Genomic DNA, 57012 nt, shown 5'->3' with positions numbered 1-57012 from the left:
GACTGTTCGTAAAGCTGCAGCTAAAAAAGAAATAGCCGCTGAGGCATAAAATTAAAGTCGAAATGGAAAGACAATTAAGAAAAACAAGAATCGGCTTGGTAGTTAGCAATAAGATGGACAAATCTATCGTAGTAACGGTTGAGCGTAAAGTGAAACACCCTATCTATGGTAAGTTCGTTAAAAAAACTACTAAATTTAAAGCTCATGACGAAACTAATACCTGTGGTATCGGCGATACGGTATTAATTATGGAAACTCGTCCGCTGAGTAAGACTAAGAATTGGAGATTAGTAGAAATATTAGAAAGAGCTAAATAACATGGTACAACAGGAATCAAGACTAAATGTTGCTGATAACAGTGGAGCTAAAGAAGTTTTAGTAATCCGCGTGTTGGGTGGCACGGGTAAGCGTTATGCTTCGATAGGTGATAAAATTGTTGTTACCATCAAAAGCGCTTTACCTTCAGGAAACGTAAAAAAAGGTACTGTTTCTAAAGCTGTAGTTGTTAGAACTAAAAAAGAAATTCGTCGTAAAGATGGTTCTTATATTCGTTTTGATGACAACGCTGCAGTATTATTAAATAATAATGATGAACCACGTGGTACACGTATCTTTGGCCCAGTTGCTAGAGAGTTACGTGAAAAACAGTTCATGAAAATTGTATCACTAGCACCGGAGGTTTTATAATTATGGCATACAAAAAAACAACAACAACTACACACAAAATCAAAATTAAAAAAGGTGATTTAGTGAAAGTTATCGCTGGTAACTCTAAAGGTGTTCAAGGAAAAGTATTGCAAGTTTTAGTGGATGCTAATAGAGCTGTCGTAGAAGGCGCTAATATCATCAAAAAACACACTAAACCAAGTGCGGCTAATCCTAATGGTGGTATTATTGAAAAAGAAGCAGCTATCCATATTTCTAACTTAGCTTTTATCGATCCTAAAACAGGAACTCCTACTCGCGTGGGTCGTAAAGTTAACGAAGATGGTAAAATTGTTCGTGTAGCAAAAAAATCAGGGGAGGAAATTAAATAATGACTTACGCACCAAGATTAAAAGTGAAATATGCGGAGGAAATCCGCACTGCACTTAAAGAAAAATTCCAGTATAAGAGTGTTATGCAGGTTCCTAAACTTGAGAAAATCGTTATTTCACAAGGTGTAGGTGCTGCTACTTCTGACAAAAAATTAATTGATAACGCAATTTCTGAGTTAACATTAATTACTGGTCAACAAGCTGTTGCAACAAAATCGAAAAAAGATATCTCAAACTTTAAATTACGTAAAGGTATGCCAGTTGGCGCACGTGTTACTTTACGTGATAATAACATGTATGAGTTTTTGGATCGTTTAATCGCTGTATCACTTCCACGTATTCGTGACTTCCGTGGTATTAACGATAAAGGTTTCGACGGTAGAGGTAACTACAACTTAGGTATTACTGAGCAAATCATTTTCCCTGAGATCAACATTGATAAAATCAACAAAATCCAAGGTATGGACATCACTTTCGTGACTAGTGCAGGAAACGATGTTGAGGCTTTAGAATTGTTGAAACAATTCGGTTTACCATTTAAAAATCAAAACACTAATAACAATGGCTAAGGAAGGATTAAAAGCTCGCGAAGTAAAACGCGCTAAACTAGTAGCTAAATTTGCTGACAAACGTGCTGCGTTAAAAGCTGCTGGTGATTACGTTGCTTTAGATAAATTACCTAAAAATGCTTCTCCAGTTCGTTTACACAACCGTTGTAAATTAACAGGACGTCCTAAAGGATATATGCGTCAATTTGGTATCTCTCGTGTTACATTCCGTGAGATGGCATTAGACGGTAAGATCCCAGGGGTTAAAAAAGCTTCTTGGTAATATCAAAAAAATAAGTAATTTTGCCCCAGCAAATCTGACAGCAGATTTGCTAGGGTTTTTTACGTTTAAATTTATTAATCGATAGCAGGTCTGCTCCAAAGGTTGGAAAAGAAACCGTTGTCACAATTTTATATATAATGAATACAGATCCAATAGCGGATTACCTTACACGAGTAAGGAATGCCATTAAGGCCAACCACAGGGTTGTTGAAATTCCTGCATCGAACCTTAAAAAAGAAATTACTAAAGTTCTTTTTGATAAAGGTTATATTGCTAATTACAAATTTGAAGAGAGTGGAGTTCAAGGTTCAATCAAAATTGCTTTGAAATACAATCCAATTAGCAAAATCTCGGCTATTCGTACGTTGACACGTGTGAGTAAACCTGGTTTAAGAAAGTATGCAAGTGTGGAGACTATGCCTCGTGTTTTGAATGGTTTGGGTATCGCTATCTTGTCAACTTCTAAAGGAGTAATGACAGATAAAGAGGCTCGTCTACAAAATGTTGGCGGTGAAGTTTTATGTTACGTTTATTAATCTAGGAAAATCACAAAGAAATGTCAAGAATTGGAAAAGCGCCTATCGCTATGCCTGCTGGTGTAACGGTGACTGTATCTGACAAGAATTTAGTTACAGTAAAAGGCCCTAAAGGTGAATTAACACAACAAGTTGATCGTGACATTACAGTTGCTCAAGAAGATGGTAACATCGTAGTAACTCGTGCTACAGATCAAAAAAGACACAAATCATTACACGGACTGTACCGTTCTTTATTGAACAATATGGTTGTCGGTGTAACTGAAGGTTACAAAACTACTCAAGAGTTAGTCGGTGTAGGTTACCGTGCAACAAGCAATGGTAATGTTTTAGAGTTAACTTTAGGTTTCTCTCACCAGATTGTTTTTGTATTGCCAAATGAAGTTAAAGTATTAACAACTGCTGATAAAGGTAAAAACCCTACTATCACTTTAGAATCTACTGACAAACAATTGATCGGACAAATCGCAGCGAAAATCCGCGGCTTCCGTAAACCAGAACCATACAAAGGTAAAGGTATTAAGTTTGAAGGTGAAGTATTAAGAAGAAAAGCAGGTAAATCAGCTAAAAAATAATAACCATGGCAGGACATAAAGCATCTCGTAGAGAGAGAATCAAAAAAGGAATCAGAAAACACCTGGCTGGATCAACAGAGCGTCCACGCTTGTCAGTTTTTAGAAGTAATAAAGGTATCTACGCTCAAATCATTGATGATGTTGCTGGAAAGACATTAGTGTCTGCTTCTAGTGCTTCAAAAGATTTTACTGCTTCAGGCAATAAAGTTGATCAATCAAAAGCAGTAGGTAAATTGGTTGCAGAAAAAGCAGTTGCAGCTGGAATTAGTAAAGTAGTTTTTGACCGTAATGGGTACTTATACCATGGCCGTATCAAATCTTTGGCTGAAGGTGCTCGCGAAGGCGGTTTAGACTTTTAATCATAGAAGAAATGGCATTAAGCAATATAAAAAGAGTAAAATCAAGCGAGATTGAATTGAAAGATCGCTTAGTAAGTATCCAACGTGTAGCTAAGGTTACCAAAGGTGGTCGTACTTTCAGTTTCTCTGCAATCGTGGTTGTAGGTGATGAAAACGGTATCGTTGGTTACGGTTTAGGTAAAGCAAAAGAGGTTACTGAAGCAATCACAAAAGGAATTGATGACGCTAAGAAAAACTTAGTTAAGGTTCCTATTATCAAAGGTACTGTTCCTCATGCTCAACATGGCAAATATTCAGGTGGTTCAGTTTTGATAAAACCAGCTATCGCCGGTACAGGAGTATTAGCAGGTGGTGCTATGCGTGCAGTATTAGAGTCTGCAGGTATCAAAGACGTATTAGCGAAGTCATTAGGTTCATCTAACCCACACAACGTGGTAAAAGCAACTGTTGACGCTTTAGCTAATATGCGTGATGCATACACAGTAGCACAACACCGCGGTGTCGATTTAAACAAAGTATTTAACGGTTAATTATCATGGCAAAAATTAAAATCACCCAGATAAAGAGCGTTATCGACAGAAGCGAGCGCCAAAAGAAAACTATTGAGGCATTGGGTTTGAAACGTATCAACCACTCAGTAGAAGTTGAAGCTACACCTGCCATTATTGGTATGGTGAGAAAAGTGAATCACTTAGTAGCTATCGAAACTATTTAATATTAGCATATGGAAAGGACTTTTAGTCTTTTCCATTACTTGTTATTAATCAATTTTTTAATCGTTAGGACCTGTTTAGTGAAAGCGAAGGCCTAACATAATTTAGTTTTAAAATGAACTTAAGTAATTTAAGACCTGCAAAAGGTTCGGTAAAAAGTAGTAAACGTATTGGTCGTGGTACAGGTTCTGGCCGCGGTGGTACTTCTACACGTGGTCACAAAGGAGCTGGTTCTCGTTCTGGTAACAGTACAAAAATCGGTTTTGAAGGTGGTCAAATGCCTTTGCAACGTCGTGTGCCTAAATTTGGTTTCAAAAACTTAAATCGTGTAGAGTATAATGGTGTAAACTTAGATGCTTTGCAAGAATTAATAGAGAAACACAATTTGACAGCTGTAAACTTAGAAGAATTAGTTGCTCATGGATTAGTAGCTAAAAAAGACAAGGTGAAAATCTTGGGTCGTGGTGAGTTGAAAGCAAAAGTTGAAGTTACAGCGCATGCGTTCTCGGCTTCTGCTCAAAAAGCTATTGAAGCAGCAGGCGGTTCTATCGTTAAACTTTAATAAATGAAGAAACTAATCACAACCTTAACCAATATTTGGAAAATAGATGATTTACGTACACGTATCTTAAATACGTTACTATTTCTTCTGATTTACCGTATTGGATGTCATATTGTATTACCTGGAGTTAATCCTCAGGCTTTGGCTTCTGGTCAAAAAGAAGGATTACTTGGTTTGCTAGATATGTTTGCGGGGGGATCATTCTCTCGTTCAGCGATCTTTGCATTAGGGGTAATGCCATATATTTCGGCATCTATCGTTGTTCAATTATTGGGCATCGCGGTTCCTTATTTCCAAAAAATGCAGAAAGAGGGTGAAAGTGGTCGAACTAAAATGAATCAAATTACGCGCTATTTAACTTTAGCGATTACTTTGCTTCAAGCGTTTGCGTATGTAAGAACTCAAATTGAGCCTGCATCAAAAACGTTGGCAGATCCTATGTTCACTATTCTTACTGCAATAGTTTTGACGGCGGGTACTTTGTTTGTAATGTGGCTAGGAGAGAAAATTACTGATAAAGGTATTGGTAATGGTATCTCTTTGATCATTATGACTGGTATTATCGCACAATTGCCAAGTGGTATTACCGCGGAGTGGGTATCACGTATGAGTAAAGGTGGTGGTGGACCAATTCCATTGTTGCTTGAGTTTTTAGCATTATTCTTTGTTGTTGTATTTACAATTTTAATTGTACAAGGTGTACGTAAAATTCCAGTTCAATATGCAAAGAAAATTGTTGGAAATAAACAAGTCGGTGGTGTTAGACAGTATATTCCTTTAAAGGTAAATGCTGCTGGCGTAATGCCAATCATTTTCGCGCAAGCAATTATGTTTGTGCCAATGAGTTTAGGACAGTTCTTCCCTAATCTTCAATCAGATTTCTTAACCTCGTTGAGTAACTATACATCTGTTGCTTATAATGTAACTTTTGCTATCTTAATTATAGCATTTACATTTTTCTACACAGCTATTATGGTTAATCCTCAGCAGATGTCTGACGATATGAAGAAAAATGGAGGATTTGTTCCGGGTATTAAACCAGGTCTAGAAACAAGTAACTTTATCGATCGCGTGATTTCAAATATCACATTCCCTGGCGCAATTTTCCTTGCGATCATTGCTATATTACCTGCTATTGCAAGTTTATTTGGTATTAATAATCAATTTGCACACTTCTACGGAGGTACGTCTTTATTGATTTTGGTAGGTGTTGTGTTGGATACTTTGCAACAAATTGAAAGCCACTTATTGATGCGTCATTATGACGGGTTAATGAAAACTGGTCGCATTAAAGGTAGAACACCTGCGTCAGTTGAAGGTGTAGATCAGTCGGCAATTTAAATTCTTTAGATGTCTAAAGTATATTATAAATCAGAGGAAGATATAGAGCAAGTGCGATTGTCAGCAAATGTGCTCTCGCAATTGCTTGGTGAAGTTGCTAAGGTGATTAAACCTGGTATTACCACTTTATCTCTTGATAAATTAGCTTATGAGTTTATCCATGATAACGGAGGAACGCCAGCGTTTCTTAATTATCATGGATTCCCTTACTCACTTTGTATTTCTGTAAACGACCAGATTGTTCACGGATTTCCGAGTGATTATGTGATCAAAGATGGAGATCTTGTATCGGTAGATGGTGGAGTGAACCTAAATGGTTTCATCAGTGATTCAGCTTATACCTTTGGAGTAGGAAATATATCCGAAGATGCTCAGTTGTTACTGGACGTAACAAAAGAGTCTATGTATAAAGGTATAGAACAAGCTGTCGCTGGAAAGCGAGTAGGTGATATTGGGTCTGCCATTCAAGAACATGTTTCAAAATATGGTTTTGGGATCGTACGTGAATTAGTAGGACATGGTGTGGGTTTTCATTTACATGAGAAGCCAGAGATTCCTAACTACGGTAAACGTGGTTCTGGAGCCAAATTAGAACCTGGATTAGTCATTTGTATAGAACCCATGATCAATGGAGGTAAGGCAGGTGTGAAGTTTTGGGATGATGGATGGACAGTAAGTACCGTTGATGGTAAACTGTCAGCACACTTCGAACAAATGGTCGCTATTCGTAAAGGCGAGCCCGATGTGTTGTTGACATTTGAACACGTAGAGAAAGTTTTAGGTAAAAAGTAATTGGTTTTCAATTATTTTATATATCTTTGCACTCCTGTTTGCAGGCTATTTAACAAAATAATAATCAAGAATATATGGCTAAACAAGCCTCAATAGAACAAGATGGAATAATTAGAGAGGCGCTTTCTAATGCTATGTTTCGGGTAGAATTGGAAAATGGGCATGAAATTATCGCTCATATTTCTGGTAAAATGCGGATGCACTATATCAAAATTTTACCTGGGGATAAAGTTAAATTAGAAATGTCTCCTTATGATTTGACTAAAGGACGAATCACTTACCGTTATAAATAACGGATTGATTGTCTGATAGTGCAAGCTTTTGAAAATATTAAATATCATGAAAGTAAGAGCATCAATAAAAAAACGTAGCGCGGATTGTAAGATCATTCGTCGTAAAGGAAAAGTTTTTGTAATCAACAAAAAGAACCCTAAGTACAAACAACGTCAGGGCTAATTAATTAAAAATAATCGCTAAATATAAATATGGCAAGGATAGCAGGTATTGACTTACCTAAAAACAAAAGAGGTGTTATCGGCCTTACCTACATTTTTGGTATCGGTCGTCCAACAGCGGAGCTTATCTTAGATAAGGCGGGAATCAGTCATGACATTAAAGTTCAAGATTGGAATGATGAGCAGTTAGCAGCAATTCGTACCTTAATTTCTGATGAAATGAAGGTAGAAGGTGCTTTACGTTCAGAAATTCAATTGAACATTAAACGTTTAATGGATATCGGTTGTTACCGTGGATTACGTCATCGTAAGCATTTACCAGTTCGTGGTCAACGCACTAAAAACAACTCTCGTACTCGTAAGGGTAAACGTAAGACAGTTGCAAACAAGAAAAAGGCTACTAAATAAAAATTAAGAAATGGCTAAAAGTAAAAAAGCTGCAAAAAAACGTATTGTTGTCATTGAGCCAATTGGCCAAGCACACATCAACGCTACGTTTAATAACATCATTGTAACTTTGACTAATAATCAAGGTCAAACTATTTCTTGGTCAAGTGCTGGGAAAATGGGTTTTAGAGGGTCTAAAAAGAATACTCCGTACGCAGCAGGACAAGCAGCAAATGACTGTGGTAAAGTTGCCTATGATTTAGGTCTACGTAAAGTAGAAGTATTCGTAAAAGGACCTGGTGCTGGACGTGAGTCAGCAATCAGAACATTACAAACTGTTGGAATTGACGTGACTACTATCAAAGATATCACTCCACTTCCTCACAACGGTTGTCGTCCTCCAAAACGTAGAAGAGTTTAATTAAGTTAAAGATAAGATTCATTAGCTACAGGCTAATAGATACTTTAAGAGAAAAAAAATGGCTAGATATACAGGACCTAAGTCCAAAATTGCCCGTAAATTTAGAGAGCCGATTTTCGGCCCAGATAAAGCGTTAGAGAAAAAAAATTATCCTCCTGGACAACATGGAGCATCTAAACGCAGAGGTAAACAATCTGAATACGCTATTCAGTTGTTAGAAAAGCAAAAAGCAAAATACACTTACGGGGTGTTAGAGCGTCAATTCGCTAATTTGTTTGATAAAGCTGCCTCAAAACAAGGTATTACAGGGGAGATCTTCTTAAAATTATTAGAAGCTCGTTTAGATAACACGGTTTACCGTTTAGGTATTGCCCCTACGCGTTCTGCTGCTCGTCAGTTAGTATCGCACAAACACATTACTGTTAACGGAGAATTAGTTAACATTCCTTCATATAGCTTACGTCCTGGTGATGTAGTCGCTGTTCGTGAGCGTTCTCAAACTCTAGAAACAATCACTGATTCAGTTGCTGGTAGAATTATCAACAAATACTCATGGTTAGAGTGGAATGCAAAAGAACTTACAGGTACTTTCTTAAGTTACCCTGAAAGATCTGACATTCCTGAGAATATCAAAGAGAACTTAATCGTAGAGTTATACTCTAAATAATAAATAAAGTAGTGATATGCATAGTTCAAATTTGGATTATGCATATTCTATTGTATTGCAAGTATTATTACAAAAACTTTAAAAAGAAATAAATGGCAATTTTAGCATTTCAAAGACCGGATAAAGTTATCATGCAAAAATCTACAGATTTTGATGGTACGTTCGAATTTCGTCCATTGGAGCCTGGTTTTGGTGTAACCATTGGTAATGCTTTGCGCCGTATTTTATTGTCCTCATTAGAAGGATATGCAATTACGTCGATAAGGTTTTCAGGCGTTTCGCACGAATTTTCAACTATCAAAGGTGTAGTTGAAGACGTTACGGAGATCATTTTGAATTTGAAACAAGTTCGTTTTCAAAAAACTGGTGATCAAGGTGATAGCGAAAAGATATTTGTAGTAATCAATGGTCAAGAGCAATTCTCAGCGGGTGATATCACAAAATTCTCAAACAACTTTACAGTCTTAAATCCTGATTTAGTTATCTGTAATATGGATAACTCAGTTACTATTGAGGTAGAATTGAGTGTAGCTAAGGGTCGTGGTTATGTAAATGCTGATGAGAATAAGGTCGTTGATGGTCCTGTAGGATTAATCGCGATTGATTCAATCTTTACTCCGATTAAGAATGTTAAATTTACCATTGAAAACTACCGTGTAGAACAAAAAACTGACTATGAGAAATTATTGTTAGATATTTCTACAGATGGTTCAATTCATCCAGAAGAAGCTTTAAAAGAAGCTGCTAAGATCTTAATTCAACACTTTATCTTGTTCTCAGATGAGAATATGCTTCTTGAGTCTCAAACAAAAGAAGAAACTAAAGTTGTTGATGAAGAAATTTTACATATGCGTAAAATTTTGAAAATGGAATTAGTAGACTTAGACCTTTCAGTTCGTGCATTGAACTGTTTGAAAGCTGCTGATATTCGTTCATTGTCTGAACTCGTTACTTACGATGTTGCAGATATGTTGAAATTCAGAAACTTCGGTAAAAAATCATTAAGCGAAATTCAAGAATTGGTTAAATCGAAAGGTTTATCATTCGGAATGAACTTGTCTAAGTATAAATTAGACGAAGATTAATATATTAAATAAGCGACTTGTACATAATTCCCTCTGAGAAGAGACGGTATGTACATTAAAATTAAATTAAAATGAGACACGGAAAAAAAGTAAATCACTTAGGTCGTACTGACAGCCATAGAAAGGCAATGTTAGCTAACATGGCAACGTCATTAGTAAAACACAAACGTATTACAACGACTTTAGCAAAAGCTAAAGCTTTACGTAAATATGTTGAGCCTTTGATTACTAAATCTAAAAACGATACGACTCACTCTCGTCGTACTGTTTTCGCTTACTTGAAAGATAAAGATGCTGTTACTATTTTATTCCGTGAAATTTCGGAAAAAGTAGCTAACCGTCCAGGTGGTTATACACGTATTATCAAAATGGAAAATCGTTTAGGTGATAATGCTGAAATGGCATTCATCGAATTGGTAGACTACAATGAAATCTACGGTGCTAAAGCTGCTACAGAGAAAAAAGCTACTCGTCGTCGTGGTACTTCTAAAAAGAAGGCTGAAACTACAGAGGAGGCTCCTGCTGAAACAGAGGCACCTGCTACTGAAGAGGAAAACAAAGATTAATTTCTTAAGTTTTTTAGATATAAAGCCTATCATTTTCATGATAGGCTTTTTTTGTTTTTAGCTAGTTTTTGGTTAGACTTAGCTATATTTGTAGAGCATATTGGATATATGTTTCTCATTTAATTATTTATTCATTATCAATGGACTTATTTAACGTTTATCCCATTAATCCAATTAACATAGTAAGAGCACAGGGCTCAACGGTGTGGGATGCCGAAGGAAATGCTTTCTTGGATTTATATGGTGGTCATGCTGTGATTTCAATTGGTCATACGCACCCACACTATGTTCAACGAGTAACAGAACAATTAAACCGCATCGGTTTTTATTCAAATTCTGTTGAAATTCCTATCCAACGTGAATTAGCCCGATTGTTAGGTGAGGTATCTAAGAAAGAGGATTATCATTTGTTTTTATGTAACTCCGGAGCGGAGGCTAATGAAAATGCATTGAAATTAGCTTCCTTTTATAATAAAAGAAAGAAAATTATTGCATTTTCTAAATCTTTTCATGGAAGGACTTCGTTGGCTGTCGCTTGTACAGATAACCCAAGTATTGTTGCGCCAGTTAATGAAACAGATCATGTTGTATTTCTACCCTTTAATGATGAAGAGGCTTTAACAGATGCTTTTCATGCTTATGGCGAAGAGATTTCATCTGTTATTATAGAGGGAATTCAAGGGGTAGGTGGTATTCGTGAGGCATCTGTCGCTTTTTTGAAATTAATTCGTTCTCTCTGTGATCAATATAATTCGGTGTTTATTGCAGATTCTGTACAATGTGGTTATGGACGATCTGGAGACTTCTATTCACATGATTATGCAGGCATTTCAGCGGATATCTATACGATGGCAAAAGGTATGGGCAATGGTTTTCCAATTGGAGGAATCAGTATAGCTCCAAAATTTGTAGCTTCTTATGGTATGTTGGGAACTACTTTTGGTGGTAATCATCTCGCTTGCGCTGCAGCAGTAGCTGTACTCGAAGTAATCAAACAAGATAATTTAATTCAAAATGCTGCAGAAGTTGGTTCTTATTTAATTGAAGAACTTAAGAAGTTTGATCAGGTGACAGAGGTTCGTGGTAGGGGATTAATGATAGGTATTGACTTACCTGCTGAACTTGGATATATAAGGAAGGATTTATTAGCTAAAAATAGAATATTTACAGGGGAAGCAAAGCCTACTGTTATCCGTTTATTACCAGCTTTAAATATGGCCAAAGAAATGGCTGATCAATTTTTAACAGCTTTTGCTGATCGATTGAAAGGTTAATATTGAATTAGATAGATATATGAAAAAATTCTTTTCAGTTAAAGACGTTGCTAATGTTTCAGAGGTAGTGAAAGAAGCATTGGAGTTGAAAGCGAATCCTTATGCGTTACCGAATTTAGGAAAACATAAAACGTTAGGTTTAGTCTTCTTAAATCCAAGTTTACGTACACGTCTAAGTACTCAAAAAGCGGCCATGAATTTAGGGATGAATGTCATGGTCATCAATATGGATAAGGAAGGTTGGGCTTTAGAAACGAAAGATGGTATAGTGATGAATGGTACAACTGTTGAACACATTCGAGAAGCTGCAGCCGTTATGGGTGAATATTGTGATATCTTAGGTTTACGCTCCTTTCCTACATTGAAAGATAGAGAAGAAGATTATTCCGAGGATCTGTTTAATAAGTTTATGACTTATTGTGCTGTTCCAGTTGTTTCTTTAGAAAGTGCAACTCGTCACCCTTTACAAAGTTTGACAGATATCATCACAATAACTGAACATAAAACAGTGAAAATACCTAAAGTTGTTTTAGCTTGGGCTCCTCATGTAAAAGCTTTACCGCAAGCGGTTCCGAATTCATTTTCTGAGTGGATGTGCCAAGCGCAATCAGAAGGATTAGTTGATTTTACAATTGCTCATCCTGCTGGATATGAGTTATCAGAAGAATTTACAAACGGAGCGAAAATCTCTCACAACCTCGATGATAGTATTAAAGATGCGGACTTTGTTTATGTAAAGAACTGGTCTTCTTATCAAGAGTATGGCGAGGTTTACCCAGTTTCGGAAAACTGGTTAATTGATAACAAAAAACTAGCATTAACAAATAATGCGAAAATTATGCATTGTTTACCTGTTAGAAGAGATTTAGAATTGTCATCTGAGATTTTGGATGGTCCAAATTCTTTAGTCATTAAAGAAGCAAGTAATCGTGTTTGGGCAGCGCAAGTTGTCTTGAAGCGTATGCTAGAGAGCTTAGCTAAATAAGATTTAGGTAATAAATAGATTATTTTGGAAGAATTAGAGAGAAAGATGTCAAATAGTGGCCTGAATATTATTAAGATAGGTGGAAATATTATCGATGATGAACAATTATTAAATTCATTTTTGGAGAAATTTGCCGCATTGCCAGGTAAGAAAATACTCGTTCACGGAGGGGGAAAAATTGCAACTCGCCTAGCATCAGATTTGGGATTGGAGGCAAAATTGGTCGAAGGAAGAAGGATTACTGACGAAGCGATGTTGCGTGTTGTTACCATGGTATATGCTGGTTTGACAAATAAAAACATTGTTGCTAAGCTTCAAGTTTTGAAATGTGATGCAATTGGGCTAACAGGCGCCGACGGAGATACAATTAAAGCGATAAAACGTCCTGTAAAAGATATCGACTATGGTTTTGTTGGTGATATTTTGCATGATTCTGTTAATACTGCTTCTATAAAGAAATTTTTGGAGGCAGGGTTCGTACCTGTATTCTCAGCGATTACACATAATGGCTTAGGTCAACTTCTAAATACGAACGCAGATACGATAGCTTCTGCCTTAGCTGTTGGTTTATCATCTTTGTATGACACTTCTTTAGTCTACTGTTTTGAAAAAAATGGGGTATTGAAAGATGTAAATGATGAGAATTCTGTTATTAATTCTATTCATGCAGCTGAATTTCCTAAACTAAAGAAAGATGGGATTATTCACGATGGTATGATTCCAAAATTGCAAAATGCCTTTGATGCTATACAAAAAGGCGTTCGGAATGTGTATATTGGTCATGCCAATAATTTGCACTTGTTCCAACAAGGACAATTTGGTACGTGTTTGACCTTAAAATAGAACTTCAAATTATGAAAAGAATTACCATTATCGGAACAGGAAATATTGGTTTATCGTTAGCAAAAGGATTAGTAAAAAAAGAATTTTGTGCGGCTGATCAAATTACCCTAACAAGACGTAATATCAAGTCATTGGATCAAGAAAACCAAGCTGGATTTGTCGTAACAGATAATAACTTGCTAGCTGTAGAGCAGGCAGATATTGTTGTTTTAGCAATTTTACCTCAACAGCTACGTAAAGTCCTAGAAGAAATTGCTCCGGTAGTGAAGAGTTCTAATCAAATTTTTGTTTCCGTTGTTTCTGGGGTTAGTTGTGTTGATATTAAAGAGGTATTAGGCCAAGATGTTTCCGTTGTGAGGGCAATGCCTAATACTGCTATTGCAATTGGTCAATCTATGACTTGTATAGCAACAGATAGTTCATCATCGGATGATGTTAAAGAGGTAGAAGTGATGTTTGAGACTGTGGGCTCAGTTGTTGTGATTAATGAAGATTTAATGACATCCGCAACTGCACTTTGCGCTTGTGGTATCGCTTTTTTCTTAAGAGCAATTCGCGCAGCATCTCAAGGTGGTGTAGAGATTGGATTCCATGCACATGACGCTTTAAAAATGGCTGTTCAGACAGCAAAAGGAGCTGCTGATTTGTTATTGCAAACACAAGCTCATCCGGAGAGTGAAATTGATAAGGTAACTTCTCCAAAAGGATGTACGATTGCGGGTTTGAATGAAATGGAACATAACGGTTTTAGCTCTGCTTTTATAAAAGGCGTTAAATTGTCAGCAAAAAAAGCGGGAGGTTTATATAATGAGTAAACATATTCAATTATTTGAAGAGAGTTTAGAGCTATTGAAAGCTTTAATTACTATTTCGTCTTTGAGTAGAGAAGAACATTTGACCGCTGATCTGATTGTGCAGTTCTTGGATAAAAAGAATGTCAAATCTTATAGAAAAGGTAATAATGTTTGGGCGTATAATCAGTATTATGATGCAAAAAAGCCTACAATCTTATTAAATTCTCACCACGATACGGTAAAACCCAATACAGGTTATACTCGAGATCCATTTTCAGCAGATATAGAGGAAGGGAAACTTTTTGGTTTAGGTAGTAACGATGCTGGTGGATGTTTAGTTTCTTTAATAGCTGCATTTCTCCATTTTTACGATCGCACAGATTTAAATTATAATTTTTGTTTAGCTGCCAGTGCAGAAGAAGAGGTTTCAGGGATTAATGGTATTGAATCCATTTTATCCGAATTAGGGCCATTGGATTTTGCTATTGTAGGCGAACCAACTTTGATGGATCTCGCTATTGCTGAGAAAGGGTTAATGGTCTTGGATTGCACTGCGCTTGGAACAGCGGGACATGCAGCACGAGATGAAGGGGAAAATGCCTTATATAAGGCTATTCAAGATATTGAATGGTTTCGCACATTCCAATTTGATCGCGAGTCTAAGGTGTTAGGTTCCATTAAAATGTCTGTTACCATGATTCATGCTGGTTCTCAGCATAATGTTGTACCCGCTACATGTGATTATGTGGTGGATGTCAGAACAACGGATGCTTATACGAACGAAGAAACGTTAGCGATCATAAAGCAGCATGTTAAATCAGATGTCAGAGCACGCTCTATACGTTTAAACTCCTCTCATATTCCAGAGGATCATCCATTTGTTTTAGCAGGTTTGAGTTTAGGTAAAAAGTCCTATGGATCTCCAACAATGAGTGATCAGGCTTTGTTGAGAATTCCTTCTGTCAAATTGGGTCCTGGGTATTCGGGTCGTTCCCATATGGCCGATGAATTTATTTATATAGATGAAATCGGAAACGGAATAGATGATTACATTAGTATATTAGAAAAAATAGTATAAACAGAAAAAGGCAAAATTTATTTTGCCTTTTTCTGTTTAATAGTTTTAAAATTAAACTAAGCTAATTTGTCTCTTGATGCTTTCTTCAAGCGATATGATGGTTTCTGTTCGTTGGATTCCTTGAACAGACTGAATGTCTTCATTCAATACTTTTCTGAGATGTACGGTATCACGGCAGATGATTTTAGCAAAAATACTGTATTGTCCTGTGCAATAATGCAATTCAACAACTTCTTTAATTTCTTTTAACTGTGAAACAGCATCAGAATATTGCGATCCTTTTTCTAGATATATACCTAAAAAAGCTGTAATGTCAAAACCTACTTTTTGAGGGTTAATGATTAAATTGGATCCTTTAATAATACCCAATTCTTCCATTTTTTTCATGCGAACATGAATGGTTCCTCCAGATACAATTAATTTTTTTGCTATTTCTGTGTAAGGAATAGACGCATCATTCATCAAAATTGATAATATCTGAATATCAAGATTGTCTAAATCGTAATTAGAATAGTTATTTTCCATTAAATGTGCTGTTATTTTTTATTAAATTAATCTGTGCTATTGATTTTTAGTCAAATCAAAATACAAGATAAAATTTTAAATTTTTCAAAAATACTAAGATTTGTTGGTTTATGTATGTAAATTTAGTAAAAATTTTAGATACATATTGTTAATGTGGTATTTTAATAACAATTTTAATATGTGATTTAAATTATTGCCAGCTTTTTTATCATTAATATGTAATTCATGGAAATAGAAGACGTTAAAATTTCGAGAAAGAAGCCCATTTTTACAGTTGGAGAAGGCTTGCATAAATATCTACGTCTCTATCAACGTGACGCAAAACTTCCGATTACGTATAAAGATCTGCTCTCTTTTACGGAAACGATACCAGTATTGGATAAATATGGAAATGATACATTTTGGGAAACACCATTGTATCCTCCATATTTAATTGATCATCTTTATGAGGGATTGAAAGTTATTTATGCAAAATTGAAGGCTTCTGGTAATACAAGAATTGTGCAGCATAAATATATTGACAGAGTAGAGTATTGTGCTTTTGGAAATACAAGACCTTTTCGTATTCGTATTGTGAATCGATTGAATGATGTTTATGATTATTTCTACATCAAACAAGCAGATGCATCGCGCATATATGGATTGGAATTGGAGGAAATCTTATCTCCTAATCAAGTCAACTATATGGTCGATCATGAAACATTGGTAGAAGAACATATTGTTGGTATCCCTGGTGATACGTTTGCAAAGCAACGGATGTATACACCGGACTATAATCTAACTCGGATATCGAAAGAATTTGTTAAATTCAATGAACGCTGTATTATTAGCTTATTGGGAGATATGCGAGCCTATAATTTTGTGGTGCAAATAACCCCTGATTTTGATGATTTTCAATTCCGAATTCGTGCCATTGATTTCGATCAACAGTTTTATGAGGGAAATCCGAAGGTATATATGCCTCAATTTTTTAAAGAGAATCTTCCATATGTAAAACTTTCCATGGAGCATTTGACAGATAAAACAGTGCTACAGTACCAACAGGAGGAGCGTTCATCTATTGTACATCGTGTGCGAAGTGAAAAACATAGAATAGCTGATCTAAGAGATGCATCAAAAACGCAGCAATTATCTACTGACGAAAATATTAAGCAATTGCGGGAGGCATATGCTATCTCTCATGAAAGTGAACAGTATTTAAAATGCAAAACTATGACTGATATTGTAGAATTGAATGTTAAAAATGTGATTAGACAAGTACAGTTATAGCGCTATTTGATTCTTTTTTCGTTATCTTTTACAAATGCACTCCATCCAGTATAACTTTTATTAGTTCCTGAGGTTGCATTTTTTTGAAAGGAATGACAAACAGCCACAGCTAATCCATCTGTGGCATCTAAGAACTCAGGGCTTTCATTAAATTTTAATAACGTCTTGAGCATGCCTGCAACTTGTTCCTTTGTTGCATTTCCATTTCCTGTGACAGACTGCTTGATTTTTCTTGGAGCATATTCAAAGATTGGGATATCATAATTTAATGCCGCAGCCATAGCTACTCCTTGTGCTCGGCCTAATTTAAGCATTACTTGAATATTTTTACCATAAAATGGTGCCTCTAATGCAACGCTATCAGGTTTGTATTCTTCAATGAGTGCAGCAGTTTTTTTGAAGATACGCTGTAGTTTAAGTGCATGATCATCCAGATGTCCCATTTTGACAACCCCCATGGTGATGAGGCTAATGTTGTTACCTTGTTCACAGATAACTCCATAACCTAAAACAACTGTTCCTGGGTCAATACCTAAAATAATTCGTTCTTTCGCTTTCTCCTTCTGCATGTACAATATTACATTTTTTATTCGACTTCAATAAAGAAATCAGGCTAATTTGGATTATAGGAATGCCATAAATTAGCTTTAGCTTTGCCTAAAATTTAGTAACATTGTGTTCAAAATTGAGGAATGCTGACAAAAGCTCAAAAAAAATATAGTGGTATATTGATTAAAATGGCGGTCTTGCTGTTTGCTGGCTGGTACATTTATCAGCAATTGTCAGACCCCAATAATCTACTGAAATTTAAGACTTTAATAGACGGTATTGATCCTCATTATCTTTGGTCGACATTGGGTCTGATTGTTACCTTAATGTTGATCAATTGGATTCTTGAAGTTTTTAAATGGCAATATTTATCGCGTAGAATCGAAAGAATATCTTTCTGGACTGCCTTTCAGTCTGTTTTTTGCGGACTTACATGGGCTATATTTACACCAAATAGAATAGGTGAATATGGAGGAAGGGTTTTATTTTTAAAGCCTGAAAATCGCGCAAAAGGTGCAGTGGGTATGGGTGTGGGGTTATTTGCACAGCTGGTATTAACAAGTATTGCCGGTTCCTTAAGCATTGCTTGGTTTGCTTGTACCTATCTGGATACTCCGCTTTCTATTGAATTTGGTATCTGGCTATTGGCTGTTTTGTATGCTTCTGGATTTTTAATACTCTATTTTAATGTTAATTGGATTGATTCATTAGTAGGACGTATTAAATTTTTGAAACGGATCAAGCCCTTCTTTTCTATTTTAGAAGAATACTCTTTTAAAGAATTGCTGATCGTTATTTTAATTTCGTTAGCACGATTTATCATCTTTACTTCTCAGTATATCATTCTCATGTTGGTTATTCTTCCTCAATTACCATTTGTGGCAATGATTTTGATGATATTTATACTTTTCTTTGTACAAGCTGCATTACCGACGCTGGATATTTTTGATTTTAGTGTAAGAAGTTTTGTAGCAGGTAATTTGTATAGTTATATTACGAATCAAGAATTGGCAGTAATGGCTATTGTTTCTTGCATCTGGTTTGTGAATTTGATACTTCCGGCTGTTTTAGGTTCGGTTTTTGTTTTGAAAATAAATTTTTTCGGTGATTCTAAGTCTTAATTTTTTTACGATCATATTGGCAATAGCCTATGTCGCTTTGGTTCTGTACATGCGTAAAGGTTGGTTTGAAATACCGACTATAATTTCTAATTATCAACCTACAAAACGTGTTTCTATTATTATTGCTGCTCGTAATGAGGAGGAGGGGATAGCACGAACAATTGAGTCAGTTCTGCAACAAGATTTTCCATCCGAATTATTGGAATTAATCATCATAGATGATCATTCAACAGACAACACAAGTAATATCGTTTTATCGTATGCTGATCGAGGTGTTCAATTACTACAATTGAATGAGAGTAATAAATTGAATTCGTATAAAAAATTAGCCATTGCGAAAGCGATAGATATTTGTACGGGTAGCATTATTATCACTACAGATGCTGATTGTAGAATGGGTAAAAATTGGTTAAGGACAGTCGTTAGCTATTTTGAAACACAAGACTTGTTTCTATTATCATCACCAGTTATTTATTCAGAAGAGAAGTCTTACTTTGAGCGTATTCAAACATTGGAATTTTTATATTTAATTGGCCTAGGGGCAGCTGGTATAGGTAATAAAAACCCAACAACTTGTAATGGTGCTAATTTAGCCTACCGTAAAGATATCTTTTTTGAGATGGGGGGGTTTACTGGAATTGATGAACTGGCCTCGGGGGATGACGAACTATTCTTACATAAAGTCGCAGAGAAATACCCACATAAAATAGGATTTTGTAAATCAACAGAGGCTGTTGTTTACACGGATGCTAAACCTACACTAGCGTCTTTTATTAGTCAAAGAAAACGTTGGGCATCCAAAAGCACGAAATATAAAAACAAAGCTGTAGTAGCCTTAGGTATTACGATTTGGCTTTTTAATTTCTGTATGCTTACTTGTTTTGTGTTAGGGTTATTTTATCATTATGACTACCTTTTTACTTTTTTAGTTCTTCTAGTCATAAAAATGATCGTTGAATATTTATTCATTCAACCGCTAGCTAAATTTGCAAATCGAGAAGAATTGATGAGATATCTACCATTTCTTTCGGCCTTACATATCATCTATCTTGTTTATATAGGAATTTTAGGAAATATTGGAAAGTATGATTGGAAGGGTAGACAGGTAAAATAGTTTAGCCATTTTTTACCTTTGCTCGTATCTTTTGTTCTGCCTCTAATACGATTTCTTCTAACGTTTTATCCGTCTTATCAATAGGATCTAACACCTCCCAGCTCATTTTAACAAAAGTATTAAAAGGGAATGAACCGTATTTAATCATTTCATATGATCCATTAATTGCTATGGGAACAATTAGAGCATTTGGGTTTTTCTTCAATAAAGTGGCAATTCCTCCCAATTGAAAAGATTTCATTTTTCCATCTCGTGTACGGGTACCTTCGGGAAAAATAAAAGCAGACCAATTTTTAGTCTTCATATTATTGGCAAGTTTTAGAATTTCTCCAATAGACTGCTTAGAGTCTTTACGATCAATATTTGCTGCTCCACCATGTTTCAAATTGAATGAAATACTGGGAATACCACTTGCCAACTCTATCTTGGAGATAAATTTACCATGAAATCTTCTGAGAAAATAAATCATAGCAGGAATATCAAAAGTACTTTGATGGTTCGCTACAAAGATAACTGGTTGGCCTGTTGGAATACTTTTGTTATCAATGAAAGTAACACTATTCAATAACAAACAATTACAATAGGTGAGAAAAAAATTGAGAATATCAACACTCTTCTTATGGGCTGAATATCCACCTAGTTTCAAACTCAACCATTGAATAGGATGAAAAATTAATAAACATAAGCCAAAACAGAAATAAAAAATAGGTGTCAGAATAAATCCAATAATCTTCTTCATATTTAAATCTAGTAATTATTTACAGCAAATATAATTATTAAAAATACTTTACAGATATTAATTGATGAGAGTCGTTTTTAATATTATTAATATTTGTTTTCATAAAATTTAGTTTTTGTTTAATTATGTTTATATTAAATGAAATATGAAAAAGTTTCCAAATACATGTCCAAGCTGTGATTCAAAATTGGTCGTCAGCAAACTGACTTGTGAGTCTTGTGATACAGAAGTGATAGGTAAATTTTCCTTACCTATTTGGACGCAATTAGGGTTAGATGAACAAGAATTTGTGCTAGAATTTTTATTGAATTCGGGAAGTCTCAAAGAAATGGCTAACCAATTAGGTAAAAGTTACCCAACTGTAAGAAATAAGCTGGATGATCTCATTCACAAATTACGTATGTTAAAAAATATAGAATAGTATGAATTTTCAAGAAAAACAATCATTTTGGACTTGGTGGATGATATTGCTAATGGTGTTTCTATTACTCTCAACATTAAATTTTAAATGGGCAGAGTGGTCGAGAGGCAATTTTAGTCAATTTAGCCTCAATCCTGGTTTTTGGATAGTCTTCTGTATTATTGCTCTATTTTCAGTGATCAGATTAAAAACTACAATAAATACCGAAGGCATCAACATTCAATTTTTTCCTTTTTTGTTGAAAAGTAAGATAATTCCATGGACAGAAATTGGAAAGATATATGTAAGGGACTATAATCCTATAGGAGATTATGGGGGGTGGGGGTATCGTAATGGGAGTGAAGGTAAAGCTTATAACACAAAAGGAAAACAGGGTTTGCAGTTAATATTCAAGGATGGTTCCAAACTCTTAATCGGTACGCAAAAAAGAGATGAATTAGAAAATATAGTTGAGAAAATAAATAAGGATATTCTAGGGTATGAAAATTTATAAAATAGTTGAAAATCCATTTGACAATTTATCAGAGCTAAGATTGATTGTTGTTGGTCTTATTGCCTTTTTGATAGGAACTTTTGCTGCTTATTTCTTGGGCGGCTCATATCCTGGTATTATGAGTTTCAAATCAAATTCGGCAACATTATTGCAGTTATTTTATCAAAACACACTAAATACGATCTTGTTATCCTTGGTTTTATATGTATTTGGTAAAATTTTAAATCCAAGAGCACGTTTCTTAGATCTGTTGATTACCGTTTTGATCGCTCGGACAGCTATTTATTGCATGGCCTTGTTAAATACCAATGCTTGGCTAAATCCCATAGCGGACATGATAGCGAAAAATGTTGTTAATACACAATCTGGCAGTATGATTGATAAAAGCGATCTATTAATGTTGTTTTTGGGAGTGATAATTATACTTCTGTTGCTTATTTATTTTTTCTATCTGTTGATCAAAGGATTTCGCATATCAGTCAACAGTAAAAAGGGGTATCATGGACTACTAATTATTATCATTGTTTTTGTACTAGAGGCATTAGCTTCTATTTTTATACCTTATTATCTATGATGGTTAAATATATTGTTAGTATAGTTTTGTTTTTGATAAGTGCAGGAACAAGTTTTTCGCAAACTTTTGTTGGAAACTGGAAAGGGAACTTGAAAGTCGGAAATTCAAGCTTAACTTTTGTTATTCATCTAAACGAACAGAACGCAATTTGGAAAGCAACAGCAGATAGTCCTGATCAGGGAGCATTTGGTATTCCTGCCCAAGCGAAGGTAACAGGCAACGGAATCGAAGTAATGATCGAAGGGGGTATAAACTATATAGGCAAATTAGAAAATGCGAATCTAATAGGAGGAGAGTTTCAACAAGGAAGCTTTAAAACAAAGTTAGATCTTGAAAAAACAGACGAAATTGTCAATCAACCAAAATTGGTTAGATCCCAACAGGTAAAACCACCTTACAATTACGATACTGTAGATGTTAGTTTTAGAAATAAATATGATAATGTTCAATTAAGTGGAACGTTAACTAGTCCTAAACAAAAAGGAAAATTTCCTGCAGTTATTCTGGTGTCTGGGAGCGGTCCTCAAGATCGAAATGAGGCGTTAATGGGACATGAGCCTTTTCGGGTATTAGCGGACTATTTGACAAAAAATAATATTGTTGTTCTTCGGTACGATGATCGTGGTGTCGGACTTTCAAAAGGAAGTTTTATTGATGCAACGATTGAAAATTTTAGTAAGGATGCCATGGCTGCTTTGGATTTTCTAAAAAAAAGACCCAACGTGGATCTTACGAAAGTTGGTATTATCGGTCATAGTGAAGGAGGTTTAATTGCGGAGTTGTTAGCGGGACAAAAATTACCAGGGCTTTCTTTCATTATTTCTTTGGCAGGACCTGCAATTCCGATCGATTCTTTAATGGTCTCTCAATTATATACAATTGGAAAAGTTGGAGGTATGACCGAAGATGCTTTGAGTCAAGCGATGAAGATCAATAGAAAAAATTTCGAGATCGTTAAAAGTAATCGTCCTAACCAAGAAGCAATGGCTATGATTCTTAAGAATATGAACATGGATCCAAATCAGATGAATTCGGCAAGTAAATTAGATGTAGAAACACTTTTATTACCCTCTTACCGTTATTTCATGCGCATAGATCCTATTCCCTTTATCAAGAAAATAAAAATTCCTGTGTATGCAGCATTTGGAAGTTTAGACGTGCAGGTGCCTGCAAGGGAAAATCTGAAGAGCTTGAAATCTAATTTACCTCCAAACTCAAGAACCGTTTTGAAGGAATATCAAGGATTGAATCATTTATTCCAAAAAGCGACAACTGGTGCCGTTTCAGAGTATGCAAATATTAAAGAAACCATAAATGATGAGCTTTTGGTAGATTTGGTGAATTGGATTAAAACCTCAACTAAATAGCTGTTTTTAGAACATAGCACTGTATTATTTAAGTGACATCATTTAAAAATACGATAACGTTGTAAATAGCATTTTAAGAATGTATAAGGCTTTTATTTTGCTCATAATCCCCGTTGTGTAAGCGCTTATATGGAAAAGCATTTCTTCTGAATTCAAATAGGTTTTTATCTTTGTTATTGCACGCAGCCATATTTTTTATGGATGAAACTGTTTAACAAACCTTTATTTTTTCTATTATGAATTTCAAGGCATTCATTACCTTAACTTTCTTAACTATTATAACTTCAATAGTATTTGCTAGAGAAGTTATCCCTTTTAACAAAGACTGGGCTTTTAAAAAAGGACCTTTTACGACAGATGTTTTACAGTATGGGAATATTTTTTCTGGTAATTGGCAAGCGATTACTGTTCCTCATACTTGGAATGCAAAAGATATGCAAGTCCGGAATGATCGGTTTACTTCTAATGAAAAGTTTTATGTTGGCGATGCATATTATCGTAAAACATTTATTCCACTGTCATCTTGGGATGGTAAACGCATATTCATAAAATTTGAAGGCGTAAATACCAATGCAGAAGTTTATATCAATAATACACCATTATCAGCAAAAAAAGAAAAAGAAAATCTAAGTTATGATGGCTCTCGAGTAAATGGAAATTATCAAATTGTAGGAAGGCATCAAGGGGGGTACGCCGCATTTGTATTAGAATTGACTAATATGTTGAAATATGGTATTGAAAACGAGATTCTTGTGAAAGTGAATAACGAAGCAACTCCACAGGTAATTCCTGTTAACCATACTTTATTCCCTATGTATGGGGGAATTTATCGTCCAGTAGAGCTTATTGTGACAGAAAAAGTCAATATTGCAGTATCTGATTATGCTTCTTCTGGACTTTTCATTAGTCAAAAAGAGGTGGATAAAAAAAATGCACTTATAAGTCTAAAAGTAAAATTGGAAAATAAAAATCATGATGCCAAGAACATACAGGTTGTTTCAACGATTTATGAAAGAAATGGTAACGTTAAAACAAAGCAATCTACAGCTTATAAGTTATTGCCACAAGGAAGACAAGAAGTAATTCAAGATGTTTTTATAAAAAATCCGCATTTATGGCAAGGCCTAGACGATCCTTATTTGTATAAAGTTGTGACCCAAGTTGTTGCTGACAACAACATATTAGATGAAGTAGTCCAACCACTAGGATTACGTAAGTTTGAATTAAGGACAGGAGAAGGATTCTTTTTGAATGATATTAAATACCCCATGTATGGCGTAACACGTCATCAGGATCGTTGGGGAAAAGGTTCTGCTTTATCAAATGCTGATCATGATGAAGATCTGGCTATTATTAAAGAGATTGGAGCCACGACTATCCGGTTAGCACATTATCAACAATCTGATTATTTTTATTCCAAATGTGATAGTATAGGGTTTATTGTATGGGCGGAAATTCCATTTGTTAATCGGGTTACAACATTAGAAGAGGCAAATGCGAAGCAGCAGCTGACAGAATTGATCAGACAGAATTATAATCATCCTGCGATTTATATTTGGGGATTGCATAACGAAGTGTATACTCCGAACGCATATACGATTGAACTGACAACCAAATTGAATGACTTGGCGAAGACGGAAGACCCATATCGTTACACAGCACAAGTAAGTGGTTACAATGTTATTGATCATGCTGTTAACAACAATGCAGATGTGCAAGGGATCAATCATTATTTCGGATGGTATAATGGTGTTATTCGTGACGTTGATAAGTGGGCAGACCAGATTTCAAAAGACTTTAAAGATTATAAAATTATCTTTTCAGAATATGGAGCAGAAGCCAATCTTAGTCATCAACAAGAGATTGTTGGAGATGTGGGAAATCAATGGGCTAACCCTGCATTTTTTCCAGAAGAGTTCTCAACAAAATTTCATGAGATACATTGGGGAACAATTAAGAAACATCCGATTTTCTTAGCGTCTTATCTTTGGAATACTTTTGACTTTGCAACACCAATAACTGCATTAAATGTGGAACCAAGAAATTTTAAAGGCTTAGTAACTTTTGATCGAAAACTGAAAAAGGATCCATTTTATTGGTACAAAGCAAACTGGAGTAAAGAACCAGTATTGTATCTGACACAGCGTCGAGTTGTTGAACGAGCGAATGAGATAACACCAGTAACTGTTTATTCTAACATTGGACCTCCTAGCTTATTTGTTAACGGTATTGAGATCAAGAATTTTGTTATGGGAGAAACGGATGTACATTATATCTTTCAAGATATAAAATTGAAGGAAGGCGACAATATCATTGAGGTAAAAGCTTCTAAGGGAGGAAAACAATTAGAAGATAAAATAAGTTGGCATTACGTGAAAAATAATCCAAAGGCAATCAGTAAAGATGGGCCAAAAGATAATAAAAGTGAACACATTGGTTTATAAGAAAGGGCTCTTTAGAGCCCTTTCAATTGTTATTTTTTATGGAGTTGTCAGAGCAACTGGTAATATTTTACCATTATAGTACTGATGTCCATTTTGAGCAAATTCAGCAATATATCTTCCCATTTCAAAAGCTAATTTCCCAGCTTCTACTCCAGGAAATGCCTCTTCAAACATCTCGGTCTGTGCAGAACCCAAAGCAAGGCAATTGACACGAATTCCTTTATCCTTGAATTCTTCAGCTAGACATTCTGTTAATACAGCTAATGCTGCTTTACTGGATGAATATGCTGCTAAACCAGGGAATTTAGACGATCCTTGGACTCCACCCATACTTCCAATATTGAGTATATGTGAACCTTTGGGCATGAGAGGGACGATGTGTTGGATCATGCTGGCATGTCCTAGGACATTTGTTTGATACATAGAAGCGATTTCTTCCAATGTGCTTTCCATGAAGGGTTTATTAATCAATATACCGGCGTTATTGATTAAAATATCTACTTGGTCAAACTTTGACTTAATAAAAGGTATTAAAGTTTGGTAATCATCATATACAATATCAAACTGTGCCGGATAAAGATTACCTCCATCAAAATTTAAGTCTGATGCGATTTCATGTAATTTCTTTAATTTATCTGCCGAACGAGCCAATGCGATGACATTATTTTCTTTTTTTGCTGTAAGATCAAGTACAGCTTCAAATCCAATTCCACTACTAGCTCCTGTTATTACAATATTTGCCATAATTTTTGAGTTAATCTTCCGTTTGTGATTCTTCCACCTCTTTTACCGATGGTAATTTCTCGGTTCCTAAAGCCGAAGGGTGAAAAATATAATACGAACCTGTTAAGGCCATTAATGCAGAAATAATATAAAATAATAAACTAATTAATACGGCAAGATGCGGATCTAGATGAAAGAAATTAGCACCCCATATATATACCATTTCTCGCATGCCTAACCCTCCAACGGAGAAGGGTATAATAGCGACTAATGACGATGCAAGAAAAAGAAATAAATAAGGTGAAAATTTACCATCAAACCCCAAAGCATATAGAATCATAATAGCAGAAACTACTTGCATAGATTGTACACCTATCGCCTTCAAGTGTGTTTTAATAAAGCTTGATTTAAAATCTGTAAAGAACTTACTAATTAAAAAATAGTACAAGATAGTTCCTAAGACAAAACCAGCTATCGTTAAATAATTGGGAATACCTAATTGAGGTATAAAAATAACTAAAGCGGCGATGATTAAACATAATGCCCAGAGTCCGCTTAATCGGTCGAAAAATAATGCACTCAATAATTTTCGACCTTTAATGCTAAATTTCTTTCTTAGAAAATAGATCTTATAACCATCACCACCAACTCCTCCTGGCAAGAATAAATTATAAAATAACCCTAATTGATAAAGTTTGAAATTATATTTTTCAGATACATTTAACCCAATTGAAGTCAAAAAGCTTAATAGGCGAGAAGAAGAAATTAGAATGGAAATAGCATATGCTAAGAAAGCCAGTAACAGAAAAATGGGATTGGAATTCAATACTGCGTCCTTTAAGTCTTGAATAGATACCTTACTAAATACCCAATAAAGCGCAGCTACTGTGACAACAACTTTCAGTATATTTTTAATTATTTTCCAAAATAGTTTTTTATCCATTGTGTATTGAATCTCTTTTTTAGCCTTATAAATAGTTGTCAAAGGTATAAATTTCATTAAGATCTGCGACAACCATATTAGCTAATTAAAGGATAAATTCGAGTAAACAATAGAATTAAATAGATTAATAGGAATATTGTGCATAAAGAGAATTGCCAATTTATATATACTATTTGATATTTATTTTTAAGCATAACAAATAATAAGATAATAAAAATCACAAACAGTAGGGATGGAGCTACTATTGCCATTTCATTTGGAAAAGCGATATGTTTATCCTCTAAATGGGGTTGAGACTCTTTTTTTGTTAATAATGGAATGGAAGCAAGGGCCAAAAACAAAATGAATATACGCAATAAAGATTTGGCTATAATCTTACTAATGGTATGATTTTTGGATGTCTTCATGATAGTTTGTTGTTATATTTACAACAAAAATACAATAAGTAACTATAAAATTAATAAATATGAATCGAGTTCTTTTATCTATCTCCACTATCATGTTGGGTTTGTTTCTTTTTTCTGGATGCAGTATGCAACAAAAAGGAGCAACAACTAGTTCTTCATCTTCTTCTATGTCTACTGGCCCAAGTGCCTCTGATTGGAAGGGATCTGTAAAAGGAACTTGGCGATTAAATAGTATTGATCGTGAAAATTTACCATCTACTTATACCATAAAGACTGTCTTTGAGGAAGCTCCTGCAGAGTGTTTTATCGGTAGTACTTGGGTTTTACCAAGTAATGGTAAAGGAACAATTTCTTTTTCTGCTGATGGTAAATTATGTGCTCCTGGTGCTTCTAGAGATATTGTATGGTCTATTTATAATCCAGGAAAAAATAATGGAGAACCTCAATTCCAATTTAAAAAAATCTATGCTGGAGACAAAGCGAAAAATGTGACAACAGGTTACCGTTTAGATTTATCTTATTCAGATGCTAATAAATTGGTTATGCGTATGCCTGTAACTATTTCTAATGGTGAAGCTTATTTAGTATTTACTTTTGCAAGAGTAAACTAAAATCGGTAATTGATAAATAGAAAAGCTATAGTTCTAACTATAGCTTTTTTTTGTTTAAATTTTCTTACATTTCTTTAATGATACTACGAATGCCGAAATCGTCTAAATATAGGATACAATGTCAGAAAGTAAAGCAAAAATAGCCTTAATAACAGGAATTACTGGACAGGATGGAGCATACCTTGCAGAGTTTTTACTTAAAAAAGGATATGTTGTACATGGATTGAAAAGAAGAAGTTCTCTTTTTAATACAGGTCAGATTGATCATTTGTACCAAGATCTTCATACAGATTCTTGTAATTTAAAATTACATTTTGGAGATTTAACAGACTCAACCAATTTAATTCGTGTTATTCAAGAGATACAACCTGATGAAATCTATAATTTGGCAGCTCAATCTCATGTAAAAGTGAGTTTTGATATGGCTGAATATACTGCTAATGTAGATGGATTAGGAACATTACGTATTTTAGAAGCTGTGCGTTTGTTAGGGATGATGAAAAAATGTCGCATTTACCAAGCTTCTACATCCGAACTTTATGGAATGGTACAAGAAGTCCCTCAGCGTGAGCGAACTCCTTTTTATCCACGTAGTCCTTATGCTGTTGCAAAGATGTATGATTATTGGATTACGGTCAATTATCGCGAGGCTTATAACATGTATGCATGTAATGGCATTTTGTTTAATCATGAAAGTCCCTCACGTGGAGAAACATTTGTTACTCGAAAAATAACAAGGGGAGTAGCTAAGATTGCATTGGGTTTACAAGACAAATTATATTTAGGAAACTTATCTGCCCAACGAGATTGGGGACATGCGAAGGATTATGTAGAGGCAATGTGGCTTATTCTACAACAAGACATTCCAGCGGACTATGTCATTGCAACGGGAGTTGCGACTTCTGTACGCAACTTTGTCAGGCTGAGCTTTGCTGAGTTAGGTATAGAGGTTGAATTTAGTGGTAAAGGTGAGATGGAAAAAGGAGTAATCATTGATGTTGATGAAGATCGGTTAGCGGAGCTGAATATTGATAAAGAGCATATTAAATTTGGACAGACTGTTGTTAGAGTCGATCCAGCATATTATCGCCCTACTGAAGTAGAATTGTTAATTGGCGACCCAACAAAGGCACAAACAAAATTAGGATGGAAACCTAAATATGATTTAGCTATGTTGATTACAGAGATGGTGCAGTCAGATTTGCAAATGATGCGAAAAGAAGAATACTTAAAAAATGGGAGCTTTCAAATTTTGAATTATTTTGAATAAAGATTCAATTTTATTATATTAATATTCTGAAAATCAGAATTTGGAATAATATTTGATGTAGTAAATTATATCTACAGTACTATGAATAGTAGTCAAATTATAATGGAATTCAAGTGTAATGGAAACTGAATTAATAAAAGAAAATAAACAGCCAGAAATAAAAAAAAATACATCGAAAGTTTATTTTTTTATAATAGCAATCGCTGCGCTAGTTGCTACGAATGTTTATTTTTATGTTAAATTTAAATCTTCTGGAGAGAAAGTATACGCACTTACAGTTGAAAAGGAAAATCTTGAAGTTGAAATAGATCGTATCGAGGCTGAATTGGATAAAATGAAGAATGATAATATTCAATTATCTCCATCTTTAATAGAAAAAGAACACGATGCTAGAACTAAAATAATCGATTTAAGAACTAAACTAGCCAAGAAAGAATTAACGCAAACAGAAATAGATCGTGCTCAATCGACGATCAGCACTTTAAAAAGTCAAGTAGCATACTTTAGTTTAGACGTCGATCGCCTTATTCAGGAGAATAAAATATTAGCAGAAAAGAATAATGCATTGCAAACCGAAGTCTCAGAATCTTCCAGTAAAATTTCAGTATTAGAGAGTTCCAATAATACATTAACTTCAAAAGTAAATGCCGCAGCTGCACTCAAGGTTTCTAATATAACTGTGTATGGTTTACAAGAAAAAAGAAATAACAAAGTAGAAGTTGAGGAAAAAGCAAAAAGAATTGATAAACTGGGTGTTAATTTTACTATTGCTGATAATACATTAGCGAAGTTAGGGAATAAAGATATTTTTATTCGAATTATTGACCCACAAGGTAATTTAATTGTCAATCAAGAGGATAATACCTTTTTTGTTCACGGTGAAAAATTACAATATACTTTTAAACATACTTTAGATTTCACAAATAATGGAGAAGAATATTCGTTGTATTGGAAAGGAGATAAGTTTATCAAAGGAGCTTATACTGTGCTCTTATATTCTGATAATGCAATCATGGGTAGATCGACTATTGTTTTAAAATAGATTCCTATTATAAAGGCTTTTTGAGCCTTAAAAAAAGAGCGACAATTAATGTCGCTCTTTTTTTTCTAAAGGCTAGTTTTTCTAATCAGAAAACCAGCCTTATAATTTCGTTGTAATGTGTGTTATAGTGTTATATATGAGAGTCAGGTTTCTATATCATTTGCCAATTATAACTTTTCATTAGATGTTCTAAATCACCTCTGTGTATAAATTATACGTTTTTGTATTTTGGTAAAACAATATGAAATGTAGTCCCCTGATTTTCTATAGAATCAAATTGTACAGATCCACCCATAGCTTCTATTGTTTTCTTTACAAATACTAGGCCCAGTCCTGTACCAGAACTTTTCGTTGTGAAATTAATTTGGAAAATTTGCTTTCTCATTTCTTGAGGAATACCAACTCCATTATCTTTTATTTTGACATCATAAGTTTCATTTTCGCCGTTTGATATACTAATATCAATTTTAATTTTTCTCTTTCCATACCCAGCTTCTATAGCATTTTTTAATAGATTATTGAATGTCCTTAATAATTGATCGCGATCGGCTTCTACAAATAAATATTGATCATTGGTTTGGTTTATCAAATTAATCTGAGCTAAAGGATTTTGTATATAAACATTGATGGACTTATTCAGCTTTTCTAACAGATTAACTTTCTCGTATTTGGTGTCAGGTAATTTTGCAAAAGCTGAAAATTCTTTAGCTATATAGTTTAGGCTATCAATTTGTTCAATAAAAGAGGTTGTAAATCGCTTAAATCGTTCCTCAAATTTAACATCATTATCATTATATGATCTTATTAATTGTTGAATGCCAAGTTTCATTGGAGTCAAAGGGTTTTTGATTTCATGTGCTATTTGTTGCGCCATTTCACGCCAAGTAGATTCCCTTTCATTATCTTTTATTTTATTTGCATAATCCTCTAATTTCAATATCATTAGATTATATTCTTTTATTAATCTTCCTATTTCATCATTTCTCTGCCAAAATAATGGTTCATTTTGTTGTCCTAAATTTGTTTGAGCTAGTTTTTTACTAATTAGATTTAATGGCTCAGTGATTTTATTCGCTACAAACGCTGCGTAAAATCCAAACCCTATTATAATCAAGGAGTATATATTGATTAATGTATTTAATAATAGATTTTGATTTAAGTTGTCATCTTTTTGTGCATTGAAATTAGGGATTCCTAAGTAGGCTATTGTCGCGTAATTTTCATCTCTAATTGTTGCATAGCTAGATTCATATTTAAAATCTCCAGCAGTTTCTTCTTCTATTGTCTCTGATTTTTTTAAAAGAGATAATTTTCTGAATGCATTTGCATTAATGTATGTTGATAAAATATTTAAATCATAAATTTTAGGTTGTGAGCTATACAATAACCGACCAGATTTAGAATACAAAGAGAAATCCTTGGCTAATGATTCAGATAGTAATTTGAGATAGTGGATTAGTTTTTCTTCTCTTTCTTCGGAAGTAGATGCGGTACTGATAATATTTTCCAACCGCTTGCTAATATCAGAAATTGTTTTTTCTCTTGCCAAAGTATTATTGTAAGAAAGTTGCATATTAATACTGACAAAGGATATAATTCCTGATATTAAAATCGCTGATATAATAGAAGAGATAAATAGGGTTTGAATTCTAGAGCTATATTGTATGGTATTAATTAAGAACAAATAGTGATATTTTATACTCCTAATTTTAAAGGATTTATTCTTTAAAATATTGTACATATAATTAATGACACTATATGAGGAGAAAAAAACAAATAGTATAAGGAATAAGAATGACCCTGTAGCTAAATATTCCCAAGCAGTTTCTTGCGGATTACTAACTAAAAATGTAGTATGGTTATTAGGCTTATACATAACATGGAAATAATTATCCTTGCCAGTCAGTATGATATACTCCCCCAATTTATTTGGATAATCTTTATCCGTATTTGGATAATTGTACTTTCCATATTGGGTAATTAAATTTCCATCTTTAAATAGTGCAATTGAACTATTATTATAGGATTGTACTTCAATATTGCTTAATCTAGAATCTACTAATATTTCCGGATAAGGTAAAGTATAATTGAAAGATCTATTTTTCAAATTAAGATATAAGGAAATATTGTTTTGATTATCAATAGGAAAATTAAGGATCGAAAAGTATTCATGTGTCCCCAATTCACTATTTAGTCTATAAAAACTATCACTAATTTTTAATGAGTTTTTAATTACTTTCTCTCTATATTCCGCTACTTTATTGTTTTTAAGATGTTCAAGTTCTTTATGATTATTATTATAATAAAATCCAATGAACTCATATTTGGATAGGTACCCACTAAAATATTTGTGTTCGATATATTCATTAATCGTTTTTGTATTGGTATTGGGTAAACTAATTTTAAATAGATGTTTTAATTGCTCATCCTTTAATATATCTTTTTCTATATCCGTAAATAACGAAATGGCATTGATATCATCTTCAGCTTCTAACTGACTTAAAAAAATTCTCATATTGTCTAATTTTTTCATTTTGAAAAATTGACCATGACATATGGAGAAAATAATAGATAAAAGAATAACAACGATGATATGTGTAGCAAGTTTGAATCTTGTTCTTAATAATACATTAAAAGATCTGGTAAGAATGATTAATCCCAATAAAATGTTAATCAAGCCATTATTTTCTGTTAATAGTGTTCCGATTAAGATGAATGTAATTAGGCAGCTAAGATGTATATTAATTAAGATTGTTTCCGATATCTCCAATTTCATAATGATATATATAAGAATATCGATGTATAAAATTAGTGTCACTAAACTCAAGCATAATATAAAAAGATCAATCCAAGTGTATGAGTTTAACTCTACGAGTTTTGTAAAATCAACAGCATTGGTTGTAGAATGAGTTATTAATGTTCCTAATGTGTTATATAATAAAGTGAAAACAAAATAGATACTTAGTATTGAAATAATAGCAAGACCAATTTTTAGCGGTTTTCTCTTAAAATACCTTTTAATATCAAATTTGCGTTTAATGTTATGAAGAAATAGAATGAAAAGAAAACAGAAAAAAACGGTAATTAGTAATCCCCAAATATTTGGAAACAAATAATTATAAGCATAATTTTTGGGGTTAAATATACCTAGATTGGCGTGAATACTTAACCAATTTGAATTGAGGTCTATATATCTTAATGTTATTAAGGCGGTTAAGTATAGTAATATAGCGATTATTGCATGTCCCTTATTGGCAATATGTTTTGCGATATTATGGATTAATGTAATAAAGCATATTGCAGCCAGTATCCAAGATAATGTCTGTAAGATGCTGAAAATATTCTGAACTTGATCGGACTTAAGTTTGATAGAAAATAAGTAGGTTTTGTCTTTACTGTATATGTTTTTGATATTACCAGAATCGTTGTAATCTGCAATTTCTATATTATTACTTGTAGAAATTAAAGGCGAAAAGAGCTTTTTAAAATACTCATTGTTAGGATTATAATATTTTTTAATGGTTACATAGGCTAAAATAGTTGTGTTTCCTATTTCTTTTTTCTTTACGATGAAGGTTCTATTGTTTGCAGAGATATAATTAATAGAATTTTGTAGTCCACCATCTGTTAACGGAACAAAAACATTTGAGCTCCAAAGTAAAAGCTCATGATTTTTAAAAATATAAAGCAGAATACCATCCTCTTTATAATATTTATTGAGAATACTATAGGATTGTTCTGGATATTTCTCAGCATTTTTGAGGGTTTTCATTTTAATGGAATCAGCAAACAATTGGTCAATCAAACCTTCCTTTTCATGAAGTTTTGATTCCAAGTTTACCGTTTCTACATTTAAAATATCTTTATTGGAGATGGACTTCTGTAATGTAATAGCAGTAACGATAAAGCTTAACGTAAGCAGTATAAGTAGCAGTCTTATTTTAGAGGATACAGGCACTTTATTATCTTTATTGTGAGAATGAACCGATATATAAATATATAAAAAAAGTCCTTACAAAAAGATTGTAAGGACTTGAGTATGCTTGCGCTATTTTTTTATCCGTGGATATCCTCTTCTCTAAAAAGTTTTGCACCTAAGTACTCACGATTCATACGAGCAATATTTGTCAATTTAATACCTTTTGGACACTCAGCTTCACAAGCACCTGTGTTTGTACAGCTACCAAAACCTTCTGCATCCATTTGATCAACCATTGCTTGAGCACGTTCATAACGTTCTGTTTGACCTTGTGGTAATAATGCAAACTGTGATATTTTAGCTGAAACAAATAACATCGCTGAAGCATTTTTACAAGCAGCAACACAAGCACCACAACCGATACAAGTCGCTGATTCGAATGCCTCATCAGCAATACGTTTCGGGATTAAAATATTATTTGCATCTTGAGCTCCACCTGTATTTACGTTGGTATAACCACCTGCTTGTTGAATACGATCAAATGCCGTACGATCCACTGCCAAATCTTTTAAAACAGGGAAAGCGGCAGCTCTCCAAGGTTCAATGACAATTGTTTGTCCATCATGGAATGAACGCATGTGCAATTGACAAGTAGTGATGCCGTACTTTGGTCCGTGTGGACGTCCATTGATCACTAGTGAACACATTCCACAAATACCTTCGCGACAGTCGTGATCGAAGTAAATAGGATCTTCTCCTTTGCGCGTTAAATCATCATTTACAATATCAAGCATTTCTAAGAATGACATATCGTCAGCGATATCATTTGCTTGTACAGTTACGAATTGACCTTTAGATTTATCGTTTTTTTGACGCCAAACTTTTAGCGTTAAATTCATATGTGCACTCATATCTATATATGATTTGAGATCTGAGATTTGAGATTTGAGATACTAGGATTTTTAACAGTCTATTATCTCATATCTATTATCTCATATCTATTTATAACTTCTTTGTGTTAATTTAACGTTTTCGAAAACTAACTCTTCCTTGTGAAGAACTTCTGGTTGGTTTTCACCTTTATATTCCCAAGCGGACACATAAGTAAACTCTTCGTCAATACGTAAAGCTTCACCTTCTTCAGTTTGTGATTCTAAACGGAAGTGACCACCACAAGATTCTCTACGGTTAAAAGCATCATCAACCATCAATTCTCCTAATTCAATGAAATCTGCAACACGACCAGCTTTCTCAAGTGACATGTTTAGTTCTTCATTTTCACCTAATACTTTTGCATTAGACCAGAATTCTTTTTTAAGATTTTGAATTAATCCTTTAGCTTTAGTTAAACCTTCAGCAGTACGGGCCATACCACAGTATTCCCACATAATCAATCCTAATTCTTTATGAATATCATCCACTGTTTTAGTACCATTCAAAGCTAATAATGCATTGATTCTTGCTTCCACCTCTTTACGAGTTTGTTCAAAAGCAGGATGGTTTTTATCTACTGGTGCAAATGAACCTAATTTAGCTAAGTAATCACCCACAGTGTAAGGAATAACAAAGTAACCATCAGATAATCCTTGCATCAATGCAGAAGCACCTAGACGGTTCGCTCCATGGTCTGAGAAATTACATTCTCCTAATGCATATAATCCTGGGATTGTTGTCATCAAGTTGTAATCAACCCATATACCACCCATTGTATAGTGAACAGCAGGATAAATACGCATTGGTTGTTTGTAAGGATTTTCGTCTGTAATTTGATAATACATGTCGAACAAATTACCATACTTTTCACGTACAGTATCTTCACCTAAACGGCCAATCGCTTCTGCAAAATCTAAGAACACTGCGACACCTGTTTTACCAACACCACGACCTTCGTCCACTGCTTCTTTAGCATTACGAGAAGCTACATCACGTGGGACTAAGTTACCAAACGAAGGATATTTACGTTCCAAGAAGTAATCTCTATCCTCTTCTTTGATATCAACAGCTTTTAATTCTCCTTTTTGAAGTTTTTGCGCTAATTCAACAGTTTTAGGGACCCATACACGACCATCATTACGCAACGACTCTGACATCAATGTTAATTTTGACTGGTGGTCACCAGTAACAGGAATACAAGTTGGGTGAATTTGTGTATAACAAGGATTAGCAAATAAAGCACCACGTTTGTGTGCTCTCCATGCCGCTGTTACGTTACAACCCATTGCGTTAGTAGATAGGAAGAATACGTTACCATATCCACCAGTACACATCAATACTGCGTGACCTTCGTGTGTTTCGATTTTACCAGTAACTAAATCACGAGTGACAATACCACGAGCTTGTCCATCAATTTGAACAAGGTCAAGCATCTCATGACGAGTGTATGATTTTACTTTACCTTTATGAATTTGACGATTTAATGCTGAATATGCACCTAATAATAATTGTTGTCCAGTTTGACCACGTGCATAGAATGTACGTGATACTTGAGCTCCACCAAAAGAACGGTTATCTAACAAACCACCATATTCTCGAGCGAAAGGAACACCTTGCGCTACACATTGATCGATAATATTTGTTGATACTTCAGCTAAGCGATACACGTTTGCTTCACGTGCACGGTAGTCACCACCTTTAATCGTATCATAGAATAGACGAAAAACAGAGTCACCGTCATTTTGATAATCTTTTGCAGCATTAATACCCCCTTGAGCAGCAATTGAGTGTGCTCGACGAGGTGAATCTTGATAACAGAAAGTTTTTACATTGTAACCTAACTCTGCTAAAGAAGCGGCTGCAGAAGCTCCAGCTAATCCTGTCCCAACAACGATAATTGTGAATTTACGTTTGTTAGCAGGGTTAACCAGCTTCATTTCAAATTTATGTTTTGACCATTTTTCGGCCAATGGGCCTGCTGGTACTTTTGAATCTAACATATCTTATATTTTATTTATTAGATGTTGCTTAATAGCGCTATCCTAAAATATTGTTAACGGAAATAGAAATATAATGGCATCGCTGCAAATAGAATTGGAATAATCACACCAAATACCCATACACCGATAAATCGAACCAATCCAATATATTTTCTGTGATTGAATCCAACAGTTTGGAAAGCCGATTGAAATCCATGAATCAAGTGAAATGCTAAAGCAGCCATTGCGATAACATATAATGCTACTAAAGCCACATTTTTAAATGCGAAGTCAACTTGCTTGTACAAGTCACGTGCTTTTACAATTTCTACACCATTTTCACTAACCAAGGAGTAATCATGAAAATCTGAAGCTTGGATCTCTTGGCTGGTTGTAATACCAGTCGACAAATCTGTACGATACTCGATATAAGGTGTTTGGTCATTGTGGTATTTCCACCAAAAATTCGACATATGCGTCGCCAAAAATACCAATATAACAGTACCTAAAATTCCCATATTGCGCGAATTCCATTTACTGTTCGCTTTTCCATCATAAGATGCATATCCAATAGGACGTGCAGCCTTATTTTTCATTGAAATCACGATAGCATAGATCACATGGATGATCACAGAAGCGTACAATAAATAAGATACCACCTTAATAGGTGTAAAATGCGTCATGAAATAGGCGTACTTGTTGAACGCTAAACCCGCGTCATCTTTAAATAACTGCAAGTTTCCAATCAAGTGAACAATTAGGAACGTACATAAGAAAAGTCCCGTTAAGCTCATGATTAGCTTCTTCCCGATTGAAGAACTTAAAACTGGCTTTGATTTACTCATTATCCTTTGTAATTTAATTTTAATTAGGCAAATCTACCATTTGATATTAAATATGATACAATTTTGACAAGAAAAAGAAGTAATTTAGAACAATTCTAAACCAGATATGAAAAAGGCTCGCTATTTTTAATAACGAGCCTTTTAAATTAAAGTATTTTGTAGCTTATAGGCTGAATAATTTGTATCCCAATCCTATACTCCACATGTTAATTTTTGTTTTTTCTGTATTGTCTTTTTGGATGTTGTTCAATCCAAGCTCATAACGTAAGTCTACACGTAAACTAGATATATCTACACCCGCTCCAAACGCCCATGATGTTGAATTCTTTTTATAGTTTGAAGTTTTTAAATATGTGCCTATATTTTTATCTTGCTGGTCATCCACCACAAAAGAAAATACAGGTCCAGTATTGATTCGAGCTCCTATTGGACCCAATCCAAAACGTTTGCCTAATAATAGAGGAACATCAACTGTAGTGAATTTTACATTTGTGCTCTCGTTACCATCATTGCTGCTGGCCTGTGTGTTTTTTCCCGTAATATAGACTTCAGGTTGAATGTGAAATCCCAATACACCAATACGTCCATAAACACCAGCTTGGTAACCAACCTTATTATCAGAGTTAAAGAATTCGCCTTCACTTTTTAATTTAGAGAAATTTAAGGCTCCTTTTAAGCCAATTTCCACACCGGGCAATAATTGAGCTTTTGCCGTGCCCATACTTGCACATAACAAGAGTAATACTGGTAAAATGTTTTTCATAATTTTTATTTTCTATAAAGTTGTATCTTTAATTAAACTTTTGAAAAAGTTCATAAATATACACAAATTTTATACCTAATAATATGATAACGTTTAAAATTGCAAAATCTGATTGGCATATGGCAAAAGAAAAAATAAGAAGAAAATACAACCATCTGAATGATGCAGATTTGGACTTTGAAGAAGGACAAGAAGAACAACTTATTCAACATTTGATGTCGCGTTTGCATAGAAACCGTGAATATATTTTATTTACTTTGTCCAAATCATTAAATAATATAGAAAGTAATCGTTTATAATGGAAGAAATATCTTGGACTGATTTTGAAAAAGTAGACTTACGTGTTGGTACAATCCTTCAGGTAGAGGATTTTCCAAAAGCGAGAAAACCAGCTTATCAGTTAACGATCGACTTTGGTGTTACTTTGGGTATTAAACAAAGCAGTGCTCAAATAGTAGTACATTATACAAAAGAACAGTTGATTGGAAGGCAAGTTGTAGCAGTAATAAATTTCCCAAGAAAGCAAATTGCGAATTTCTTTTCAGAATGTTTAGTTACTGGATTTGCGGATGAGAATGGGGACATTATTTTGACAACTGTAGAAAAGAAAGTACCGAACGGTGCGAAATTAATTTAAATCATGCGTTATATAGATTTTGAGGGAACATCTGTAGATAATGCAGATGAATTTTTTATGCAACAGGCGTTAAAAGAAGCAAAATTGGCGTTTGATGAAGGTGAGGTACCTATTGGTGCAGTGATTGTTCATAAAGGTAATATTATTGGTAGAGGTCATAATTTGACTCAACGCTTAAATGATGTCACCGCACATGCAGAAATGCAAGCTTTCACAGCAGCAGCAAATCACTTAGGAGGTAAATATTTGATAGATTGTACACTCTATGTGACAATAGAGCCATGTGTGATGTGTGCGGGTGCAGCTTACTGGACGCACATATCCAGAATTGTATTTGGCGCTAAAGACGAGAAGAGAGGTTACTCACATTTTCATAATAAAATTCTTCATCCGAAAACAACTGTTGAATCGGGAAAGCTTGAAGAAGATTGTGCCGAACTCGTTAAATCATTTTTTCGTCAAAAACGATAATAGCCTAGTGATTATTTCACCAATAAACCAAACATAACTGCATTATATACGTTATATTTGTAATAGAAATAAACTTTAAATAAACATAAAAAAATAGCAATTATGGCATTTGAATTAGAAGCGTTACCATACGCAGCAGACGCATTGGAACCACATATTGATAAAACTACTATGGAAATCCACCATGATAGACATCATCAAGCTTACGTTGACAACTTAAACAAAGCAATCGCTGGTACAGATGCAGAAAGTTTGTCTTTAGACGATATCGTAAAAAATATTAGTAAATACCCTGCGGCAGTTCGTAACAATGGTGGCGGACATTACAATCACAAGTTATTTTGGACAGTATTAGGTCCAAATGCTGGTGGTGAACCAACTGGTGATTTAGCAAATGCTATTAACGAAACTTTTGGATCTTTTGCGGAATTGAAAACACAATTACAGAATGCTGGAGCTACTCGTTTTGGGTCAGGTTGGTCTTGGTTAATTGTCAATGCGGAAGGTAAATTACAAGTAACATCTACACCAAATCAAGATAATCCATTGATGGATGTTGCCGAAGTAAAAGGTACTCCAATTTTAGGTATCGACGTTTGGGAGCATGCTTATTACTTGAAGTTCCAAAATAAACGTCCAGCTTATTTGGAAGAAATCTTCAATGTAATCAACTGGGATGCTGTAGCAAAAAATTATGCTGCTGCTAAATAATTTTAGTCGTTATAATTTAGCGAAAAAAGCGGTAAAATTTTAAAATTTTACCGCTTTTTTTATGATAATCTGTTGTTTACCTAAAGTAAGCTTTTATTGCTATGAATAAATACAAGAGGATTTTATTAAAGAAATAAATATGAAAAAAATGTACAAATTGTCTTTTTTTACCACTTTGATAATGACTTTTAGTCTTTGGGCTTCCTGTCAATCTAAGATTACAAAAAAAGCAACTGATTCTTTTGCTCATTTGCCAGAATCACAACAAGGAAAATTGGATACTGCAACTTTTGCAGGAGGATGTTTTTGGTGTGTGGAAGCTCAGTTTAAAACATTAGACGGGGTAAAAAAAGTCATTTCTGGTTATACGGGAGGGGAAGTCAAAAATCCAACCTATTCACAGGTCAGTACAGGAGCTACTGGGCATGCAGAAGCGATCAATGTGTTATATGATCCTAAAAAAATTACATTCGATAAGCTACTGGAAGCATTTTTTATAGCACATGATCCTACACAATTAAATCGTCAAGGAAATGATGTTGGTACACAATATCGGTCAGCAATTTTTATACATGACAAACAGCAATTAGATAAGGTAAAGTATTACTTAAAAAAAATGGAGGAAGAGAAACTCTATGATCGACCTATTGTGACAGAAATTAATGCTTTTAAGGTTTTTTATCCAGCAGAAGATTATCATCAAAATTACTACGCTAATAATAAAAATGAAAGCTATTGTCAGTACGTGATTAAACCAAAATTGGAAAAGTTTAAACATATTTTTACCAGTACAACCAAAGACTAATTGAATAATTGGAACTAGCATTAAAATCTTGTAAATTTATTCTCAATTTTAATGAATGTATTGAAATTCAGGTTTTTGAAAATATAAAATTATTACTATGATAAAAGGATTTTTTAATGTACCTACCCCTACTAATGAGCCAGTTTACTCATATGCAGTTGGTACTAAAGAGCGTAAATTATTAAAAGCAGCTATTGATGAAGCACGCTCAATACAAACAGATGTTCCAATGTATATTGGAGGTAAGGAAGTTCGTACGGAAAAGAAAATTGCAATCAACCCACCCCACGATCACAAACATGTATTAGGACACTATAGTCAAGGTACAAAAAGTCATGTTATGGATGCAATTAATGCTGCATTAGCAGCTAAAAATGACTGGGAAAACCTTCCTTGGGAAGATCGTGCTGCAATCTTTTTGAAGGCTGCAGAATTAGCTTCTACCAAATATCGTTATAAATTAAACGCTGCAACGATGTTAGGACAATCAAAAAATCCTTATCAAGCAGAAATTGACTCAGCCTGTGAATTCACAGATTTTTTGCGTTTTAATGTTCAGTATATGACTGAAATCTACGCACAACAACCTCCAGTATCTGGTAAAGGAGTTTGGAATCGTGTAGAACAACGTCCATTGGAAGGGTTTGTGTTTGCTTTAACACCTTTTAACTTTACAGCAATCGCAGGAAATTTACCCTCTTGTGTCGCGATGATGGGAAATGTGGTTGTTTGGAAACCATCAAATGCACAGATTTATTCTGCTCATGTATTGATGGAGATCTTCATTGAAGCAGGTCTGCCAGCAGGCGTAATCAATTTAGTATATGTTTCAGGACCTGATGCAGGCGATGTTATCTTCAAACATTCAGATTTTGCAGGTATCCACTTCACAGGTTCTACTGGAGTATTCCAAGATATTTGGAAAACTATAGGAGAAAACATTCACCTTTATAAAACATATCCTAGAATTGTAGGTGAAACTGGAGGTAAAGATTTTATCGTCGTTCACCCAACTGCAGATTTACAAGTAACCAATACAGCATTAGTACGTGGTGCTTTTGAATATCAAGGACAAAAATGTTCAGCAGCTTCTCGTGCTTATGTTCCTGCATCTATGTGGTCAGCTTTAAAAAATGCGATGACTGCAGATGTTAATTCATTCAAGATTGGTGGAACTGAAGACTTCACAAACTTTATCAATGCGGTCATTGATGAGAAATCATTTGATAAAATTGCTAAATACATAGACCGTGCGAAGGAGTCAAATGACGCTGAGGTTGTGATAGGAGGTACTTATGATAAATCTAAAGGTTATTTTATTACACCAACGGTCATTTTAGCTAAAAAATCAGATTATGAAACAATGTCAGAAGAATTATTCGGGCCAGTTTTAACAATTTTTGTGTATGAAGACGAAAAATGGGAAGAGACATTACAGATTGTTGATAAGACATCTATTTATGCGTTAACAGGCTCTGTTATCGCTAAAGATCGTTATGCTATAGCACAAGCAACACATACATTACGCAATGCAGCAGGTAACTTTTATGTAAATGATAAATGTACTGGTGCAGTAGTAGGACAACAACCATTTGGTGGTGCTCGTGGCTCAGGCACTAATGATAAAGCGGGTTCAATGATCAATTTATTACGTTGGGTATCTCCACGTACGATTAAAGAAACCTTTAATCCAGATACAAATTATAAATATCCGTTCTTAGAAGAAGGAGAATAATTACATAAAAAAGGCGTCTATTCATTAGACGCCTTTTTTATAATACGTTTTTGCTGTTTTTTGAAATGCGCTAAATCCTCTCCATGATCTTTATCTGTGGGTATGCCCACAATAGTAAAAGCTTAATAGATCTTCTTCGACTCATGCTCATCGCATATTATTTCTTGTATATTTCGACATAAACAGGTCTATGATCACTAGCATATGTTTCTTCTAACACATGATGTTTTCTGAATTTGAATTGATTCGCTTTGTTTAACATAATAAAATCAATCTCACGATTCGGATTCATTTCAGGGATTGTGAATCCATTTTTTATCTGACTCCTTGTGAATATGCTATCTAAATTTTGAATAACTTGTGATTCGGGTTTTGCATTTAAATCACCAACTAGAATAACTAAGTCTTTATCATCCTTAAATTTATCAAGAATGAAAGAACTTTGTGCAAGTCTATTTTCTTCTTTCAGATCAAGATGGGTATTTGCAAATTTTATTGTCTTTCCATTTACTTGGATATGAATTATCGCTAAACTTCTCTTTTCACTGACGATAGGAGAAGGAAGTTCGAAACGTTCTGTCTTGACAATTGGATATTTTGAAAGAATAACTGTTCCATATTCACCAGCATCTAGATTTATTCCTTTAGAAAAAAAGTAATGCATTCCAGTAAGTTCAGCTAATTTTTTTGCTTGATCAATATTTTGAGATCGGCTTAGGTCAATATCTATTTCCTGTAGACCTATTAGATCTGCATTTGATTTTTTTATGATTGCTGCAATGGTATCTAGGTTGATAACACGTACATCTTCACTAGGAGGGTTGGCGTGGTGGATGTTGTACGTCAATATCTTTAATTTTTGTGCAGAGAGTATTAACGAACTGCAACATAACATGGAAAGAATAAAATAAGAAAGAATATATTTTTTCATGAGTATAGGTTTTTCAAAAATAAATATAGCCATTCTTTTGGGAATGGCTATACCTAAATTGTTTATATAATATAAAATTAACCTTCTTCTGAAACTAGATTAGGATCTACACCAGAAACTTCCGCTCTAATTTTAGCTTCTAATTCATCTGCTAAATCAGGATTGTCATGTAATAATGCTTTTACGGCATCACGACCTTGTCCCAATTTCGTTTCTCCATAGCTAAACCATGAACCTGCTTTTTTAATGATATTATATTCAACTCCTAAATCGATGATTTCACCAACTTTAGAAATACCTTCGCCAAACATGATATCAAATTCTGCGATACGGAATGGAGGAGCTACTTTATTTTTAACAATTTTTACTTTTACGCGGTTACCAGACACTTCATCTGAATCTTTGATTTGAGAAGTACGACGAATATCCAAACGTACAGAAGCGTAGAATTTTAATGCGTTACCACCAGTCGTTGTTTCTGGATTACCAAACATAACACCGATTTTTTCACGTAATTGGTTGATAAAAATACAACAGCAATTAGTTTTTGAAATAGTACCTGTTAATTTACGTAAAGCTTGAGACATTAAACGTGCCTGAAGTCCCATTTTGGAATCTCCCATCTCACCTTCAATCTCACCTTTAGGTACTAAAGCTGCAACGGAGTCAATGACGATAACATCAATAGCTCCTGAGCGAATTAAGTTATCCGCAATTTCTAACCCTTGCTCACCATTATCAGGTTGTGCAATCAATAGATTTTCTACATCAACGCCTAATTTCTGAGCGTAATATTTATCAAAGGCATGTTCAGCATCTATAATTGCTGCAATACCTCCTAACTTTTGAGCTTCAGCAACGATATGAGTCGCTAAAGTTGTTTTACCTGAAGACTCAGGGCCATAGATTTCAATAATACGCCCCTTTGGAACACCGCCAATACCTAATGCAATATCAAGACCCAAAGAACCTGTTGAGATTGATTCGATTGGCTCAACAGCTGTGTCACCTAATTTCATAATGGCGCCTTTACCATATGATTTTTCTAATTTATCTAATGTTAGCTGTAACGCTTTTAATTTGTCTGGACTGCTCATATTTTTAGTATTGATGATTCAAAAGTACACATTAGTTTTTAATTTGCAAAATATTTTTACTAAAAAAATTAGCTCAACTTATTTAACTAATTTTTTCTTTAGTTTCTTTAACTCGATAAATCTTTTCAAAGTATTTACACATGTAGGTAATCGCACATACGTCACATTTTGGTTTTCGAGCTAAGCAAACATAACGTCCATGTAAAATCAACCAATGGTGTGCAATAGCAATAGTATCTACAGGTAAATATTTGACCAACTGTTTTTCAACGGCTAATGGAGTTGTAGCTCTGCTTGTTAATCCTAGTCGATTACTTACACGAAAGACATGTGTGTCGACGGCCATAGCTGGTTTGTTATAAACAACTGAGGAAATAACATTAGCAGTTTTTCTTCCTACACCAGGTAACTTGATTAAATCTTCTATTTTTTCAGGAACAACAGAATGAAAGACATCGACCAACATCTTTGCCATCCCAACCAAATGTTTGGCTTTATTGTTTGGGTAACTGACAGATCTGATGTAGGTAAACACTTCTTCGGGCGTACTGTTTGCCAAAGCTTCAACAGTAGGGAATTGTTCAAAAAGTTTAGGAGTAACTAAATTTATTCGTTTATCTGTACATTGGGCAGATAGTATAACAGCAACTAATAATTCATAAGGATTACCGTAGTTTAATTCTGTTTGTGCATCTGGGCTATTTTTAGAAAAATATTCTACAAAAGCGTTATATCTATCTTTTTTCAACATATGAATCAAAGATAGTTAAGTTTTTAAAAAATAAAAAAGGCTTAATCTTAAGATTAAGCCTTTCCGTTTACTACCGATTTTGAGTAATTCAAAATGCTTTCAATACAGGAATCACTAGGATCCATCATGATCTCTGGTAGTTGAAGTTTTAATTGATTTTCAACATCTTCTGTAGAAACTCTCAGTTCTGTTAAAACATCTTTTACTTCATTTTCAGTTGTTGTAAAGTTTTCGACCATACGCAATAATTGTAGTTAAATTTATAAGTAAAACGTACAACAAGATGCGAATATTATGTCAATATTTTATTTTTTCTTTTTAATGATATATTCATTTGCTTTTTGAACAGCTTTATAGGCATTTACAATACCTCCAGAAATTGAAATATCTGCTAATTTTACAGTTTTAAAAGATCCATCTTCCAATTTGATACGCACAGAATCATCGAGTTTTGTAACAGAATTCATAATAATTTCTTTTGTTTCCAAAGCCGTCAATTGTGGATAATAAGAACGTAACATAGCTGCTAAACCTGCCACTACAGGAGACGCCATACTGGTACCTTGTTCCTCCTTATATTCAGAATGTGGTGTGGTTGAATTGATGTATAGTCCTGGAGCAAACACATCAACAGATGCTTTTCCATAATTAGAAAATGTTGCTAAAAGCTCTTCATTTTTTCGAGGACCAGTTGCCCCCACAGTTATCCAAGCGTCTGCAACACCTGTAATAGCGCCTAAACTATCTGTGAAAAACTTATTTGGATAATTTGGTGATATATCGTTATCCTCACTGTCATTTCCTGCAGCATGAACAAGGAGCACATCTTTAGACATAGCGTACTTAACAGCGGCATCAACGGTTGGTTTATTGTATGCATATCCCTTTCCAAAACTCATATTGATAACTTTAGCACCATTGTCTACAGCATAACGTATACCATTTGCCACATCTTTATCGCGTTCATCACCGTCAGGAACAAGACGGACAGATAAGATTTTTACATTGTCTGCTACTCCTTTAATTCCGATACTGTTGCTACGATCTGCAGCTATAATACCTGCGACATGTGTTCCATGCAATGCATCAGGACCAGTGACGTCTGAGTTACCATAGTGATATTCACTAGCATCATCGTAGTTGTCTCCGATAATGGAACGCGAATCATATTCTTTATTTAAGTGATAGGCAACCTGATTACCGAAATAGTCAGCTCCTTCTTTTAGATCGTTATAAAACTTTTGAAATCCACCAGCTTTTTCGATTTCTTCCTTAGCAATTCTTATTGCTATTTTTTGACGAGAACCCATTGGATTAAGCTTGTCGAAATCAGCAGTAGTGATTTCTGATTTATCTTTGTTGATCTCTTTTACTAGGTTGTCAATGTTGTCCTTTAATCCAACATAATTCAACGAGCCATATCTTGCTTCGTCAAGCTTAGTGTTATACACCTCAACCATTTTCAAATAAGCATTATAATCTCGTTTTTCTTTATCTGTCATAGTTGTTGAAGCTCTTACTTCAGCATATTTAGACTCATTTTTACGGATTAATCTTGTCAATTCTAAATTATCGAAATGCACATTCTCACCCTTCGCATTTCCGATAAAATTCCAGCCATATTTATCATTAATGAAACCGTTTTTGTCATTATCTTTTCCATTGGAGATACTATCTTTGACATTAACCCATAAAACACGCTTAAGATCTTCGTGATTCACATCCACTCCTCCGTCCAATACAGCAACAATAACAGGTGTTGATTTTTTATCTTTTAATAAGGTTTGGTAAGTCTTTTCTGTACTTATACCTAATACAGAGTCTTGTTCAAAATCCAAATTAAACCAATTTGCAGGTATATTTTCGTGTACTTGAGCATGCCCCACTGTGGGTATTAATCCTATAGCAAATAAATAGAGAAGCCTTTTTAAATTCATTTTTTGTAATTTTAGTTACGATTAGCAAATATAATGCTAGTCCCAAGTTTAAAATGTTAATTTTTATTAAATAATGCGAATGCAACCCTATTTTTACTTTTCGCAAATGTATAAGTCCAGAATTTTTGCACGATAGAAAGGCAATAAAAATGTATAAAGAAGTTACAAGTATGATAATCTTAAGTACCGTATGGGGAACAACTCCTGCACAAGAATCTCCATCAGGAATATTGAAATTAGAAGGAATTGAAACTCCTGTGGCAGCTGTAAAGCCGCACATAAGGAGTATACATAACGATCGGGTTATCGATAATTATTATTGGATGAACGATTTTTTTAAAAAAGGTCCCGACTCTGATTTGGTTATAGAGTACTTAAAAAAAGAAAATGACTATACCAATATGGTCATGGAGCCAACAGCGGATCTTCAAAAACAATTGTTCAATGAAATGAAGGCCCGAATAAAGGAAAAGGACGAATCTGTTCCTTATCTGAAAAATGGATATTATTATTACAGCCGTACAGAGGAGGGGCAACAATATTTTAAATTTTGTCGAAAAAAGGGTAATCTAGCTGCTCCAGAGGAGGTTCTATTAGACGTTGATAAAATGGCAGAGGGATATGCCTATTATGCTGCTACAGGATTTTCAATAAGTCCCGATAATAATCTGATGGCTTTTGCTGTTGATACAGTATCTAGAAGAGAATATACAATTTTCATTAAGAACCTGATTTCAGGCGAAATCTATAAAGATGAGATATCGAAAACATCTGGTAGTTCAACTTGGGCTAATGATAACAAAACACTTTTTTATACAGCCAAGAATCCAATTACTTTATTAAGTGAAAAAATTAATAGGCATACCTTAGGCGCTGATGCAATTACTGATATAACGGTCTATCATGAGCACGATAATACAAATTATATAGCTGTTGGTAAATCTAAAAATGGACAATATATTTTTATTCAATCGGAGGGTACGCTTTCTTCAGAGATTTATTATCTTAAAGCAGACGATGCCAACGGTACATTTCAATCATTTCAAGCAAGAAGGGAAGACGTTCTCTACCATGTTACAGCATTAGAAGATCGTTTTTTAATTGTTACGAATGATGAGGCTAAAAATTTTAAAATTATGCAATGTCCATTGGCTAAAACCAATAAGGAAAATTGGACAGTTTTTATCCCACATCGAGAAGATGTTTTGATTAATGAAATTGATGAATTCAAAGATTTTCTTGTTATTTCAGAACGTAAGAATGGCTTAACACAATTAGCCGTTCGCAATTTGAAAGATGAACAACAGCACTATCTTAATTTTGGAGAAGTCGCTTATACGGTCTATCCAAGTACAAATCTAGAGTATAACACCGAAAAATTGCGCTATGGGTATACCTCTTTGGTAACACCTTCTTCCACTTTTGAGTACGATATGAATTCAAAAGTCAAGTCTTTGTTAAAGCAACAGGAAGTCTTAGGAGGATATCATACTCAGGAATATATAACAGAACGCATTTTTGCGAAAGCACAGGACGGTACACAAATTCCAATTTCTATAGTTTATAAAAAAGGAATTAAAAAAGATGGTTCGGCGCCTTTACTCTTATACGCATATGGTTCCTACGGAGCTTCTATGGATCCTACTTTCAGCAGCACCAGATTGAGTTTATTAGATAGAGGATTTATCTATGCAATCGCCCATATTCGTGGTGGAGAAGAAATGGGTAGACAATGGTATGAAGATGGGAAAATGATGAAAAAGATGAATACATTCACAGATTTTATTGATTGTGGACAGTTTTTAATCAACCAAAAATATACAAGTCTTGGACATCTTTATGCTCAAGGCGGAAGTGCTGGCGGATTGTTAATGGGTGCGGTCGCTAACCTAGCCCCCCAACTTTGGAATGGTATTATCGCACAAGTTCCTTTTGTCGATGTGGTCAATACCATGTTGGATGACACCATACCATTAACGACCAACGAATATGACGAATGGGGAAATCCCAATAATAAGGAAGCATATTTTTATATGAAGAGTTATTCCCCTTACGAGAATATTCAGCAAAAATCGTATCCAAATATGCTCGTTACAACTGGGCTTCATGATAGTCAAGTACAATATTTTGAACCTGCAAAATGGATAGCAAAGCTAAGAACGATGAAAACAGATAAGCATATTTTGTTATTGAAAACCGATATGGAATATGGTCATGGGGGAGCTTCAGGTAGATTTGACTATCTCAAAGATGTCGCACTTAATTATTCATTCTTATTTACATTGGAACACATTGAAAAATAAATCATAAATAGAAAAAAGCGCCATCGACGCTTTTTTCTATTTATGATTTAGACTATCTTTTTTTTCATCCTGTTCTATTTCTCTTGAATCTAATTGATGTTGCTGATAATTATCGATGGCAACTTTACTTGCTTTTTGAGAAACATAGATGGCAAGAATAGAGATGATGGTTATGATTCCTAATCCCCATGCATATTTTTGTTTATCCTGTTTGACTAACCAGTACATGAATATAAAATACGGTATACCGAAAATGCAATAAAAAATGATACTAGGTGTGCTCATAATGATGTCATGTATTATGGTGAACTTTATTTGTTAACCAATCGACTGCAAAATTATCTAATTTTAATGAGAATACTAGAAATATCTATTTCTTTATTTTTTTAAATCATTGATTGCAAGTTATTAATAAATGAAGTTTTTTGTTATCATATTGGTTTTGCTATTGCTTGTTTATTTTAAGAATTAATCCTATTTAAGTGTTTGATTTAGAGTTTGTACATGCTTATTTTTTCTGTTTTTCTCGTTTTTTGTCATTTTACAAAAAATGAGCACAATTATTGCAGAAAAGAAAAAAATTATTTTATACATTTGCACGGTCAGAAGGATGACAATAAATAGAAAAATGAAGAATAACAAAACATATACGCTCTCTCCTTTACAGACTTTTAAGAAATCTGTAGAAAGAGTATATTGTTCTTTTATTTTTGTTGAAGTTCTGGTACTTCGTTTTCGACGACCCATACTACCTCGGGCTTGATATGAGGTAGTCACTTTTCTTTAAGTAATATCATCAAGTCCGATGATGGCGCTCCACGATTTTATTATTAATAATTGTTTTTTTTATAACAAAACCCAACTTAGGTTGTTCGTTTTATTATTTGAGTTGTAAGTCAATGACTAATTCAGATTTTTTAATTATTCCCGCAAAACCAGAGCATACACATTATGCTGATCAAATTTGTGATGAAATGTTCGAGTCCGCAAAAGCTCGAGGAACTGGTATTGCTCGTCGTAAGCCAGAATACGTTGCCAATAAAATGATGGAAGGGAAAGCAGTAATTGCTTTACATCGAGACGGCAGATGGGCTGGTTTTTGCTATATTGAAACATGGGGCCATGGTGACTATGTGGCGAATTCAGGCTTAATTGTGAGCCCTGAATTTCGTAAAGTTGGGTTAGCCAAAGCGATTAAGAAAAGAGTTTTCGAACTTTCTCGTGAAAAATATCCACACGCAAAGATTTTTGGTTTAACGACAGGCTTGGCAGTTATGAAAATTAACTCTGAACTAGGATATGAACCCGTTACCTATTCGGAATTGACACAGGATGAGGAGTTCTGGAAAGGATGTCAGAGCTGTGTGAATTACGATATCTTGTTGAGCAAAGATCGAAAAAACTGCATGTGTACAGCCATGCTATGGGATCCTGTTGATAAAGAACGTGAATTGAAAGAAAAGATCCAACGTAAAGCAGAGGCAAAGGAAAGATTAGAACGTATTACGCAAAAACAATCTTTATTGAAGCGTATAGAGGCAAAATTATGGAGATCAGTAAAGAAATTTATTGCTGCAAATTTTCCTAAAAATAAAAAAGTAATTAAGGAGTTTTAAGTTTTTTATATTTTTGTTGCAGCCTCTTTTGAGAGGAATTGTCAACGAATTAATCCAAAAAGATGAAAAAAGTAGTTTTAGCATTTAGTGGCGGTTTAGATACATCATTCTGTTGTATTTATTTGACACAAGATTTAGGTTTAGAAGTTCACTCAGTAGTAGTTAACACAGGTGGTTTTTCTGATGAAGAACTAAAACAAATTGAAGAGCGTGCTTACGCTCTAGGTGTGAAATCACATACAGCTATCGATGAGACAGAGGACTATTATCGCGAAACTATTAAATATCTAATTTTTGGTAATGTCTTGAAAAATGCGACATATCCATTGTCTGTATCTGCTGAACGTGTATGTCAAGCTACGGCTATTGCCAATTACGCAAACAAAATTGGTGCTGAATGTGTAGCACATGGATCAACAGGAGCAGGTAACGATCAAGTACGTTTTGATATGATTTTTCAAACGTTAATTCCTGGCGTTGAAATCATTACACCAATTCGTGATTTAAAACTATCACGGGAAGATGAAATAGCGTATTTGAATAAACATGGAGTTGAATATTCTGCTGAAAAAGCGAAATATTCCATTAATAAAGGTCTTTGGGGCACATCCGTTGGTGGAGCAGAAACATTGACGTCGAATCAATATTTACCAGAGTCGGCTTGGCCTACAGCGGTGACATCAACAGAACCTCAACAGATCACAATAGATTTCGTAAAAGGAGAGCCTGTAGCGTTAAATGGTAAAATATTAGATTCTGTACGTGTTATTCAAGAATTACAAGCGATTGCTCAACCCTATGGTATCGGACGTGATATTCACGTAGGTGATACAATTATTGGAATCAAGGGTCGTGTAGGATTTGAAGCAGCAGCAGCGGTTATCCTGATCAAAGCACACCATGCTTTAGAAAAACATACCTTGACCAAATGGCAATTAGCGTGGAAAGACCAAATAGCAGGTTTCTATGGTAATTATATGCATGAAGGTCAAATGCATGATCCAGTCATGCGCGATATTGAAGCGTTCCTGAAGTCAACTCAAGAAACGGTAACAGGTCGTGTGATTGTAGCATTACACCCATACCGTTTTGTTGTGATTGGTATTGAATCTGAACATGATTTGATGTCTAATAAATTTGGTACTTATGGTGAAATGAATGCTGGATATACTGGAGATGATGTGAAAGGATTCTCTAAAATATTTGGTAATCAAACCATCATTTGGCATAAAGTGAATAACAAAGGCTAATGAAACAGTCATGATTCAACAAGCAACTCTTGAAAATTTAGATGAACTGGTAGAATTATTTGATTTATATCGTATTTTCTACAAGAAGGAATCTAATAAGGAATTTGCCAAGACTTTTTTGTTAGATCGTTTACAGAACAAAGAGTCAATTGTTTTTATAGCTTATATCGGTAAAGAAGCAGTAGGCTTTACACAATTGTATCCACTGTATTCTTCAGCAAGGATGGAAAAGAATTGGATACTAAATGACCTTTATGTTAAGGAAGAAGCAAGAAAGGCTGGTATTGGCGAATCTTTAATTAAAAAAGCATTCTCTTTTGCGAAAGAGAATGGAGCTGTTTTCGTGCAGCTTTCAACTGCGGTTGATAATTATACCGCTCAAAGTTTGTATAAGAAAATAGGATTCGAATTGCAAGAACCAGACAACAAGTTTCTTCTTTTTAAGAAAACTGTTTAAAATTTAATGGGTATAATGGTTACATTATACCCATTTTTTTAATATTTTAGAATAATGGAAAAAATTAAAGTTGGAATTGTTGGTTCAGCAGGGTATACAGGAGGTGAGCTGTTACGAGTATTGATTTATCATCCTCAAGTTGAAATCGTATTTGCACATAGTGCTTCCAATGCTGGTAATAAAGTATATGAAGTCCACAATGATTTATTTGGAGATACAGAATTAACATTTGGTTCAGCGCTAAGTGATGCTATAGATGTCTTGTTTTTATGCGTAGGACATGGAGATGCTAAAAAATTTTTAGATTCAAATCAGATTGCAGATCATATCAAAATTATTGACCTTTCGCAAGATTATCGTCTACGGGCAAACAACACTTATCAAACTAAAGCTTTTGTTTATGGATTACCAGAACTTAACCGAGAACAGATAAAAAAAGCTGATTACATCGCTAACCCTGGTTGTTTCGCAACCAATATACAGTTGGCACTATTGCCTTTAGCAGCAAATGGTTTTCTTCCAGATCAGGTTCACGTAAATGCCACTACGGGTTCAACAGGAGCTGGACAAAAGCCAGGGGCAACGACACATTTCTCTTGGAGAAATAATAACCTGTCAGCATATAAATCTTTTGAACATCAGCATTTACAAGAAATTTCCGAATCATTAGACCAGCTACAGGCAGGATTTCTACCTCAATCAGAATCATCACTATTGGATCGAGCAGCTGAAAAAATAAATTTTGTACCACAACGTGGTGATTTTACACGAGGAATTTTCTCTGCGATTTATGTAGATATAGCACTGTCTGAACAAGAAGCATATGCGTTATACGAAAACTATTACGCATCTCATCCTTTTACACACGTAAGTCGTAAAAATATAGATTTAAAGCAAGTTGTAAATACCAATAAAAGTATCATACATTTGGAAAAGCACGGAAACAAATTACTGATCCTGAATGTAATAGATAATCTATTAAAAGGTGCATCTGGACAAGCCGTACAGAATATGAATTTGATGTTTGGATTGGATGAAAAAGCTGGCTTGAATTTGAAAAGTGTTGGATTTTAGAATCAACATATAACTAAATAAAATTGCTCCGCAATGATACAGTGCCCCCAAAAAGTTAAACACTTTCTGTGGGCATTTTTTATGAAAGAAACAGAGTTCGAATTTTAAGCTTCATAGCATAAAGTAGATGATAAATATTATCGTGTTTGGTGGAAGCCTCTGCAGAAAAATAGACATCCTCAATAGATAGAAATTGAAGCTGAAGAATGCTTTTCTTGTATCTGCTATGTCTTATACTAATCTAGGATAATCACCAAATGATATATAGCTATTTCAGGACAGCTGCCTTAATTACGTTTTCTTCAAATCTAACAAATCATATTATTAGATAATCAAACATTCTCTATGTCTCGACGAGAAAGCTTTTTCTCTACCCTCCATGCTATTCCTAGGTAGGGCTAAAGCAGTGCCTAAGTAGTGCCTAAGCAGGGTATAAGCGTAGACTAAGCGTACATACAGTATTAAAAGTATACCTATAACGCACTATCAACGCACTTAGTACGCTCTTACCATCTCCAAATACTGTGCTCTCTTGAATAACGCTTTATCTACGCTTATACCCTGTAGTATCCCTGCTTAGCGACTAGATCAAGGGCGAATAAGATACTCAATGAACATTCAATTAAAATTTTTAAAGACATTGCTGTTATCTTCATTCATCATGCTCCCATTTTATTTTCTTGTCACTTAACTCCATACTACATATTTGGTTAATGACAAGGAACAATAGATATAAAATAAGACGTTTTAGAATTTTTGCAATCGATTGTGTAAATAGCGCAATCGTTTTCGTTAAAGTCACATACTTCTATATCTAAAATAATATTATATAATTGTTACTAACTATCAATTATTACCGCTTTAAAATAGCGAATAACCGCAACTTATTTAGAACTAACCAATCGGGTTGCATTTTTAATTTTTAAGCCTAAATAGAAATCGAATGAAAAGACTATTTTGTTTTTTATTTCTTGTTCCTATGTTGCAAAAAACACAAGCCTATTCTTGGGATGTGTGGGAATCGCAACAAGATACTACTGAAATAAGTGAAGTGGATCAACAACTTTTGCGCGGACGGTTAAAAACCTTATTGCAAAAAAAGCAAGTCAGAGATAGCTTAAATTTCAAGCAAGTAGAGACATTACCATTGGTAAGTATCTCCGAAGTATTGAAAGGTCAGGTTTCTGGTTTATATGTCCAAGAATCAAGTGGTGAACCAGGTTCTTATAAGAACATGGTCATTCGAGGACTTGGAAGTCCTCTTTTTGAAGTCAAGGATGCAGTCAATGTCCAACCAGCAGTCTACATCAATGGTGTTCCTATCGCACGAGAGAATAATTTCACTTATTCTATTCAACAGTATCAATTCAATAGAATTGGACCTGGCACAGATAATTTTGCGGGGATTGATTTATCTTCGATTGAATCTATTGAAGTAATCAAAGATCCGATTGAATTATCAAAATTAGGTCCATTAGCAGCGAATGGTGCGATTTGGATTTTAACCAAACCAGGAAAAGAAGGAAAACGAGAGATCAGTTTTAATGCGTATGTAGGTATGGCAACCAAGCCTACAGTAACACCTGTTAATGCACAATATGAAAACTTATTTAGATCATCATTCTACAGTAAATATGCATCCACTGCCGATCGTTTAGCTTATCCGGGTTATCTGAACGATTCGACTAATGTCAATTATTATGGTCCAGCCAATTGGAATGAAGAATATTATAAAACAACGCCTATTTATGGGGGAAATTTGGGTATTCGTGGTGGAGGAGACCGTGCTAATTTTGCTTTCTTTGGCGGCTATATGAAAAATGCCAGTTCGGCGGATCAAACCAATATCGAACGCTATAACGCATTATTCAATGTCAATATGGCA

General features: G+C 34.4%; 65 protein-coding genes (2 of these 65 only partly in view). 49 read left to right on the top strand and 16 right to left on the bottom strand.

Annotation, left to right across the window (positions count from 1 at the left end):
* The 26 genes from rpmC to LZQ00_RS14275 all read left to right on the top strand — a co-directional run.
* Positions 1 to 49: the 3' portion of a 50S ribosomal protein L29 gene (rpmC, locus tag LZQ00_RS14400; protein WP_234509965.1), read on the top strand. Its footprint begins 170 nt before the window's first position; 49 of the gene's 219 nt are visible here — the last part of the coding sequence; its start codon lies beyond the left edge, outside the window; the stop codon is at positions 47 to 49.
* A gap of 13 nt (positions 50 to 62) precedes the next feature.
* The gene (rpsQ, locus tag LZQ00_RS14395) at positions 63 to 317 is read left to right on the top strand and encodes a 30S ribosomal protein S17 (protein ID WP_038695490.1); all 255 of its coding nucleotides are present in this window, start codon (positions 63 to 65) and stop codon (positions 315 to 317) included.
* A gap of 1 nt (position 318) precedes the next feature.
* Positions 319 to 687 (top strand): 50S ribosomal protein L14, encoded by a 369-nt coding sequence (rplN, locus tag LZQ00_RS14390; RefSeq protein WP_021189647.1) that lies wholly within the window; start codon positions 319 to 321, stop codon positions 685 to 687.
* A gap of 2 nt (positions 688 to 689) precedes the next feature.
* Complete coding sequence (gene rplX, locus LZQ00_RS14385; RefSeq protein ID WP_411028055.1) at positions 690 to 1037, top strand: 50S ribosomal protein L24; 348 nt, start codon at positions 690 to 692, stop codon at positions 1035 to 1037.
* A complete protein-coding gene (gene rplE, locus LZQ00_RS14380) occupies positions 1037 to 1606 on the top strand; it encodes a 50S ribosomal protein L5 (protein WP_234509964.1) in 570 nt (189 codons plus the stop codon). Before rplX ends, rplE begins: the two co-directional genes overlap by 1 nt.
* Entirely contained in the window at positions 1599 to 1868 is a 270-nt protein-coding gene (rpsN, locus tag LZQ00_RS14375; RefSeq protein WP_234509963.1) for a 30S ribosomal protein S14, read from the top strand. Before rplE ends, rpsN begins: the two co-directional genes overlap by 8 nt.
* A gap of 134 nt (positions 1869 to 2002) precedes the next feature.
* Positions 2003 to 2404: a 30S ribosomal protein S8 gene (gene rpsH / locus LZQ00_RS14370; RefSeq protein WP_234514814.1), complete on the top strand. Its 402-nt coding sequence runs from the start codon at positions 2003 to 2005 to the stop codon at positions 2402 to 2404.
* A 20-nt stretch (positions 2405 to 2424) separates the two neighbouring features.
* Positions 2425 to 2979, top strand: a complete 555-nt coding sequence (gene rplF, locus LZQ00_RS14365) for a 50S ribosomal protein L6 (RefSeq protein WP_234509962.1) — start codon at positions 2425 to 2427, stop codon at positions 2977 to 2979.
* Positions 2976 to 3338: a 50S ribosomal protein L18 gene (gene rplR, locus LZQ00_RS14360; protein WP_411028069.1), complete on the top strand. Its 363-nt coding sequence runs from the start codon at positions 2976 to 2978 to the stop codon at positions 3336 to 3338. The genes rplF and rplR overlap by 4 nt, the downstream gene beginning before the upstream one ends.
* A gap of 11 nt (positions 3339 to 3349) precedes the next feature.
* The gene (rpsE, locus tag LZQ00_RS14355; protein ID WP_234509960.1) at positions 3350 to 3868 is read left to right on the top strand and encodes a 30S ribosomal protein S5; all 519 of its coding nucleotides are present in this window, start codon (positions 3350 to 3352) and stop codon (positions 3866 to 3868) included.
* A 5-nt stretch (positions 3869 to 3873) separates the two neighbouring features.
* Positions 3874 to 4053, top strand: coding sequence for a 50S ribosomal protein L30 (gene rpmD, locus LZQ00_RS14350; protein ID WP_045753985.1), 180 nt, complete (start codon positions 3874 to 3876; stop codon positions 4051 to 4053).
* A 113-nt stretch (positions 4054 to 4166) separates the two neighbouring features.
* Positions 4167 to 4613: a 50S ribosomal protein L15 gene (rplO, locus tag LZQ00_RS14345; RefSeq protein WP_234509959.1), complete on the top strand. Its 447-nt coding sequence runs from the start codon at positions 4167 to 4169 to the stop codon at positions 4611 to 4613.
* 3 nt (positions 4614 to 4616) lie between these two features.
* Positions 4617 to 5954 carry a preprotein translocase subunit SecY gene (gene secY, locus LZQ00_RS14340; protein ID WP_234509958.1) on the top strand — a complete coding sequence of 446 codons (1338 nt, stop codon included), beginning with the start codon at positions 4617 to 4619 and terminating at the stop codon, positions 5952 to 5954.
* 9 nt (positions 5955 to 5963) lie between these two features.
* Positions 5964 to 6746 (top strand): type I methionyl aminopeptidase, encoded by a 783-nt coding sequence (map, locus tag LZQ00_RS14335; protein WP_234509957.1) that lies wholly within the window; start codon positions 5964 to 5966, stop codon positions 6744 to 6746.
* A 74-nt stretch (positions 6747 to 6820) separates the two neighbouring features.
* On the top strand, positions 6821 to 7039 hold the full coding sequence (gene infA / locus LZQ00_RS14330) for a translation initiation factor IF-1 (RefSeq protein ID WP_002997456.1): 219 nt from the start codon (positions 6821 to 6823) through the stop codon (positions 7037 to 7039).
* 46 nt (positions 7040 to 7085) lie between these two features.
* Entirely contained in the window at positions 7086 to 7202 is a 117-nt protein-coding gene (gene rpmJ / locus LZQ00_RS14325; RefSeq protein WP_038702005.1) for a 50S ribosomal protein L36, read from the top strand.
* A gap of 29 nt (positions 7203 to 7231) precedes the next feature.
* Positions 7232 to 7609: a 30S ribosomal protein S13 gene (rpsM, locus tag LZQ00_RS14320; RefSeq protein ID WP_234509956.1), complete on the top strand. Its 378-nt coding sequence runs from the start codon at positions 7232 to 7234 to the stop codon at positions 7607 to 7609.
* A gap of 10 nt (positions 7610 to 7619) precedes the next feature.
* Positions 7620 to 8009: a 30S ribosomal protein S11 gene (rpsK, locus tag LZQ00_RS14315; RefSeq protein WP_234509955.1), complete on the top strand. Its 390-nt coding sequence runs from the start codon at positions 7620 to 7622 to the stop codon at positions 8007 to 8009.
* Between the two features lie 58 nt (positions 8010 to 8067).
* Complete coding sequence (gene rpsD, locus LZQ00_RS14310) at positions 8068 to 8676, top strand: 30S ribosomal protein S4 (protein WP_234509954.1); 609 nt, start codon at positions 8068 to 8070, stop codon at positions 8674 to 8676.
* 92 nt (positions 8677 to 8768) lie between these two features.
* The gene (locus LZQ00_RS14305) at positions 8769 to 9761 is read left to right on the top strand and encodes a DNA-directed RNA polymerase subunit alpha (RefSeq protein ID WP_045753992.1); all 993 of its coding nucleotides are present in this window, start codon (positions 8769 to 8771) and stop codon (positions 9759 to 9761) included.
* Between the two features lie 71 nt (positions 9762 to 9832).
* Complete coding sequence (gene rplQ / locus LZQ00_RS14300; protein WP_234509953.1) at positions 9833 to 10327, top strand: 50S ribosomal protein L17; 495 nt, start codon at positions 9833 to 9835, stop codon at positions 10325 to 10327.
* A 140-nt stretch (positions 10328 to 10467) separates the two neighbouring features.
* Positions 10468 to 11601 carry an aspartate aminotransferase family protein gene (locus tag LZQ00_RS14295; protein WP_234509952.1) on the top strand — a complete coding sequence of 378 codons (1134 nt, stop codon included), beginning with the start codon at positions 10468 to 10470 and terminating at the stop codon, positions 11599 to 11601.
* Positions 11602 to 11620: 19 nt separating this feature from the next.
* Positions 11621 to 12586 carry an acetylornithine carbamoyltransferase gene (locus LZQ00_RS14290; RefSeq protein ID WP_234509951.1) on the top strand — a complete coding sequence of 322 codons (966 nt, stop codon included), beginning with the start codon at positions 11621 to 11623 and terminating at the stop codon, positions 12584 to 12586.
* Between the two features lie 45 nt (positions 12587 to 12631).
* Positions 12632 to 13429: an acetylglutamate kinase gene (argB, locus tag LZQ00_RS14285; protein ID WP_234514813.1), complete on the top strand. Its 798-nt coding sequence runs from the start codon at positions 12632 to 12634 to the stop codon at positions 13427 to 13429.
* 11 nt (positions 13430 to 13440) lie between these two features.
* Positions 13441 to 14244: a pyrroline-5-carboxylate reductase gene (gene proC, locus LZQ00_RS14280; RefSeq protein WP_234509950.1), complete on the top strand. Its 804-nt coding sequence runs from the start codon at positions 13441 to 13443 to the stop codon at positions 14242 to 14244.
* Positions 14237 to 15301, top strand: a complete 1065-nt coding sequence (locus LZQ00_RS14275) for a M20 family metallo-hydrolase (RefSeq protein WP_234509949.1) — start codon at positions 14237 to 14239, stop codon at positions 15299 to 15301. Before proC ends, LZQ00_RS14275 begins: the two co-directional genes overlap by 8 nt.
* 51 nt (positions 15302 to 15352) lie before the next feature.
* Here LZQ00_RS14275 and LZQ00_RS14270 read toward each other — a convergent pair whose 3' ends face one another.
* Positions 15353 to 15826, bottom strand: a complete 474-nt coding sequence (locus LZQ00_RS14270; protein ID WP_045754637.1) for an Lrp/AsnC ligand binding domain-containing protein — start codon at positions 15824 to 15826, stop codon at positions 15353 to 15355.
* 225 nt (positions 15827 to 16051) lie between these two features.
* Between LZQ00_RS14270 and LZQ00_RS14265 the strand changes: the two genes are divergently transcribed.
* A complete protein-coding gene (locus tag LZQ00_RS14265) occupies positions 16052 to 17095 on the top strand; it encodes a hypothetical protein (protein WP_234509948.1) in 1044 nt (347 codons plus the stop codon).
* Positions 17096 to 17097: 2 nt separating this feature from the next.
* Here LZQ00_RS14265 and ruvC read toward each other — a convergent pair whose 3' ends face one another.
* Positions 17098 to 17664: a crossover junction endodeoxyribonuclease RuvC gene (gene ruvC, locus LZQ00_RS14260; protein ID WP_234509947.1), complete on the bottom strand. Its 567-nt coding sequence runs from the start codon at positions 17662 to 17664 to the stop codon at positions 17098 to 17100.
* Positions 17665 to 17787: 123 nt separating this feature from the next.
* Here ruvC and LZQ00_RS14255 point away from each other — a divergent pair, with 123 nt between their 5' ends.
* Positions 17788 to 18765: a lysylphosphatidylglycerol synthase domain-containing protein gene (locus tag LZQ00_RS14255; protein WP_234509946.1), complete on the top strand. Its 978-nt coding sequence runs from the start codon at positions 17788 to 17790 to the stop codon at positions 18763 to 18765.
* A 16-nt stretch (positions 18766 to 18781) separates the two neighbouring features.
* A complete protein-coding gene (locus LZQ00_RS14250) occupies positions 18782 to 19879 on the top strand; it encodes a glycosyltransferase (protein WP_234509945.1) in 1098 nt (365 codons plus the stop codon).
* Position 19880: 1 nt separating this feature from the next.
* Here the strand turns inward: LZQ00_RS14250 and LZQ00_RS14245 are convergent, their stop codons facing one another.
* Entirely contained in the window at positions 19881 to 20618 is a 738-nt protein-coding gene (locus LZQ00_RS14245) for a lysophospholipid acyltransferase family protein (RefSeq protein WP_234509944.1), read from the bottom strand.
* A 145-nt stretch (positions 20619 to 20763) separates the two neighbouring features.
* Between LZQ00_RS14245 and LZQ00_RS14240 the strand changes: the two genes are divergently transcribed.
* The 5 genes from LZQ00_RS14240 (at position 20764) to LZQ00_RS14220 (ending at position 25917) form a co-directional block, all read left to right on the top strand.
* Entirely contained in the window at positions 20764 to 21039 is a 276-nt protein-coding gene (locus tag LZQ00_RS14240) for a DUF2089 family protein (protein ID WP_234509943.1), read from the top strand.
* A 1-nt stretch (position 21040) separates the two neighbouring features.
* Positions 21041 to 21532 carry a hypothetical protein gene (locus LZQ00_RS14235; RefSeq protein ID WP_234509942.1) on the top strand — a complete coding sequence of 164 codons (492 nt, stop codon included), beginning with the start codon at positions 21041 to 21043 and terminating at the stop codon, positions 21530 to 21532.
* Positions 21519 to 22106, top strand: a complete 588-nt coding sequence (locus LZQ00_RS14230) for a hypothetical protein (protein ID WP_234509941.1) — start codon at positions 21519 to 21521, stop codon at positions 22104 to 22106. Before LZQ00_RS14235 ends, LZQ00_RS14230 begins: the two co-directional genes overlap by 14 nt.
* Positions 22103 to 23473, top strand: coding sequence for an alpha/beta hydrolase family protein (locus tag LZQ00_RS14225; RefSeq protein ID WP_234509940.1), 1371 nt, complete (start codon positions 22103 to 22105; stop codon positions 23471 to 23473). The genes LZQ00_RS14230 and LZQ00_RS14225 overlap by 4 nt, the downstream gene beginning before the upstream one ends.
* 236 nt (positions 23474 to 23709) lie before the next feature.
* Entirely contained in the window at positions 23710 to 25917 is a 2208-nt protein-coding gene (locus tag LZQ00_RS14220) for a glycoside hydrolase family 2 protein (protein WP_234509939.1), read from the top strand.
* 36 nt (positions 25918 to 25953) lie between these two features.
* Here the strand turns inward: LZQ00_RS14220 and LZQ00_RS14215 are convergent, their stop codons facing one another.
* Both LZQ00_RS14215 and LZQ00_RS14210 read right to left on the bottom strand, forming a co-directional pair.
* Positions 25954 to 26661: an SDR family NAD(P)-dependent oxidoreductase gene (locus LZQ00_RS14215; protein ID WP_234509938.1), complete on the bottom strand. Its 708-nt coding sequence runs from the start codon at positions 26659 to 26661 to the stop codon at positions 25954 to 25956.
* Positions 26662 to 26671: 10 nt separating this feature from the next.
* Entirely contained in the window at positions 26672 to 27583 is a 912-nt protein-coding gene (locus LZQ00_RS14210; protein WP_234509937.1) for a lysylphosphatidylglycerol synthase transmembrane domain-containing protein, read from the bottom strand.
* Between the two features lie 466 nt (positions 27584 to 28049).
* Here LZQ00_RS14210 and LZQ00_RS14205 point away from each other — a divergent pair, with 466 nt between their 5' ends.
* The 3 genes from LZQ00_RS14205 to LZQ00_RS14195 all read left to right on the top strand — a co-directional run bounded on the left by LZQ00_RS14205 (position 28050) and on the right by LZQ00_RS14195 (position 30913).
* A complete protein-coding gene (locus tag LZQ00_RS14205; RefSeq protein WP_234509936.1) occupies positions 28050 to 28601 on the top strand; it encodes a lipocalin family protein in 552 nt (183 codons plus the stop codon).
* A 118-nt stretch (positions 28602 to 28719) separates the two neighbouring features.
* Positions 28720 to 29871, top strand: a complete 1152-nt coding sequence (gene gmd, locus LZQ00_RS14200) for a GDP-mannose 4,6-dehydratase (RefSeq protein ID WP_234509935.1) — start codon at positions 28720 to 28722, stop codon at positions 29869 to 29871.
* 118 nt (positions 29872 to 29989) lie between these two features.
* Entirely contained in the window at positions 29990 to 30913 is a 924-nt protein-coding gene (locus LZQ00_RS14195) for a hypothetical protein (RefSeq protein WP_234509934.1), read from the top strand.
* Between the two features lie 211 nt (positions 30914 to 31124).
* Here the strand turns inward: LZQ00_RS14195 and LZQ00_RS14190 are convergent, their stop codons facing one another.
* The 5 genes from LZQ00_RS14190 to LZQ00_RS14170 form a co-directional block, all read right to left on the bottom strand.
* Positions 31125 to 34748 (bottom strand): ATP-binding protein, encoded by a 3624-nt coding sequence (locus LZQ00_RS14190; protein WP_234509933.1) that lies wholly within the window; start codon positions 34746 to 34748, stop codon positions 31125 to 31127.
* 221 nt (positions 34749 to 34969) lie between these two features.
* Positions 34970 to 35743: a succinate dehydrogenase/fumarate reductase iron-sulfur subunit gene (locus LZQ00_RS14185; protein WP_234509932.1), complete on the bottom strand. Its 774-nt coding sequence runs from the start codon at positions 35741 to 35743 to the stop codon at positions 34970 to 34972.
* An 87-nt stretch (positions 35744 to 35830) separates the two neighbouring features.
* Positions 35831 to 37765: a fumarate reductase/succinate dehydrogenase flavoprotein subunit gene (locus LZQ00_RS14180; RefSeq protein ID WP_234509931.1), complete on the bottom strand. Its 1935-nt coding sequence runs from the start codon at positions 37763 to 37765 to the stop codon at positions 35831 to 35833.
* 53 nt (positions 37766 to 37818) lie between these two features.
* Positions 37819 to 38589: a succinate dehydrogenase cytochrome b subunit gene (locus tag LZQ00_RS14175; protein ID WP_234509930.1), complete on the bottom strand. Its 771-nt coding sequence runs from the start codon at positions 38587 to 38589 to the stop codon at positions 37819 to 37821.
* Between the two features lie 163 nt (positions 38590 to 38752).
* Complete coding sequence (locus tag LZQ00_RS14170; RefSeq protein ID WP_234509929.1) at positions 38753 to 39352, bottom strand: porin family protein; 600 nt, start codon at positions 39350 to 39352, stop codon at positions 38753 to 38755.
* Between the two features lie 83 nt (positions 39353 to 39435).
* On the opposite strand from LZQ00_RS14170, the gene LZQ00_RS14165 reads away from it, so the two are divergent.
* From LZQ00_RS14165 to pruA, 6 genes are all read left to right on the top strand, one after another.
* Positions 39436 to 39651: a hypothetical protein gene (locus LZQ00_RS14165; protein ID WP_234509928.1), complete on the top strand. Its 216-nt coding sequence runs from the start codon at positions 39436 to 39438 to the stop codon at positions 39649 to 39651.
* Complete coding sequence (locus LZQ00_RS14160; protein WP_234509927.1) at positions 39651 to 39989, top strand: tRNA-binding protein; 339 nt, start codon at positions 39651 to 39653, stop codon at positions 39987 to 39989. Before LZQ00_RS14165 ends, LZQ00_RS14160 begins: the two co-directional genes overlap by 1 nt.
* A 3-nt stretch (positions 39990 to 39992) precedes the next feature.
* Positions 39993 to 40460: a nucleoside deaminase gene (locus LZQ00_RS14155; protein ID WP_234509926.1), complete on the top strand. Its 468-nt coding sequence runs from the start codon at positions 39993 to 39995 to the stop codon at positions 40458 to 40460.
* Between the two features lie 102 nt (positions 40461 to 40562).
* Positions 40563 to 41171, top strand: a complete 609-nt coding sequence (locus tag LZQ00_RS14150; protein WP_234509925.1) for a superoxide dismutase — start codon at positions 40563 to 40565, stop codon at positions 41169 to 41171.
* 181 nt (positions 41172 to 41352) lie between these two features.
* Positions 41353 to 41976, top strand: a complete 624-nt coding sequence (msrA, locus tag LZQ00_RS14145) for a peptide-methionine (S)-S-oxide reductase MsrA (RefSeq protein WP_234509924.1) — start codon at positions 41353 to 41355, stop codon at positions 41974 to 41976.
* A gap of 97 nt (positions 41977 to 42073) precedes the next feature.
* On the top strand, positions 42074 to 43711 hold the full coding sequence (gene pruA / locus LZQ00_RS14140) for an L-glutamate gamma-semialdehyde dehydrogenase (protein WP_234509923.1): 1638 nt from the start codon (positions 42074 to 42076) through the stop codon (positions 43709 to 43711).
* A 157-nt stretch (positions 43712 to 43868) separates the two neighbouring features.
* Here pruA and LZQ00_RS14135 read toward each other — a convergent pair whose 3' ends face one another.
* The 5 genes from LZQ00_RS14135 to LZQ00_RS14115 form a co-directional block, all read right to left on the bottom strand.
* The gene (locus LZQ00_RS14135; protein WP_234509922.1) at positions 43869 to 44642 is read right to left on the bottom strand and encodes an endonuclease/exonuclease/phosphatase family protein; all 774 of its coding nucleotides are present in this window, start codon (positions 44640 to 44642) and stop codon (positions 43869 to 43871) included.
* Positions 44643 to 44719: 77 nt separating this feature from the next.
* Complete coding sequence (gene recA / locus LZQ00_RS14130) at positions 44720 to 45739, bottom strand: recombinase RecA (protein WP_234509921.1); 1020 nt, start codon at positions 45737 to 45739, stop codon at positions 44720 to 44722.
* Positions 45740 to 45821: 82 nt separating this feature from the next.
* Entirely contained in the window at positions 45822 to 46490 is a 669-nt protein-coding gene (nth, locus tag LZQ00_RS14125; RefSeq protein WP_234509920.1) for an endonuclease III, read from the bottom strand.
* A 53-nt stretch (positions 46491 to 46543) separates the two neighbouring features.
* Complete coding sequence (locus LZQ00_RS14120) at positions 46544 to 46729, bottom strand: hypothetical protein (protein ID WP_234509919.1); 186 nt, start codon at positions 46727 to 46729, stop codon at positions 46544 to 46546.
* A 66-nt stretch (positions 46730 to 46795) separates the two neighbouring features.
* Entirely contained in the window at positions 46796 to 48427 is a 1632-nt protein-coding gene (locus LZQ00_RS14115; RefSeq protein ID WP_234509918.1) for a S8 family serine peptidase, read from the bottom strand.
* 149 nt (positions 48428 to 48576) lie between these two features.
* Between LZQ00_RS14115 and LZQ00_RS14110 the strand changes: the two genes are divergently transcribed.
* Positions 48577 to 50730, top strand: a complete 2154-nt coding sequence (locus tag LZQ00_RS14110) for a S9 family peptidase (RefSeq protein ID WP_234509917.1) — start codon at positions 48577 to 48579, stop codon at positions 50728 to 50730.
* A 36-nt stretch (positions 50731 to 50766) separates the two neighbouring features.
* On the opposite strand, the gene LZQ00_RS14105 is transcribed toward LZQ00_RS14110, so the two are convergent.
* The gene (locus LZQ00_RS14105) at positions 50767 to 50958 is read right to left on the bottom strand and encodes a hypothetical protein (RefSeq protein WP_234509916.1); all 192 of its coding nucleotides are present in this window, start codon (positions 50956 to 50958) and stop codon (positions 50767 to 50769) included.
* A gap of 671 nt (positions 50959 to 51629) precedes the next feature.
* Here LZQ00_RS14105 and LZQ00_RS14100 point away from each other — a divergent pair.
* The 5 genes from LZQ00_RS14100 to LZQ00_RS14080 form a co-directional block, all read left to right on the top strand.
* A complete protein-coding gene (locus tag LZQ00_RS14100) occupies positions 51630 to 52346 on the top strand; it encodes a GNAT family N-acetyltransferase (protein ID WP_234509915.1) in 717 nt (238 codons plus the stop codon).
* A gap of 62 nt (positions 52347 to 52408) precedes the next feature.
* Positions 52409 to 53596, top strand: coding sequence for an argininosuccinate synthase (gene argG, locus LZQ00_RS14095; RefSeq protein ID WP_234509914.1), 1188 nt, complete (start codon positions 52409 to 52411; stop codon positions 53594 to 53596).
* Positions 53597 to 53606: 10 nt separating this feature from the next.
* The gene (locus LZQ00_RS14090; protein ID WP_234509913.1) at positions 53607 to 54053 is read left to right on the top strand and encodes a GNAT family N-acetyltransferase; all 447 of its coding nucleotides are present in this window, start codon (positions 53607 to 53609) and stop codon (positions 54051 to 54053) included.
* A gap of 54 nt (positions 54054 to 54107) precedes the next feature.
* Positions 54108 to 55127 carry an N-acetyl-gamma-glutamyl-phosphate reductase gene (gene argC, locus LZQ00_RS14085; RefSeq protein ID WP_234509912.1) on the top strand — a complete coding sequence of 340 codons (1020 nt, stop codon included), beginning with the start codon at positions 54108 to 54110 and terminating at the stop codon, positions 55125 to 55127.
* A 943-nt stretch (positions 55128 to 56070) separates the two neighbouring features.
* Positions 56071 to 57012 carry the start of a SusC/RagA family TonB-linked outer membrane protein gene (locus LZQ00_RS14080; RefSeq protein ID WP_234509911.1) on the top strand. 1992 nt of this gene lie beyond the right edge of the window, so only the first 942 of its 2934 coding nucleotides appear in the window; the start codon lies at positions 56071 to 56073; its stop codon lies off the right edge, out of view.

It is taken from the genome of Sphingobacterium sp. SRCM116780 (assembly GCF_021442025.1).
Lineage (GTDB): Bacteria > Bacteroidota > Bacteroidia > Sphingobacteriales > Sphingobacteriaceae > Sphingobacterium.
The sequence above is the reverse complement of the archived record's forward strand: the minus strand, read 5'-3'. Positions and strand labels throughout refer to the sequence as shown.

What these genes read in the sequence shown, in the direction of transcription:
- rpsE (WP_234509960.1), top strand. Translation starts at nt 3,350, where the DNA reads ATGGCATTAAGCAATATAAAAAGAGTAAAATCAAGCGAGATTGAATTG.
- LZQ00_RS14100 (WP_234509915.1), top strand. Translation starts at nt 51,630, where the DNA reads ATGACTAATTCAGATTTTTTAATTATTCCCGCAAAACCAGAGCATACA.
- LZQ00_RS14105 (WP_234509916.1), bottom strand. Translation starts at nt 50,958, where the DNA reads ATGTACTGGTTAGTCAAACAGGATAAACAAAAATATGCATGGGGATTA.
- rpsM (WP_234509956.1), top strand. Translation starts at nt 7,232, where the DNA reads ATGGCAAGGATAGCAGGTATTGACTTACCTAAAAACAAAAGAGGTGTT.
- secY (WP_234509958.1), top strand. Translation starts at nt 4,617, where the DNA reads ATGAAGAAACTAATCACAACCTTAACCAATATTTGGAAAATAGATGAT.
- argB (WP_234514813.1), top strand. Translation starts at nt 12,632, where the DNA reads ATGTCAAATAGTGGCCTGAATATTATTAAGATAGGTGGAAATATTATC.
- LZQ00_RS14120 (WP_234509919.1), bottom strand. Translation starts at nt 46,729, where the DNA reads ATGGTCGAAAACTTTACAACAACTGAAAATGAAGTAAAAGATGTTTTA.
- LZQ00_RS14255 (WP_234509946.1), top strand. Translation starts at nt 17,788, where the DNA reads ATGCTGACAAAAGCTCAAAAAAAATATAGTGGTATATTGATTAAAATG.
- LZQ00_RS14180 (WP_234509931.1), bottom strand. Translation starts at nt 37,765, where the DNA reads ATGTTAGATTCAAAAGTACCAGCAGGCCCATTGGCCGAAAAATGGTCA.
- LZQ00_RS14305 (WP_045753992.1), top strand. Translation starts at nt 8,769, where the DNA reads ATGGCAATTTTAGCATTTCAAAGACCGGATAAAGTTATCATGCAAAAA.
- LZQ00_RS14240 (WP_234509943.1), top strand. Translation starts at nt 20,764, where the DNA reads ATGAAAAAGTTTCCAAATACATGTCCAAGCTGTGATTCAAAATTGGTC.
- rpmD (WP_045753985.1), top strand. Translation starts at nt 3,874, where the DNA reads ATGGCAAAAATTAAAATCACCCAGATAAAGAGCGTTATCGACAGAAGC.
- argC (WP_234509912.1), top strand. Translation starts at nt 54,108, where the DNA reads ATGGAAAAAATTAAAGTTGGAATTGTTGGTTCAGCAGGGTATACAGGA.
- rpsD (WP_234509954.1), top strand. Translation starts at nt 8,068, where the DNA reads ATGGCTAGATATACAGGACCTAAGTCCAAAATTGCCCGTAAATTTAGA.
- gmd (WP_234509935.1), top strand. Translation starts at nt 28,720, where the DNA reads ATGTCAGAAAGTAAAGCAAAAATAGCCTTAATAACAGGAATTACTGGA.
- rplO (WP_234509959.1), top strand. Translation starts at nt 4,167, where the DNA reads ATGAACTTAAGTAATTTAAGACCTGCAAAAGGTTCGGTAAAAAGTAGT.
- infA (WP_002997456.1), top strand. Translation starts at nt 6,821, where the DNA reads ATGGCTAAACAAGCCTCAATAGAACAAGATGGAATAATTAGAGAGGCG.
- rplF (WP_234509962.1), top strand. Translation starts at nt 2,425, where the DNA reads ATGTCAAGAATTGGAAAAGCGCCTATCGCTATGCCTGCTGGTGTAACG.
- LZQ00_RS14150 (WP_234509925.1), top strand. Translation starts at nt 40,563, where the DNA reads ATGGCATTTGAATTAGAAGCGTTACCATACGCAGCAGACGCATTGGAA.
- LZQ00_RS14215 (WP_234509938.1), bottom strand. Translation starts at nt 26,661, where the DNA reads ATGGCAAATATTGTAATAACAGGAGCTAGTAGTGGAATTGGATTTGAA.
- LZQ00_RS14175 (WP_234509930.1), bottom strand. Translation starts at nt 38,589, where the DNA reads ATGAGTAAATCAAAGCCAGTTTTAAGTTCTTCAATCGGGAAGAAGCTA.
- LZQ00_RS14210 (WP_234509937.1), bottom strand. Translation starts at nt 27,583, where the DNA reads ATGGATAAAAAACTATTTTGGAAAATAATTAAAAATATACTGAAAGTT.
- rpsN (WP_234509963.1), top strand. Translation starts at nt 1,599, where the DNA reads ATGGCTAAGGAAGGATTAAAAGCTCGCGAAGTAAAACGCGCTAAACTA.
- rplQ (WP_234509953.1), top strand. Translation starts at nt 9,833, where the DNA reads ATGAGACACGGAAAAAAAGTAAATCACTTAGGTCGTACTGACAGCCAT.
- recA (WP_234509921.1), bottom strand. Translation starts at nt 45,739, where the DNA reads ATGAGCAGTCCAGACAAATTAAAAGCGTTACAGCTAACATTAGATAAA.
- LZQ00_RS14195 (WP_234509934.1), top strand. Translation starts at nt 29,990, where the DNA reads ATGGAAACTGAATTAATAAAAGAAAATAAACAGCCAGAAATAAAAAAA.
- LZQ00_RS14090 (WP_234509913.1), top strand. Translation starts at nt 53,607, where the DNA reads ATGATTCAACAAGCAACTCTTGAAAATTTAGATGAACTGGTAGAATTA.
- LZQ00_RS14275 (WP_234509949.1), top strand. Translation starts at nt 14,237, where the DNA reads ATGAGTAAACATATTCAATTATTTGAAGAGAGTTTAGAGCTATTGAAA.
- argG (WP_234509914.1), top strand. Translation starts at nt 52,409, where the DNA reads ATGAAAAAAGTAGTTTTAGCATTTAGTGGCGGTTTAGATACATCATTC.
- LZQ00_RS14155 (WP_234509926.1), top strand. Translation starts at nt 39,993, where the DNA reads ATGCGTTATATAGATTTTGAGGGAACATCTGTAGATAATGCAGATGAA.
- LZQ00_RS14115 (WP_234509918.1), bottom strand. Translation starts at nt 48,427, where the DNA reads ATGAATTTAAAAAGGCTTCTCTATTTATTTGCTATAGGATTAATACCC.
- map (WP_234509957.1), top strand. Translation starts at nt 5,964, where the DNA reads ATGTCTAAAGTATATTATAAATCAGAGGAAGATATAGAGCAAGTGCGA.
- nth (WP_234509920.1), bottom strand. Translation starts at nt 46,490, where the DNA reads ATGTTGAAAAAAGATAGATATAACGCTTTTGTAGAATATTTTTCTAAA.
- LZQ00_RS14290 (WP_234509951.1), top strand. Translation starts at nt 11,621, where the DNA reads ATGAAAAAATTCTTTTCAGTTAAAGACGTTGCTAATGTTTCAGAGGTA.
- LZQ00_RS14165 (WP_234509928.1), top strand. Translation starts at nt 39,436, where the DNA reads ATGATAACGTTTAAAATTGCAAAATCTGATTGGCATATGGCAAAAGAA.
- msrA (WP_234509924.1), top strand. Translation starts at nt 41,353, where the DNA reads ATGACTTTTAGTCTTTGGGCTTCCTGTCAATCTAAGATTACAAAAAAA.
- LZQ00_RS14230 (WP_234509941.1), top strand. Translation starts at nt 21,519, where the DNA reads ATGAAAATTTATAAAATAGTTGAAAATCCATTTGACAATTTATCAGAG.
- rplX (WP_411028055.1), top strand. Translation starts at nt 690, where the DNA reads ATGGCATACAAAAAAACAACAACAACTACACACAAAATCAAAATTAAA.
- LZQ00_RS14135 (WP_234509922.1), bottom strand. Translation starts at nt 44,642, where the DNA reads ATGAAAAAATATATTCTTTCTTATTTTATTCTTTCCATGTTATGTTGC.
- proC (WP_234509950.1), top strand. Translation starts at nt 13,441, where the DNA reads ATGAAAAGAATTACCATTATCGGAACAGGAAATATTGGTTTATCGTTA.
- rpmJ (WP_038702005.1), top strand. Translation starts at nt 7,086, where the DNA reads ATGAAAGTAAGAGCATCAATAAAAAAACGTAGCGCGGATTGTAAGATC.
- rplN (WP_021189647.1), top strand. Translation starts at nt 319, where the DNA reads ATGGTACAACAGGAATCAAGACTAAATGTTGCTGATAACAGTGGAGCT.
- rpsK (WP_234509955.1), top strand. Translation starts at nt 7,620, where the DNA reads ATGGCTAAAAGTAAAAAAGCTGCAAAAAAACGTATTGTTGTCATTGAG.
- LZQ00_RS14245 (WP_234509944.1), bottom strand. Translation starts at nt 20,618, where the DNA reads ATGAAGAAGATTATTGGATTTATTCTGACACCTATTTTTTATTTCTGT.
- LZQ00_RS14185 (WP_234509932.1), bottom strand. Translation starts at nt 35,743, where the DNA reads ATGAGTGCACATATGAATTTAACGCTAAAAGTTTGGCGTCAAAAAAAC.
- LZQ00_RS14220 (WP_234509939.1), top strand. Translation starts at nt 23,710, where the DNA reads ATGAATTTCAAGGCATTCATTACCTTAACTTTCTTAACTATTATAACT.
- LZQ00_RS14110 (WP_234509917.1), top strand. Translation starts at nt 48,577, where the DNA reads ATGTATAAAGAAGTTACAAGTATGATAATCTTAAGTACCGTATGGGGA.
- rplE (WP_234509964.1), top strand. Translation starts at nt 1,037, where the DNA reads ATGACTTACGCACCAAGATTAAAAGTGAAATATGCGGAGGAAATCCGC.
- LZQ00_RS14225 (WP_234509940.1), top strand. Translation starts at nt 22,103, where the DNA reads ATGATGGTTAAATATATTGTTAGTATAGTTTTGTTTTTGATAAGTGCA.
- LZQ00_RS14295 (WP_234509952.1), top strand. Translation starts at nt 10,468, where the DNA reads ATGGACTTATTTAACGTTTATCCCATTAATCCAATTAACATAGTAAGA.
- LZQ00_RS14170 (WP_234509929.1), bottom strand. Translation starts at nt 39,352, where the DNA reads ATGAAAAACATTTTACCAGTATTACTCTTGTTATGTGCAAGTATGGGC.
- LZQ00_RS14160 (WP_234509927.1), top strand. Translation starts at nt 39,651, where the DNA reads ATGGAAGAAATATCTTGGACTGATTTTGAAAAAGTAGACTTACGTGTT.
- LZQ00_RS14235 (WP_234509942.1), top strand. Translation starts at nt 21,041, where the DNA reads ATGAATTTTCAAGAAAAACAATCATTTTGGACTTGGTGGATGATATTG.
- rpsQ (WP_038695490.1), top strand. Translation starts at nt 63, where the DNA reads ATGGAAAGACAATTAAGAAAAACAAGAATCGGCTTGGTAGTTAGCAAT.
- pruA (WP_234509923.1), top strand. Translation starts at nt 42,074, where the DNA reads ATGATAAAAGGATTTTTTAATGTACCTACCCCTACTAATGAGCCAGTT.
- LZQ00_RS14205 (WP_234509936.1), top strand. Translation starts at nt 28,050, where the DNA reads ATGAATCGAGTTCTTTTATCTATCTCCACTATCATGTTGGGTTTGTTT.
- LZQ00_RS14270 (WP_045754637.1), bottom strand. Translation starts at nt 15,826, where the DNA reads ATGGAAAATAACTATTCTAATTACGATTTAGACAATCTTGATATTCAG.
- ruvC (WP_234509947.1), bottom strand. Translation starts at nt 17,664, where the DNA reads ATGCAGAAGGAGAAAGCGAAAGAACGAATTATTTTAGGTATTGACCCA.
- LZQ00_RS14265 (WP_234509948.1), top strand. Translation starts at nt 16,052, where the DNA reads ATGGAAATAGAAGACGTTAAAATTTCGAGAAAGAAGCCCATTTTTACA.